This is a genomic window from Pararhodobacter sp. CCB-MM2 (genome assembly GCF_001691415.1).
Classification (GTDB): Bacteria; Pseudomonadota; Alphaproteobacteria; order Rhodobacterales; family Rhodobacteraceae; genus Pararhodobacter.
The window spans coordinates 1-51650 of record NZ_LRRR01000030.1 but is presented as its reverse complement, the minus strand read 5'-3'; the positions used below and the strand labels follow the sequence as shown (position 1 = coordinate 51650).

61 protein-coding genes are annotated in these 51650 nt (G+C 66.7%); 34 read left to right on the top strand and 27 right to left on the bottom strand.

Features of this window, described 5'->3' with window-relative positions; translation table 11 throughout:
- Positions 1–202: 202 nt before the first annotated feature.
- Positions 203–811 carry a flavin reductase family protein gene (locus BCY78_RS20240; protein ID WP_068305464.1) on the bottom strand — a complete coding sequence of 203 codons (609 nt, stop codon included), beginning with the start codon at positions 809–811 and terminating at the stop codon, positions 203–205.
- A 67-nt stretch (positions 812–878) separates the two neighbouring features.
- Between BCY78_RS20240 and BCY78_RS20235 the strand changes: the two genes are divergently transcribed.
- Positions 879–1421: a GNAT family N-acetyltransferase gene (locus tag BCY78_RS20235; protein ID WP_068305463.1), complete on the top strand. Its 543-nt coding sequence runs from the start codon at positions 879–881 to the stop codon at positions 1419–1421.
- Here BCY78_RS20235 and ptsP read toward each other — a convergent pair.
- From ptsP to BCY78_RS20215, 4 genes are all read right to left on the bottom strand, one after another.
- Positions 1414–3663 (bottom strand): phosphoenolpyruvate--protein phosphotransferase, encoded by a 2250-nt coding sequence (ptsP, locus tag BCY78_RS20230; RefSeq protein ID WP_068305461.1) that lies wholly within the window; start codon positions 3661–3663, stop codon positions 1414–1416. The two genes, BCY78_RS20235 and ptsP, sit on opposite strands and share 8 nt — an antisense overlap.
- 162 nt (positions 3664–3825) lie before the next feature.
- Positions 3826–5088, bottom strand: coding sequence for an aspartate kinase (locus tag BCY78_RS20225; protein ID WP_068305459.1), 1263 nt, complete (start codon positions 5086–5088; stop codon positions 3826–3828).
- A 144-nt stretch (positions 5089–5232) separates the two neighbouring features.
- Complete coding sequence (locus tag BCY78_RS20220; RefSeq protein ID WP_068305458.1) at positions 5233–5646, bottom strand: hypothetical protein; 414 nt, start codon at positions 5644–5646, stop codon at positions 5233–5235.
- 138 nt (positions 5647–5784) lie between these two features.
- Positions 5785–6219 carry a DUF1178 family protein gene (locus BCY78_RS20215; protein WP_068305457.1) on the bottom strand — a complete coding sequence of 145 codons (435 nt, stop codon included), beginning with the start codon at positions 6217–6219 and terminating at the stop codon, positions 5785–5787.
- Between the two features lie 141 nt (positions 6220–6360).
- Between BCY78_RS20215 and BCY78_RS20210 the strand changes: the two genes are divergently transcribed.
- From BCY78_RS20210 to BCY78_RS20190, 5 genes are all read left to right on the top strand, one after another.
- A complete protein-coding gene (locus tag BCY78_RS20210) occupies positions 6361–7320 on the top strand; it encodes an acetyl-CoA carboxylase carboxyltransferase subunit alpha (protein WP_068305454.1) in 960 nt (319 codons plus the stop codon).
- Positions 7317–7643: a multidrug efflux SMR transporter gene (locus tag BCY78_RS20205; protein WP_369808716.1), complete on the top strand. Its 327-nt coding sequence runs from the start codon at positions 7317–7319 to the stop codon at positions 7641–7643. The genes BCY78_RS20210 and BCY78_RS20205 overlap by 4 nt, the downstream gene beginning before the upstream one ends.
- Positions 7644–7650: 7 nt before the next feature.
- Positions 7651–8136 carry a GNAT family N-acetyltransferase gene (locus tag BCY78_RS20200; RefSeq protein ID WP_083195196.1) on the top strand — a complete coding sequence of 162 codons (486 nt, stop codon included), beginning with the start codon at positions 7651–7653 and terminating at the stop codon, positions 8134–8136.
- A gap of 156 nt (positions 8137–8292) precedes the next feature.
- Positions 8293–9054 carry an SDR family NAD(P)-dependent oxidoreductase gene (locus BCY78_RS20195; RefSeq protein WP_068305452.1) on the top strand — a complete coding sequence of 254 codons (762 nt, stop codon included), beginning with the start codon at positions 8293–8295 and terminating at the stop codon, positions 9052–9054.
- An 86-nt stretch (positions 9055–9140) separates the two neighbouring features.
- Positions 9141–9704: a DUF1772 domain-containing protein gene (locus tag BCY78_RS20190; protein WP_068305450.1), complete on the top strand. Its 564-nt coding sequence runs from the start codon at positions 9141–9143 to the stop codon at positions 9702–9704.
- Here the strand turns inward: BCY78_RS20190 and BCY78_RS20185 are convergent.
- The 5 genes from BCY78_RS20185 to BCY78_RS20165 are packed head-to-tail and all read right to left on the bottom strand — an operon-like array spanning position 9659 to position 12917.
- Positions 9659–10261, bottom strand: coding sequence for a pyridoxamine 5'-phosphate oxidase family protein (locus BCY78_RS20185; RefSeq protein ID WP_068305448.1), 603 nt, complete (start codon positions 10259–10261; stop codon positions 9659–9661). The genes BCY78_RS20190 and BCY78_RS20185 overlap by 46 nt on opposite strands.
- A complete protein-coding gene (locus tag BCY78_RS20180; protein WP_068305446.1) occupies positions 10258–10596 on the bottom strand; it encodes a TfoX/Sxy family protein in 339 nt (112 codons plus the stop codon). The genes BCY78_RS20185 and BCY78_RS20180 overlap by 4 nt, the downstream gene beginning before the upstream one ends.
- A gap of 1 nt (position 10597) precedes the next feature.
- The gene (locus BCY78_RS20175; protein WP_068305443.1) at positions 10598–11335 is read right to left on the bottom strand and encodes a 1-acyl-sn-glycerol-3-phosphate acyltransferase; all 738 of its coding nucleotides are present in this window, start codon (positions 11333–11335) and stop codon (positions 10598–10600) included.
- On the bottom strand, positions 11335–12231 hold the full coding sequence (locus tag BCY78_RS20170; RefSeq protein WP_068305472.1) for an ABC transporter permease: 897 nt from the start codon (positions 12229–12231) through the stop codon (positions 11335–11337). The genes BCY78_RS20175 and BCY78_RS20170 overlap by 1 nt, the downstream gene beginning before the upstream one ends.
- Before the next feature lie 14 nt (positions 12232–12245).
- Positions 12246–12917, bottom strand: a complete 672-nt coding sequence (locus BCY78_RS20165; RefSeq protein ID WP_068305441.1) for a cell division ATP-binding protein FtsE — start codon at positions 12915–12917, stop codon at positions 12246–12248.
- A 147-nt stretch (positions 12918–13064) separates the two neighbouring features.
- Here BCY78_RS20165 and BCY78_RS20160 point away from each other — a divergent pair, with 147 nt between their 5' ends.
- A complete protein-coding gene (locus BCY78_RS20160) occupies positions 13065–13838 on the top strand; it encodes a zinc-ribbon domain-containing protein (protein WP_068305438.1) in 774 nt (257 codons plus the stop codon).
- A 9-nt stretch (positions 13839–13847) separates the two neighbouring features.
- Here the strand turns inward: BCY78_RS20160 and BCY78_RS20155 are convergent, their stop codons facing one another.
- Together BCY78_RS20155 and BCY78_RS20150 are read right to left on the bottom strand one after the other, a co-directional pair.
- Positions 13848–14222 carry a diacylglycerol kinase gene (locus tag BCY78_RS20155; RefSeq protein ID WP_068305437.1) on the bottom strand — a complete coding sequence of 125 codons (375 nt, stop codon included), beginning with the start codon at positions 14220–14222 and terminating at the stop codon, positions 13848–13850.
- A 78-nt stretch (positions 14223–14300) separates the two neighbouring features.
- Positions 14301–14549: an accessory factor UbiK family protein gene (locus BCY78_RS20150; protein WP_068305436.1), complete on the bottom strand. Its 249-nt coding sequence runs from the start codon at positions 14547–14549 to the stop codon at positions 14301–14303.
- Between the two features lie 112 nt (positions 14550–14661).
- Between BCY78_RS20150 and lgt the strand changes: the two genes are divergently transcribed.
- From lgt to BCY78_RS25670, 4 genes are all read left to right on the top strand, one after another.
- Positions 14662–15558, top strand: coding sequence for a prolipoprotein diacylglyceryl transferase (gene lgt, locus BCY78_RS20145; protein WP_068305434.1), 897 nt, complete (start codon positions 14662–14664; stop codon positions 15556–15558).
- On the top strand, positions 15555–16640 hold the full coding sequence (locus tag BCY78_RS20140) for a class I SAM-dependent methyltransferase (protein WP_068305433.1): 1086 nt from the start codon (positions 15555–15557) through the stop codon (positions 16638–16640). Before lgt ends, BCY78_RS20140 begins: the two co-directional genes overlap by 4 nt.
- The gene (gene pgeF, locus BCY78_RS20135; RefSeq protein ID WP_068305431.1) at positions 16637–17389 is read left to right on the top strand and encodes a peptidoglycan editing factor PgeF; all 753 of its coding nucleotides are present in this window, start codon (positions 16637–16639) and stop codon (positions 17387–17389) included. Before BCY78_RS20140 ends, pgeF begins: the two co-directional genes overlap by 4 nt.
- Before the next feature lie 113 nt (positions 17390–17502).
- Positions 17503–17640, top strand: a complete 138-nt coding sequence (locus BCY78_RS25670) for a hypothetical protein (protein ID WP_158515972.1) — start codon at positions 17503–17505, stop codon at positions 17638–17640.
- A gap of 3 nt (positions 17641–17643) precedes the next feature.
- Here BCY78_RS25670 and recR read toward each other — a convergent pair whose 3' ends face one another.
- From recR to BCY78_RS20095, 8 genes are all read right to left on the bottom strand, one after another.
- Positions 17644–18243: a recombination mediator RecR gene (gene recR / locus BCY78_RS20130; protein WP_068305430.1), complete on the bottom strand. Its 600-nt coding sequence runs from the start codon at positions 18241–18243 to the stop codon at positions 17644–17646.
- A 1-nt stretch (position 18244) separates the two neighbouring features.
- Positions 18245–18601 carry a YbaB/EbfC family nucleoid-associated protein gene (locus BCY78_RS20125; RefSeq protein WP_068305427.1) on the bottom strand — a complete coding sequence of 119 codons (357 nt, stop codon included), beginning with the start codon at positions 18599–18601 and terminating at the stop codon, positions 18245–18247.
- A 98-nt stretch (positions 18602–18699) separates the two neighbouring features.
- Positions 18700–20424, bottom strand: coding sequence for a DNA polymerase III subunit gamma/tau (locus BCY78_RS20120; protein WP_068305425.1), 1725 nt, complete (start codon positions 20422–20424; stop codon positions 18700–18702).
- Positions 20425–20540: 116 nt separating this feature from the next.
- Positions 20541–21113, bottom strand: a complete 573-nt coding sequence (locus BCY78_RS20115) for a hypothetical protein (RefSeq protein WP_139103245.1) — start codon at positions 21111–21113, stop codon at positions 20541–20543.
- Between the two features lie 30 nt (positions 21114–21143).
- Positions 21144–21644 carry a hypothetical protein gene (locus BCY78_RS20110; protein ID WP_139103244.1) on the bottom strand — a complete coding sequence of 167 codons (501 nt, stop codon included), beginning with the start codon at positions 21642–21644 and terminating at the stop codon, positions 21144–21146.
- 112 nt (positions 21645–21756) lie between these two features.
- A complete protein-coding gene (locus BCY78_RS20105) occupies positions 21757–22749 on the bottom strand; it encodes an NAD(P)H-quinone oxidoreductase (protein ID WP_068305420.1) in 993 nt (330 codons plus the stop codon).
- A 145-nt stretch (positions 22750–22894) separates the two neighbouring features.
- A complete protein-coding gene (locus BCY78_RS20100) occupies positions 22895–23752 on the bottom strand; it encodes a branched-chain amino acid aminotransferase (RefSeq protein WP_068305418.1) in 858 nt (285 codons plus the stop codon).
- A 106-nt stretch (positions 23753–23858) separates the two neighbouring features.
- Positions 23859–24581 carry a COQ9 family protein gene (locus BCY78_RS20095; protein WP_068305416.1) on the bottom strand — a complete coding sequence of 241 codons (723 nt, stop codon included), beginning with the start codon at positions 24579–24581 and terminating at the stop codon, positions 23859–23861.
- Between the two features lie 234 nt (positions 24582–24815).
- Between BCY78_RS20095 and rpsU the strand changes: the two genes are divergently transcribed.
- Entirely contained in the window at positions 24816–25022 is a 207-nt protein-coding gene (gene rpsU, locus BCY78_RS20090) for a 30S ribosomal protein S21 (protein WP_068305413.1), read from the top strand.
- 373 nt (positions 25023–25395) lie between these two features.
- Entirely contained in the window at positions 25396–25956 is a 561-nt protein-coding gene (locus tag BCY78_RS20085) for a manganese efflux pump MntP family protein (RefSeq protein WP_068305409.1), read from the top strand.
- Positions 25957–25997: 41 nt separating this feature from the next.
- On the opposite strand, the gene BCY78_RS20080 is transcribed toward BCY78_RS20085, so the two are convergent.
- Complete coding sequence (locus BCY78_RS20080) at positions 25998–26456, bottom strand: Lrp/AsnC family transcriptional regulator (RefSeq protein WP_068305407.1); 459 nt, start codon at positions 26454–26456, stop codon at positions 25998–26000.
- A 142-nt stretch (positions 26457–26598) separates the two neighbouring features.
- Between BCY78_RS20080 and ald the strand changes: the two genes are divergently transcribed.
- Positions 26599–27717 (top strand): alanine dehydrogenase, encoded by a 1119-nt coding sequence (gene ald / locus BCY78_RS20075; RefSeq protein WP_068305404.1) that lies wholly within the window; start codon positions 26599–26601, stop codon positions 27715–27717.
- 186 nt (positions 27718–27903) lie between these two features.
- On the opposite strand, the gene BCY78_RS20070 is transcribed toward ald, so the two are convergent.
- Positions 27904–28404 carry an Lrp/AsnC family transcriptional regulator gene (locus BCY78_RS20070; RefSeq protein ID WP_068305402.1) on the bottom strand — a complete coding sequence of 167 codons (501 nt, stop codon included), beginning with the start codon at positions 28402–28404 and terminating at the stop codon, positions 27904–27906.
- 251 nt (positions 28405–28655) lie between these two features.
- On the opposite strand from BCY78_RS20070, the gene trxB reads away from it, so the two are divergent.
- The gene (gene trxB, locus BCY78_RS20065; protein ID WP_068305398.1) at positions 28656–29597 is read left to right on the top strand and encodes a thioredoxin-disulfide reductase; all 942 of its coding nucleotides are present in this window, start codon (positions 28656–28658) and stop codon (positions 29595–29597) included.
- A 252-nt stretch (positions 29598–29849) separates the two neighbouring features.
- Here trxB and BCY78_RS20060 read toward each other — a convergent pair whose 3' ends face one another.
- A complete protein-coding gene (locus tag BCY78_RS20060) occupies positions 29850–30299 on the bottom strand; it encodes an NUDIX domain-containing protein (protein WP_083195195.1) in 450 nt (149 codons plus the stop codon).
- 73 nt (positions 30300–30372) lie between these two features.
- Here BCY78_RS20060 and BCY78_RS20055 point away from each other — a divergent pair, with 73 nt between their 5' ends.
- The 11 genes from BCY78_RS20055 (at position 30373) to paaZ (ending at position 40808) form a co-directional block, all read left to right on the top strand.
- Entirely contained in the window at positions 30373–31107 is a 735-nt protein-coding gene (locus BCY78_RS20055; RefSeq protein ID WP_068305393.1) for an acetyltransferase, read from the top strand.
- An 18-nt stretch (positions 31108–31125) separates the two neighbouring features.
- A complete protein-coding gene (locus BCY78_RS20050) occupies positions 31126–31842 on the top strand; it encodes an HAD family hydrolase (protein ID WP_233499454.1) in 717 nt (238 codons plus the stop codon).
- A 72-nt stretch (positions 31843–31914) separates the two neighbouring features.
- Positions 31915–32814 (top strand): PaaX family transcriptional regulator C-terminal domain-containing protein, encoded by a 900-nt coding sequence (locus tag BCY78_RS20045; RefSeq protein ID WP_068305391.1) that lies wholly within the window; start codon positions 31915–31917, stop codon positions 32812–32814.
- Positions 32815–32905: 91 nt separating this feature from the next.
- Positions 32906–34111 carry a 3-oxoadipyl-CoA thiolase gene (gene pcaF / locus BCY78_RS20040; RefSeq protein WP_068305389.1) on the top strand — a complete coding sequence of 402 codons (1206 nt, stop codon included), beginning with the start codon at positions 32906–32908 and terminating at the stop codon, positions 34109–34111.
- Positions 34112–34148: 37 nt separating this feature from the next.
- Positions 34149–35138, top strand: coding sequence for a 1,2-phenylacetyl-CoA epoxidase subunit PaaA (paaA, locus tag BCY78_RS20035; RefSeq protein WP_068305387.1), 990 nt, complete (start codon positions 34149–34151; stop codon positions 35136–35138).
- 87 nt (positions 35139–35225) lie between these two features.
- Complete coding sequence (paaB, locus tag BCY78_RS20030; protein ID WP_068305384.1) at positions 35226–35510, top strand: 1,2-phenylacetyl-CoA epoxidase subunit PaaB; 285 nt, start codon at positions 35226–35228, stop codon at positions 35508–35510.
- On the top strand, positions 35510–36358 hold the full coding sequence (gene paaC / locus BCY78_RS20025; protein ID WP_083195194.1) for a 1,2-phenylacetyl-CoA epoxidase subunit PaaC: 849 nt from the start codon (positions 35510–35512) through the stop codon (positions 36356–36358). The genes paaB and paaC overlap by 1 nt, the downstream gene beginning before the upstream one ends.
- A 1-nt stretch (position 36359) precedes the next feature.
- On the top strand, positions 36360–36872 hold the full coding sequence (gene paaD / locus BCY78_RS20020; RefSeq protein ID WP_068305382.1) for a 1,2-phenylacetyl-CoA epoxidase subunit PaaD: 513 nt from the start codon (positions 36360–36362) through the stop codon (positions 36870–36872).
- A gap of 9 nt (positions 36873–36881) precedes the next feature.
- Positions 36882–37955 (top strand): 2Fe-2S iron-sulfur cluster-binding protein, encoded by a 1074-nt coding sequence (locus tag BCY78_RS20015; protein WP_068305380.1) that lies wholly within the window; start codon positions 36882–36884, stop codon positions 37953–37955.
- Between the two features lie 40 nt (positions 37956–37995).
- Positions 37996–38748 carry a Phenylacetic acid catabolic protein gene (locus tag BCY78_RS20010; RefSeq protein ID WP_068305378.1) on the top strand — a complete coding sequence of 251 codons (753 nt, stop codon included), beginning with the start codon at positions 37996–37998 and terminating at the stop codon, positions 38746–38748.
- Between the two features lie 11 nt (positions 38749–38759).
- A complete protein-coding gene (gene paaZ / locus BCY78_RS20005; RefSeq protein ID WP_068305377.1) occupies positions 38760–40808 on the top strand; it encodes a phenylacetic acid degradation bifunctional protein PaaZ in 2049 nt (682 codons plus the stop codon).
- A gap of 84 nt (positions 40809–40892) precedes the next feature.
- Here paaZ and BCY78_RS20000 read toward each other — a convergent pair whose 3' ends face one another.
- Positions 40893–41324: an Lrp/AsnC family transcriptional regulator gene (locus BCY78_RS20000; protein WP_068305376.1), complete on the bottom strand. Its 432-nt coding sequence runs from the start codon at positions 41322–41324 to the stop codon at positions 40893–40895.
- A 121-nt stretch (positions 41325–41445) separates the two neighbouring features.
- Here BCY78_RS20000 and rocF point away from each other — a divergent pair, with 121 nt between their 5' ends.
- From rocF to BCY78_RS19985, 3 genes are all read left to right on the top strand, one after another.
- Positions 41446–42378, top strand: coding sequence for an arginase (rocF, locus tag BCY78_RS19995; protein WP_068305374.1), 933 nt, complete (start codon positions 41446–41448; stop codon positions 42376–42378).
- Complete coding sequence (locus BCY78_RS19990) at positions 42378–43424, top strand: ornithine cyclodeaminase (RefSeq protein WP_068305467.1); 1047 nt, start codon at positions 42378–42380, stop codon at positions 43422–43424. Before rocF ends, BCY78_RS19990 begins: the two co-directional genes overlap by 1 nt.
- An 85-nt stretch (positions 43425–43509) precedes the next feature.
- Complete coding sequence (locus BCY78_RS19985) at positions 43510–44508, top strand: tetratricopeptide repeat protein (RefSeq protein WP_158515971.1); 999 nt, start codon at positions 43510–43512, stop codon at positions 44506–44508.
- Between the two features lie 30 nt (positions 44509–44538).
- Here the strand turns inward: BCY78_RS19985 and BCY78_RS24820 are convergent, their stop codons facing one another.
- Positions 44539–45690, bottom strand: coding sequence for a hypothetical protein (locus BCY78_RS24820; protein ID WP_083195193.1), 1152 nt, complete (start codon positions 45688–45690; stop codon positions 44539–44541).
- A complete protein-coding gene (locus tag BCY78_RS24815) occupies positions 45645–46073 on the bottom strand; it encodes an RCC1 domain-containing protein (RefSeq protein ID WP_083195192.1) in 429 nt (142 codons plus the stop codon). Before BCY78_RS24815 ends, BCY78_RS24820 begins: the two co-directional genes overlap by 46 nt.
- Positions 46074–46230: 157 nt before the next feature.
- On the opposite strand from BCY78_RS24815, the gene BCY78_RS19980 reads away from it, so the two are divergent.
- The 5 genes from BCY78_RS19980 (at position 46231) to BCY78_RS19960 (ending at position 50645) form a co-directional block, all read left to right on the top strand.
- Positions 46231–47331, top strand: coding sequence for a tetratricopeptide repeat protein (locus BCY78_RS19980; RefSeq protein WP_158515969.1), 1101 nt, complete (start codon positions 46231–46233; stop codon positions 47329–47331).
- A 103-nt stretch (positions 47332–47434) separates the two neighbouring features.
- The gene (gene truB, locus BCY78_RS19975) at positions 47435–48340 is read left to right on the top strand and encodes a tRNA pseudouridine(55) synthase TruB (RefSeq protein WP_068305369.1); all 906 of its coding nucleotides are present in this window, start codon (positions 47435–47437) and stop codon (positions 48338–48340) included.
- 137 nt (positions 48341–48477) lie between these two features.
- On the top strand, positions 48478–49335 hold the full coding sequence (locus BCY78_RS19970; protein ID WP_068305367.1) for a branched-chain amino acid aminotransferase: 858 nt from the start codon (positions 48478–48480) through the stop codon (positions 49333–49335).
- Positions 49332–50114, top strand: coding sequence for a potassium channel family protein (locus BCY78_RS19965; RefSeq protein ID WP_233499452.1), 783 nt, complete (start codon positions 49332–49334; stop codon positions 50112–50114). Before BCY78_RS19970 ends, BCY78_RS19965 begins: the two co-directional genes overlap by 4 nt.
- 75 nt (positions 50115–50189) lie before the next feature.
- Positions 50190–50645 (top strand): universal stress protein, encoded by a 456-nt coding sequence (locus tag BCY78_RS19960; protein WP_068305365.1) that lies wholly within the window; start codon positions 50190–50192, stop codon positions 50643–50645.
- 30 nt (positions 50646–50675) lie between these two features.
- Here BCY78_RS19960 and BCY78_RS19955 read toward each other — a convergent pair.
- On the bottom strand, positions 50676–51650 hold a 975-nt coding region (locus BCY78_RS19955), incomplete at its 5' end, for an alpha/beta fold hydrolase (protein ID WP_068305364.1).

Below are 51650 nucleotides of genomic sequence, written 5' to 3'. Positions count from 1 at the left end.
TTTTTTTTAAAAACAAAAGCGGTCATGAGATTTCTTCCTTAGCCTCGTGGGCTGGTGGTTTTTTATAGGAGCAAGGGGGAATGGAGTTTTGTGGCTGGGGAAAAGGTGTGTATTTAAGACAAGGGGGGGGGCCCCTCTCTCCCTTTTTTGCAATTCCTCGCGGGGGAGCCCGAGGGGGCGGCAAGCCCTCTCGGTCGCGGTGTCAGCTTTCGCCTGGCCGGGCGAGCTCGAAGGTCTCAGTGACATAGGCGTAATCGCGGTAGCCGAGGCGGCCGACGGGGGTGAAGGTCTCATAGGCGAAGCGGCCGTCGATGAGGCAGGCGTCATGCAGGTGGATGCCGGTGACCTCGCCTATGACCATGGTGTTGGCCTTGCCGGCGAGCGGCACGATCTGCGTCACGTGGCATTCCAAGGAGGCCGGGGCCTCGACCACACGCGAGCAGGCGATGGTGTCGCATTCGGCCCGCTCCAGCGCGGCGAGGCGGAATTCGTCCACCTCCTTCTCCCAGGGCCCCGAGGTGGTGTTCATCGCCATCAGGAGCGCCTTCGAGACCACGTTCACGCAGAAGACCCCGGTCTCGCGGATATTGGCGAGGCTGTCCTTGCCGCCCTCGCGGTCGGGCTTGGTGCCGGTCGTCGCGAACATCACCTGCGGGGGCACATAGGCGACGGCGTTGAAGAAGGAATAGGGCGCGAGATTCTCGGATCCGTCCGTGCCGCGGGTCGAGATCCAGCCGATGGGGCGGGGCGTGACGATGGCGTTGAACGGGTTGTGGGGCAGGCCGTGGCCATCTTCGGGGCGGTAGAACATGCGATTCCTTCAGGGCTTGGCCGGGTGCCGTTGGGATAACCGGGGTATTTGATCTTGGATTTAACGCATGCTAGGGCCGAGTCCAGACACGGGCCGACGCGCCCGGATTTTGGAGGCGCGCGTGGATCTGGAGCAGGAAGAACCCGCCGATTGGTGGGAGGTCGAGGCCCTCTATGACCTGTGCTTCGCGCCGGGTCGGACGGCGCTGTCCTCGTACCGTTTGCGCGATGACGTGAAGCCCGTGGGGCCGCTGTGCCTGTGCCTGTGGGACGAGACCGAGGCCTTGGCCGGCGTCATCCGCTATTGGCCGATCCGGGTGGGTGGCGCGCGGGCGCTGCTGCTGGGGCCGGTTGCCGTGCACCCGACGCGGCAGGGCGAGGGGCTGGCGGGGCTTCTGATCCGCGAAAGCCTGCGCCGGGGGCGGAAGCTGGGTTGGGAGCGGGTGATGCTGGTTGGCGACTATCCGTATTACCGCCGCTTCGGTTTCGAGAAACTGCCGGGCGTCGTCATGCCGCCGCCAACCAACCCCGAGCGTGTGCTGGGGCTGGAGCTGCAGCCTGGCGGATGGGACGGCGTTCAGGGCGATGTGACGCGCTGGGACGTCAGTTGATCGGAAGGCGGCGGACGTAATCCACCAGACGCTGGCGCAGGGTTTCCTCGCCCGAGGCTTTGGCGTCTTCGATGATCTGCGCGACCTCGGCGAAATCCGCGCGCAGGATCAAGTCCTTGACCGGGCCGATGGCGGCAGGGCGCATCGACAGGCGGCGCAGGCCGGCACCGGCGAAGGCCAGCGCCTCAATCGGGCGACCGGCATCCTCGCCGCAGAAGCTGAGCATCGTGCCGTTATCCTCGCAGCGCTTCACGATCTTCTGGATGAAGGTGATGAAGCTCAGCGACAGCGTGTCGTAGCGGCGGCGCACGAGCTCGTTCTCGCGGTCGGCGGCGTAGAAGAACTGCTTCAGGTCGTTGCCACCGATGGAAACGAAATCGGCCATCTTGAAGAAGGCATCCGGCGCGAAGGCGAGGCTGGGCGTTTCCAGCATCGCACCCACCTCGACCTTCTCAGGCAGGGGGTGGCCCAGATGCGCCTCACGCTCGATCTCACGCAGCAAGAGCTCGCGCGCTGCGGTGAATTCCGACATCTCGGCCACCAGCGGGAACATCACCGTCAGCGGCTTGCCGTTCGAGGCCCGGATCAGCGCCTGCAGCTGCATGCGCATGACGCCCTTCTTGTCGAGACCCACGCGGACCGCGCGCCAGCCCATCGCCGGGTTCGGCTCCTCGGGGCGGTTCATGTAGGGCATGACCTTGTCCGAGCCGATATCCAGCGTGCGGAACACCACGCGCTTGCCATCCGCCGCCTTCAGCACGCGGGCGTAGAGCGCAGCAAGGTCCGAACGGCGGGGCATGGAGTTGCGCAGCAGGAACTGCAGCTCGGTGCGGAACAGGCCGACGCCCTCGGCGCCGGAACCCTTCAGCGAGGGCAGATCGGCCATGATGCCCGCGTTCATCATCATCGCCACGCGGGTGCCGTTGCGGTCCGCAGCGGGGCGGTCGCGCAGGGCGGCAAAACGTTCGGCCGCCTGTGTCTGCATGACGATCTTGTCGCGGAAAGCGGCGGCGACACCGGCGTCCGGGCGTAGGTGAACCACGCCTTCATCGCCGTCGACGATGATCGAGTCGCCGTTCAGGGCCTCGGTCGTCACCCCTTCGACATGGACCACCAGCGGGATCGCCAAGGCGCGGGCCACAACAGCGGCATGCGAGCCGACCGAGCCCTCTTCCAGCACCACGCCCTTCAACAGCTTGCCGTATTCCAGCAGCTCGCCGGGGCCGATGTTGCGGGCAATGAGGATCGGGCGGTCCGGCATCTGGGCGCCGGTGTCGCGGCCCTGTCCGGTCAGGATGCGCAGCAGGCGGTTCGACAGGTCGTCGAGGTCATGCAGGCGGTCGCGCAGATAGGGGTCGGGGACAAGCTGAAGGCGCGCACGGGCTTCGGATTGTTCCTTCTCGACAGCGGCTTCGGCCGAGAGGCCGCTTTCGATCGATTGTTCCATGCGGCGCAGCCAGCCGCGGGAATTGGCGAACATGCGGTAAGCTTCCAGCACGTCGCGGTGGTCCTTGTCCGACAGCGAAGCGGCCTGAAGCAGGTCGTCCACCGAGACGCGCAACCGCTCGACCCCGGCGCGCAGACGCTCGCACTCGGCCTCGGGGTCGTCGTTGACGAGGTTCGTCACCACGACGCGGGGCTCGTGCAGCCAGACCTGGCCCTCGGCCGTGCCTTCCTGTCCCGACCCTCCGCGGATCATCACCGGGTGCTTGTGCGGCGTGGCCATCGGCGTGTCGTCGCTGGTGAAGGCGCCGAGTTCCGTCATCTCGGCCAGCACCATCGCCGTCACGTCCAGCGCATAGACCTCGTCGTCGGAATAGGCCCGGGCCTCGCGCGCCTGCACGACCAGAACGCCCAGCTTCTCGCCCAGACGCTGGATCGGCACGCCGAGGAAGCTGGAATAGATCTCCTCGCCGGTCTCCGGCATGTAGCGGAAACCCTTCTCGGACGGCGCATCGGCGGTGTTGACGATGCTGGCGGTGCGGGCGACGCGGCCGACCAGACCTTCGCCCAGACGCATGCGGGTGCGGTGCACCGATTCCGGGTTCAGACCGCGGGTGGCGCAAAGTTCGAGAGTCTCGCGGTCGCGGAACAGGTAGATCGAGCACACATCGGTGCGCATCGATTCCGCGATCATGCCGACGATGCGGTCCAGCCGCTCTTGCCCGCGGGCCGGTTCGGCCAGCGTGTCGCGCAGGCGGCGCAGCAGGCGGCGGCTCTCGCTTTCGCTACGGTCCTGCATAAGGTCGGCTGTCCTGTCCATGGGGGTCTGCGACACTGGACCTTAGATCAACTCTGGGCAGAATGGAAACGGCTTTGCGCGGGGGCGGGCGGTGGAAAACCACGACGCCCCGCGCCTTTGCCGCATTTGCGGGCGACGGCCGAGGCCGTTGCCCCAGACATGTCAGCCGGCCTGATGCAGGCTGAAGGCGTCGTGCAGGGTCTGCACGGCCAGTTCCATGTACTTGCGGTCGATCAGCACCGAGATCTTGATCTCGGAGGTGGCGATCACCTTGATGTTGACGTTCTCGCCCGAGAGGGCCTCGAACATCTTGGCGGCGACGCCGGCGTGGCTGCGCATGCCGATGCCCACGACCGAGACCTTGGCCACATCGGTGTCGATGATCAGCTCGTCGTACTTGATCTTGCCGGCGTCGCGGGCCTCTTCCATCGCCTTCTTGGCGCGGGCGACCTGATCGACGGGGCACGAGAAGGTCATGTCGGTGACGGCGCCGGGGTGGCTGTCGTCGTAATCCTTCTCGGAGATGTTCTGAACGATCATGTCCACGTTCACACCGGCCTCGGCCAGCGGGCCGAAGATCGCGGCGGCGATGCCGGGGCGGTCCTCGATGGTGAAGAGGGTGATCTTGGCTTCATCGCGCGAATGGGCGACGCCGGAGACGACTTTCGATTCCATGATTTCCTCCTCGGCACAGACCAGGGTGCCGGACGTTTCATCGGTTTCGTCGAACGAGGACAGCACGCGCAGGCGCACCTTGTAGCGCATGGCCAGTTCGACCGAGCGGGTCTGCAGGACCTTGGCGCCCAGCGACGCGAGTTCCAGCATTTCCTCGTAGCTGATTTTCTCAAGCTTGCGGGCTTTCGAGGTGATCCGCGGGTCGGTCGTGTAGACCCCGTCCACATCGGTGTAGATGTCGCAACGCTCGGCGTCGAAGGCGGCGGCGAAGGCCACGGCCGTGGTGTCCGAACCGCCGCGGCCCAGCGTGGTGATCCGGCCTTCGGGCGACACGCCCTGGAAGCCGGCGACGACGGCGACCTTGAAGCCCTCGGCGAATTTGGCGTCGATATTCTCACGCGGGATCGATTCGAACCGCGCGGCGCCATGGGCCGAGGTGGTATTGATCGGAACCTGCCAGCCTTGCCAGCTGCGGGCCGAGACGCCCATTTCCTGCAGGCGCAGCGCCATCAGGCCGGCGGTCACGTTCTCACCCGACGAGACGACGGCGTCGTATTCGCGCGCATCGTACCAGCCCGAGGTGTCATTGACCCATTTGACCAATTCGTTGGTCTTGCCCGACATGGCCGACACGATGACGATGACATCGAAGCCGCGTTCGACTTCGCGTTTCACCTTCTCGGCCGCGTTGGCGATCCGATCCAGATCGGCCACCGACGTTCCGCCGAATTTCATCACCAGGATCGGCATGATCACCCCCGCAAGACGGTGCCGCACCCCCTGTGCAGCGCGCGCTTCTCTTACGCGCGGGTTGCGGCTGGTGCAAGGGTCGCAGGGCGGCCCACAGGGCGGGATTCCGCCCCGATCCCATGGTTTTCGCGGGTGTTGTGCGGATTACAGCCCGCGCGGGGTGCCGACCATCGCGCCGTCGTGGTCATACCACAAGGTATAGGCGATGCGGCCTTGGTCATCGAAGGCGGTGCGGGCGGTCCATTCGGTGCCGTCCGTCATACGGTAGAGACGATCCTCGACGGGCAGGGTGCGGCATTGGCCGGTGACGGCATCGCACCGCTCCACCGCGCCATGGGCCGCGCCCAATTCCACAGCCACACGGGGCGAGCCCGGGGCAGCCATACCCGCGACCGGCAGGATCGAGGCCTGCGAGATCACCGGCGCTTCCTCAGACAAAGGGGCGCCGGAATGCAGGGCGGCCAGCCCGGCCAGCGCAACACCCAAGGCGGCAGCGGCGGGGATCACCCAATCGATGGCGGCCGTGCGACGAAGCTGGCGGGTATCGAAATGCGTCATGGCGACTCCTGACCTCTGCGGGGTTGCGTTGGTCTCAGAAAGCCGCTGGATTGTGGCAACATTGAGCCAAGTTCTAGCCAGTTTGTCGATGTTTGGTAAACAATCGCCTAACTGGCGCCCGGCATTTCGATCAGGGGATCAGTTGCTCTGGCGTTTGCCCATGAAGGGCAGGGGAGCCACCGGCACGCCTTCTTCGGCCAGCGCGCGGGCCTCGTCGATCTTGGCCTCGCCCCAGATCGCGCGCTCAGGGCTTTCGCCCAGATGCATCGCGCGGGCCTCGCGGACGAAATCCTGCCCGACGTAGTCTGAATTCGCCTCCACATGCTTGCGCAGAGCGGCGATCTTCTCCTCGATCCCGCCCTTTTGCGGCGCGAGGGGGGAGGGCGCGTCAGCCTCGGGCCCCGGTTGGCCATTGGCGACCGAGGGGGCCATGAGCGCCTTTTCGACCTTGGTGCCGCCGCAATGCGGGCAGCTCAGATGACCCGATTTCAGCAAGCCATCAAAGGCCGAGGCCGAGGCAAACCAGCTCTCGAACCCATGTCCCTGATCGCATTTCAAGCTGTAGCGGATCATCGTCTCACCCTTCTGCGTGACAAATGTTAAAATAGTCCTTGCGCAGGCCTCCGCAAGCATCCTCCGCCGCCCGAACGGCGACCCGGTTGCAACAGGGCAGGGGGCGATGCATATAGAGCACGTCCCAATAGGTGTTGCCGAATGAACTACCTGGAATTCGAAAAGCCGCTCGCCGAGATCGAAGGCAAGGCTGCCGAGTTGCGCGCCATGGCCCGCAATACCCCTGAGATGGATGTCGAAAAGGAAGCCGAGGCCCTTGATAAGAAGGCCGAGCAGCTTCTGACCGACCTCTACAAGAACCTCACGCCCTGGCGGAAATGTCAGGTCGCGCGGCATCAGGACCGGCCGCATTGCAAGGATTACATCGACGCGCTGTTCACCGAGTTCACGCCGCTGGCCGGCGACCGGAACTTCGCGGATGACCATGCGATCATGGGCGGTCTGGCGCGTCTCAATGACCGCGCTGTCGTGGTGATCGGTCAGGAGAAGGGCTCGGACACCAAGTCGCGCATCGAGCGCAACTTCGGCATGGCCCGCCCCGAGGGCTACCGCAAGGCGATCCGCCTGATGGATCTGGCCGCGCGCTTCAAGCTGCCGGTGATCACTCTCGTCGACACGCCGGGCGCCTATCCCGGCAAGGGCGCCGAGGAACGCGGTCAGGCCGAGGCCATCGCCCGCTCGACCGAGAAATGCCTGCAGGTCGGCGTGCCGGTCATCTCGGTGGTGATCGGCGAGGGCGGCTCGGGTGGCGCGGTGGCCTTGGCTACGGCCGACAAGATCCTGATGCTGGAGCATTCGGTCTATTCGGTGATCACGCCGGAAGGCTGCGCCTCGATCCTGTGGAAGGATGCCGAGAAGATGCGCGAGGCCGCCGAGGCCATGCGTCTGACCGCGCAGGACCTGCTGAAGCTGGGCGTCGTCGATCAGATCATCGCCGAACCCCGCGGGGGCGCTCAGCGCGACCGCAAGGCGGCGATCGAGGCCGTCGGCAAGGCGCTGGACGCGACGCTGGCCAAGTTCGACGGCAAATCGGCCGAGAAGCTGATCGCCGCGCGCCGCAAGAAGTTCCTCGACATGGGCCGGAAGGGTTTGGCTGCGTGACGAGCATCTTGGGTCCTTGGGGTCTTCTGGCCCTCGCGGGGATCCTTGAGGTGATCTGGGCACTGGCCCTCAAGGCGTCCGACGGTTTCTCACGCCCGCTGCCGACGGTGGTGACCATCGTCGGCGCAGCCGCGTCGTTCTTCCTGTTGGCGCAAGCCCTGAAGGATCTGCCCGCCGGGACCGCCTATGCCGTCTGGACGGGGATCGGGGCAATGGGGGTGGCCATCTTGGGCGTCATCTGGTTCGGTGAGGCCATCAATGCGTTCAAGATTGCCGGGATCTTGTTGATCGTGGCCGGGATCACGGCGCTGAAATTAGCCTGAGGCCGCTATGACCGTGACTGTCCGACCGACCCGCGCCGAGGATGCCCCCGCCCTGACAGCCATCCTCAATGACATCATCGCCGCAGGCGGTACCACGGCCTATGAAACTCCGTTCACGCCTGACGCGCTGTTCGACAAGCATCTGGGCGGCAAGACCGTTCTGTGTTGCCACACGGTCCTCGAGGGCGACGAACCGGTCGGCTTTCAGGTGCTGAACGCGAACCCTGCGCTGCCCGAGGGTTGGGGCGATATCGCCAGCTTCACCCGCCGCGAACCTCCGGTGCGGGGCGCGGGCACGGCACTGTTCGCGGCGACCCGTGCGAAGGCCCGCGAGCTGGGCCTCCCGGTGCTGAACGCGACGATCCGGGCCGACAATGTGCCGGGGCTGGCCTATTACGCGAAGATGGGTTTCGAGGATTACGAGATCCTGCGCGATGTGCCGATGTCCGATGGCACCAAGGTCGACCGCATCCGCCGCAAGCTGATCCCCTGACGATTTCGGCTTAGCGCCCGCAGGCCCGCCGTCCAGTGCGCGGCGTGCAGGGCGGCTGTGCATTTCTGTCCCTTGGACCGGCTGAGGCCGCGCATAGATCCTTGAGTGAAGCTGGCGCCCCGCGCGTTGGCTTCCGGAAATTCAAGGAGTATCAAGATGTTGTTCAAGGATAAGGTCGTTCTGATCACCGGCGCCGCCGGGGGGATCGGCATCGCCGCCGCCAAGGCCTTCGCGGCCGAAGGCGCCAAGCTGGCGCTGGTCGACCTGAAACGCGAACCGCTGGAGAGCGCAGCCGAGGGCCTCGATGCGCTGCTGCTCACTGCCAATGTGGCCGACGAGGTCGAGGTCAAATCCTACGTTGACGCGACCGTGGCCAAGTTCGGCCGCATCGACGTTTTCGTCAACAACGCCGGCATCAACGGCGACTTTGCCCCGATCACCGAAATGGCGGTCGAGAACTATCAGAAGGTGCTGAACGTCAACGTCATCGGCGTCTTCCTCGGGTTGAAATACGTGCTGGCGCAGATGAAGAAACAGGGCGGCGGCGCCGTGGTGAACACCGCCTCGAACGGCGGTCTGCTGGGCGCGCCGGGCATGAGCGCCTATGTCGCTTCGAAACACGCGGTGATCGGCCTGAACAAATCGGCGGCGCTGGAAGTGGCCAAGGACAACATCCGCGTCAACGCCGTCTGCCCCTCGGGCGTGGACACGCAGATGATGCGCTCCATCGAGACCAATGCCGCGAAGGGCCACGAGGCCGAGGCCCGCAAGCAGTTCGAATCCTCGGTGCCGCTGGGCCGCTATGCCGAGGCCGAGGAGATCGCCGATCTGATGGTCTTCCTTGCCTCCGACAAGGCCAGCTTCATCACCGGGGCCTATTACCGGATCGATGGTGGCGGCGGCGCCGTCTCGGTCTGATCCCGGCACCCCATGGCAGGGCCCGCTTCCGGCGACGGAAAGCGGGCCCTGTCGCGTTCAAGGGGCTTCTGACGCAGTGAGGCCCCATGTCTTTTCCCGATTCCATCCCCGCGCGCATGGCGACGCCGCTTGGCTTCGTGGCGCTTCTGTTTTCCGGCGCAATCTTCGGCTTCTTCTACGCCTGGACCGTATCGACGATGTGGGGGCTCGACGCAGCCGATCCCCGGGTCGCCATCGAGGCGATGCAGGCGATGAATGCCTCGGTCCGCAACGCCGCCTTCGCGCCGGTGTTCTTCGGCACACCCTTCGTGCTGCTGTTCACGGCCTCGGCGGCGATGGCGGCCGACCGGCGGGCGGCGTGGCTGTTCGGGGTTGCGGCGGTGGTCTATTTCGTCGGCGCCCTGATGCTGACGGTCACCGTGAACGTGCCCCTGAACGAAGCCCTCGCCGCGACTGCAGTCCCGATTGAGCGCGCGCAGGCGGCTCTGGTCTGGTCCGAGTATTCAGGCCGCTGGCAGCTGTTCAACGAGATCCGCATGGCGCTGAGTGGCGTCAGCCTGTTGCTGACCGGCCTTGGCCTGTGGCGGCTGGGCCGGACGCGCCGTCACCACATGCTGTCGGCCGCCCGCGCCGGCCACGCGATGTCGTAAGCCGCGCCGTCGAAGGCGCCTTCGGTGATCTCGGACAGGATGTCGCCGGGGCTGGGCAGCCCGGCGCTGTCGTCTCGCGACCACAGGCCCGCGCGCAGCAGGGCGCGGGCGCATTGCGAATAGACCTCGGCGATCGTGATTACCATGACCAGCCGGGGGTTGCGGCCCTTCTGCTCAAAGCGTTGGCACAGGGCCGGATCGGTCGAGAGCCGGGCCGTGCCGTTCACACGGATCACCGTGTTCGAGCCGGGCACCATGAACGCCAGCGAGATGCGCGGGTCGCGGACGATGTTGCGCAGCGTGTCGATCCGGTTGTTGCCGCGCCAGTCGGGCATCAGCAGCGTGCCGGGGTCGGCCACCTGCACCACGGGGCCATCGTCGCCGCGCGGCGTGCAGTCGGTGCCCTCAGGCCCGACAGAGGTCAGGAAGCAAAAGCGCGAGGCCTCGATCCAGCGCTGGTAGGCCGGGGTGAGGCGGCGGGTGACCTTGACCGTCGCGGCCTCGGGCGGGGTGCCGAATAGTGCTTCCAGCTCGGCGGTCGAGGTGATCCAGCTCATGGGGTCTTCTTCTTTTTCGGTGTCTTGGGTTTGGGGACGGGCAAGTCGTCCCAGACCGCCCGCGCCACGGCACAGAGCCGGTCCGGGTCATCCAGCAGCGGCGCTGCCAGCAGGTAGGGGTTGGCCTTCTCATAGGGCGGGAGCAACTCGCCCTCGGGAAAGGCTGCGCGCCCGCCGGGCGTGTTCTTGAGGAACAGCATGTCGTCGCAGATCACGCCCACGAACTTGCCGTCCAGATAGACGCCGAACTCGCCGAACATGCGCCGGGCCGAGACCTCGCCCGCGCCGGCCATCATCTCGAGGGCTAAGTCGGCGGAGGCGCGGTCGGAGCCCATCTCAGCGTTCCAGCTGCGGGAAGCCGGCCTCGGCCATCAGCCGGTCGGAATGGGCTTCGACCTCGGCCTCGACCTCGGCCAGAAACTCGCGCATGGGCTTGCCGGCTTCGATCGGCGGTAGGAACTCGACCACAGCGAGGCCGTGCTTGCGGTAGATCGCGTGACGCGGCCAGAAGACGCCGACGTTGCAGGCGACGGGCACGACGGGGTTCTGCAGCTCTTGGTACAGGACGGCGACGCCGACCTTGTAATCCTGCTTCACGCCGGGGGCGACACGGGTGCCCTGCGGGAAGATGATCAGCTGGCCGGGCTCCTGCTTGCCGGAATTCACCCGCTCGACCATCGCTTTGATGGCCGCGCCACGACGACCGCGATCCACCGGCACGCAGCCGATGCGCTTGGCGTACCAGCCGACGATGGGGGTCCAGACCAGCTGCTTTTTCATGATGAACTTGGGCCGGGGCAACACCGAACAGATCAGGATGATGTCGAAGAAGCTTTGATGTTTCGCGGCGATCATCACCTCGCCCTCGGGGATCGGGCCGCGGACCTCGGATTTCAGGCCGATCATCCACGATGCCGTCCAGCGCACCCAGCCCGTCCAGGCGTGAATCGCCGACCAGGCCCCGCGACGGTCAAAGGCTGCCCAAGGCGCGAAGGCGACCGCCATGATCGCCATCATCGCATAGGCCTGCACGGTGAACAGCAGCGAGCGGATCCACTGGATGGCGTAGCGCATCAGCTTTCCTTCTTGAGAACACGCATCGCCGCGGCGCGGGTCGCAGCCCAGGCGATGACGGCGGCCAGGGGCGGCAGGGCCAGCGGGGTCAGCCAGCCGGTGCCCGAGAAGCCGAGGCCGGTCAGGAAGCCCGAATCCCCCGCGACCGGCAGGATGGCGAAGGCCAGAAGCCCCAGCGCGGTGCCGCCGGCGGCGCCGAGGAAGGCATGCACGGCAAAGCGACGGGTGAAAGCCTGCGCGATGAAGCCGTCCCGCGCCCCGACGAGGCGCAGCACACGGATCACCTGCGCATTGGCGGCCAGCGAGAAGCCGGCGGCCAGCGTGATCATCGCCGCCATCATCACCCCGATCAGCGCGACCGAGAACCACGCCAGCGCCCGCAGCGAGGCCGCCGCCTGCACCAGCGGACGGCGCCAGCGCGTGTGGTCATCGAGCACCGCGCCGGGGGCCTCGGAGGCAAGGCGCAGGCGCAGACCGACCGGGTCGAAACCCTCGGGCTGTTCGGTGATCTCGATCAGGCGGGGCAGGGCGAGGCTTTCGATCGGCAGGTCCGGGCCGAACCATGGCTCCAGCAGGGCGCGCTGCTCGTCCTGATCCAGCACCCGGGTCGAGGCCACGCCCGGCGTCGTACGAAGGATCTCCAACACGGCGGCGGTCTGGGCGGCGATCTCGCTCGGCGGGGCCGAGATGCGCAGCGTGGCGCTTTGCGACAGGGTGGCCGACCAGCGTTGCGCCAACTGGCCCGAGCTGAGCGACAGGGCCAGCGCGAAGACCGCAAGGAAAGCCATGGCGGCGGCGGTGAGGCCGGTCAGCAGCGTCGTGACGCCCGACGAGGGCACCACGCGGGCCGCATCGCCGAAGCCGGGGGTGGGGCGGGCGCGACCCAGCGCGCGCAGGGGGCTGCGGTCGCTCACAGGTCCACCCCCGCCGATTGCAGCTGACGGTCGGCGATCCGCAGCACGCGGGCCGAGACGAGGCTCTTGGCGTTGCGGATCAGCATCAGGTCGTGGGTGGCGATCATGATCGCGGTGCCCATCCGGTTCAGCTCGACCAGCAGGGACAGCAGGCGCTGCGACATCTCGGCGTCGACGTTGCCGGTGGGTTCGTCGGCCAGCACCACCTCGGGCGACATCATCACCGCGCGGGCCAGCGCCGCACGCTGACGCTCACCGCCGGACAGGGTGGGCGGCAGGCTGTCGGCCTGACCGGCAAGGCCGACCCAGGCCAGCAATTCGCGCAGGTCGTTCTCGGGCACGGGGCGGCCGGTGGCGACGAAGGGCAGGGCGACATTCTCGGCCAGCGTCAGATGGTCGAGGAACTGGCAATCCTGATGGATCACGCCGATTCGCCGCCGCGTATCGGCCAACGCGTCCCGGCTGAGGCTGTGCAGCGGTTGGCCGAACAGCTCGATCTCGCCCGCGGTCGGGCTCAATTCGCCATAGCACAGCTTCAACAGGGTCGATTTCCCCGCGCCCGACGGGCCGGTGAGGAAATGGAAAGCCCCCGGTGCGATATGCAGGTCGATGCCGTTCAACAACGCGCGTCCGCCGTAATCATGCGATACGTTTGCCAGTCGGATCACCCGTAACCCCTTTGCTTTCCGTCCGAACCCGGGCTCTGCCCTTGGAAGTTGACTTTCGGATTGCTACAACGTCCGGTGAAAAGAGCCAATGGCCGAGGCAGGCGAGCGGCGAAAATCGTCCGGCGGAAACGTCTTCAAGGAGTGCCGATGCGCCTGACCTGTCCCAATTGCAGCGCTCAGTACGAGGTCGATGAGGCCGTTATTCCCAAGGGTGGGCGCGATGTTCAGTGCTCGGCCTGCGGTCATACGTGGTACCAATATCACAAGGACGTGGCGCTGGCGATGCGCGCGGCCGAACTGGACGATGACGACGAGGATGAGGACGATCTGCCCGCCGTCGGCGATGGCGAGGGGGGCGAGCGTCCCGTCGGCATGGCCGAGCGTGCCGCGCCGCGGATCGACAAGACCGTCCTCGATGTCCTGCGCGAGGAAGCCGAGCGCGAGATGGGCGAGCGCAAGCGTGCGCAGACCGGGATAGAGACGCAGGGCGAGCTGGGCCTGAGCCGGCCGAGCCGTCCGTCGCGCTCCAAGGCCGCACCGTCGCGTGTGTTCGGCGAGGACGACCCGACCCCGCCGCCGCCCGAGGATCTGCCGGACGACGAGGCCGACGCGCCTGAGGAGCCGGTGAGCCGCCGCAAGCTGCTGCCGGATATCGAGGAGCTGACCTCGACCCTTGAGCCGGGCAGCGAGCGTCGCGACGATGATGACGATCTGGACGGCGACGAGGATCAGCGCGGGTTCCGCCGCGGCCTCTCGGTGGCGATGCTGATCGCGCTGGCGCTGGTGGTTCTGTACCTGCTGGCGCCGATTCTGGCGAATGCCGTGCCGGCGCTGGCCGATCCGCTGGCGGGCTACATGTCGCTGGTCGACGGGCTGCGCGCCTCGATCGCCAACACGCTGCGGGGCCTCTTGGGCGGCTGAGCGACGCCCTCAGCCCTGCCAGAGCCGCCACAGGACCACCGCCCATGCCACGCCCGCGGCGATGGCCGTCAGCGCGACGGCCGCGCTGCCGCAATCCTTGGCCTTCGCGGCCAGCGGGTGCTGTTCGGGCGAGACGAGGTTCACCACGCTCTCGACCGCGGTGTTCATCAGCTCGGCCGCCAAGAGCAGCAGGCCAAGCGCCAGAATCAGCGCGCGTTCAGCGGGGGAGAGGGGAAGGTACAGGGCGCAGCCGGCCGAGATCGCGTTGGCCAGCGTCCATTGCCGCAAGGTCTTCTCCGTGGCCCAGGCGCCGGCCCAGCCGCGCCATGACCACAGACAGGTCCAGCCAAAACGCCGACCCTCGGCCTTGAGCCACTCAATCATCGGATCCTCCCCCGTGACCGGGAGAGGCTACTCAGGTGCCGCGCGGCTGTGAAGCGCTCGCGGCGTCGGGGGAGGGCCTCAGTTCGAGGTCTTGGCTTCCAGCGCCTCGATGCGGGCCTTCAGCGCCTCGTTCTCCTCGCGGGCCTTCTGGGCCATGGCGCGGACGGCGTCGAATTCCTCGCGGGTCACGAAGTCGCGATCGGCCAGCCAGCGGTCCATCAGGCTCTTCATCGCGGTCTCGGCTTCGGTCTTGGCCCCTTGAGCCACGCCCATGGCGTTGGTCATCAGCTTCGACAGATCGTCAAAAATCTTGTTACCGGGCTGCATTTGGCGCTCCCTTGCTGCGTTGAGGCCTATATGGGACGGGCGGGACCAAGGCGCAAGGTTGACTTCCCTCCAAGGCCACGGGAAACCCGAGAAGACCAGAACACGAGCATCCATGCCCTTCGTTATCGATTTTCCGTCCTATCTGCGTCCCGAGATCTTCTCGCTGGAGCTTGGCAGCTTCACCTTCGCCCTGCGCTGGTACGCGCTGGCGTATATCGCCGGCTTCCTGATCGGTTGGCGGCTGATCGTCGCGGCAATGAAGCGCCCGACCCTGTGGCGCCATGACACCGCGCCGATGCAGCCCGCGCAGGTCGAATCGCTGCTGACCTGGATCATCCTCGGCGTGATCCTTGGCGGGCGGCTGGGCTTCGTGCTGTTCTACCAGCCGGATTACTACCTCAGCCACCCGATGCAGATCCTGCAGGTCTGGGAGGGCGGCATGTCCTTCCACGGCGGCCTTGCGGGGGCAACCGTCGCGGGCTTCCTCTTCGCGTGGAAGAACGGCATCCCGGCCTCGGCGGTGGGCGACAGCATGGCGATGGTGATCCCGGTGGGCCTCGGCCTCGGGCGGATCTCGAACTTCATCAACGCCGAGCTGTGGGGCCATCCGACCACCTTGCCCTGGGGGGTGATCTTCCCGGGTTCGGGCGGTGTCTGCCCGCCGAACTGGGCCTATGAATGCGCCCGCCATCCCACGCAGCTGTACGAGGCCGGGATGGAAGGCCTGCTGCTGGGGCTGGTGATCTGGTTCCTCGTGACCCGCCGCGGTGCGCTGAAGGCCCCGTGGCTGATCACCGGTGTGTTCCTCGCGCTCTACGGCCTTGCGCGCATCACTGTCGAGTTCTGGCGCATGCCGGACGATCAGTTCCTTGCGCGCGACCCCTCGGGCTATGTGATCCGGCTGGGGGACATGGGCCTGACCATGGGCCAGACGCTGAGCGTGCCGATGGTGCTGATCGGGCTGGGCCTGATCCTGTGGTCGCGCCGAGCCCGTCAGGCGGCTGCATGACCGAGCTTGCGGCGATCCTGAAGCGGCGCATTGCCGCCACCGGGCCGATCACGCTGGCCGATTACATGGCCGAATGCCTGCTCAATCCCGCGCATGGCTATTACGCCACAAGGGACCCCTTGGGCGCCAAGGGCGATTTCACCACCGCGCCCGAGATCAGCCAGATGTTCGGTGAGCTCATCGGGCTGTCGCTGGCGCAGTCCTGGCTGGATCAGGGCGCACCCGAGGGCCTGCTGGTCGAGGCCGGCCCCGGTCGCGGCACGCTGATGGCCGATATCTGGCGCGCCACCAAGGGCGTGCCGGGCTTCCATCAGCGGATGCGGATCGTGCTGGTCGAGGCCTCGCCGGTCCTGCGCGGGGTGCAGGCCGAGCGTCTGACCGGGGCGCCTGTGGAATGGCTGGATCACCTCGATCAGCTGCCCGAGGCGCCGGTCTGGTTCGTCGCCAATGAATTCTTCGACGCCCTGCCAATCCGCCAGTTCCAGCGCGACGGCGCGGGCTGGCGCGAGGTCGTCGTCGGGCTGGAGGGCGAGGCGCTGAAACCCGGCCTCAGCCCCCGCGCGGTGCTGGCCGAGCTGGAGCACCGGCTGGCCGACACGCACGATGGCGATTTGGTCGAACTCTGCCCCGCCGCCCGCCCGGCGATGGAGGCCGTCGCAGGCCGCATCGCCCGGCATGGCGGGGCGGCGATTATCGTCGATTACGGCGACTGGCGCTCGAAGGGGGATACTTTTCAGGCGATGGAGGATCATGCCTTCGCCGATCCCTTCGCCCATCCCGGCCGCGCCGATCTGACCGCGCATGTGGATTTCGAGGGGCTGGCCCGTTACGCTGCCCCCCTGACGGCCAGCGGGCTGACCCCGCAGGGCCTGCTTCTGCAGGCGCTGGGCATCGAGGGGCGGGCCTCTCGGCTGGCACAATCCATGCACGGCGAGGCCCTTCGCCAGCATCTGGCCGCGTTTCGCCGCTTGACCGATGCGCAGGAAATGGGAACGTTGTTCAAGGCGCTCGCGCTGGCCCAAGCGGGCGCGCCGTTGCCGCCGGGGTTCTTCCCGGCGCAGGCTCACGAGGCTGCCGGATGACCTTGCAAATCCTCACTTCGGACCTGTTGTCCGACGCCCGTCACGGGTTCTTCACCCGGCGCGGCGGGGCGTCCTCGGGCGTGTTCGCGGGGCTGAACTGCGGCGCGGGGTCCTCGGATCTGAGCGACGTGGTGGCGATCAACCGGGGCCGCGTGGCCAGCGCCATGCAGGTCCCGCCCGAGGGGTTGATCGGCGTCCATCAGGTGCATTCCGCCGATGTCGTGACCGTCAGCGCGCCGGGCGCGCAGGGCAAGGCCGACGCCATGGTCACCGACCGTCCGGGCCTTGCGTTGTCGATCCTGACCGCCGATTGCATGCCGGTGCTTCTGCACGACCCTGAGGCCGGGGTAATCGGCGCGGTCCATGCCGGCTGGAAAGGCGCGCTGGGCGGCATCCTCGAGCGGACGCTTGAGGCGATGGAGGATCTGGGCGCGGATCGCAGCGATATCCTTGCGGCCATTGGCCCCTGCATCAGCCAATCGGCCTACGAGGTCGGGCCCGAGTTTCTGGATGCTTTCGTGACGGAAGATCCTGAATTCGAATGGTTCTTCGCCAATGGTGAGGGCGACCGCTACCTGTTTGACCTGCCGGGTTTCGGCCTGAAGCAGCTGCGCGATGCCGGCGTGGCCGAGGCCGAATGGATCCGCCATTGCACCTACCACAGCCCCGAGATGTTCTATTCCTACCGTCGCTCGGTGCACCAGCAAGAGGCCGATTACGGTCGGCTGATCTCGGCCATTCGGCTGTAGGCTGTTTCCGGTTCGGAAAAGATCCTCGGCAGCGCCCCGATTTGGCCCCAATCCGGCGTCAGAATGATCCGCAGGAAGGCGCCTTCGGGCGCGCGCAGGCAAGGATCGTTCCGATGGCAAAATCGTCCCGCTGGATGCAATGGGTAATCGCGGAAAGCGCGTCGGCGCGGGTGCCGTTGCCGTGGGTTTTGCGCCGCCGTCTGCGTCTGCGTCGCGCGGCGATGGAGGCCCGCAAATCGGCCTCGGCCTGACCGTCAAAGCGCGCGGCGGGCCGCCATGGCCGCCGCGATCGTCCCGTCGTCGAGGTAATCCAGCTCCCCGCCCATCGGCAGACCCCGGGCCAGCGCGCTGACGCTGACGCCTGTCGGGGCCAGTGTCTCGGCGATGTAATGGGCGGTGGTCTGACCCTCGACCGTGGCGTTCAGGGCCAAGATCACCTCGCGCAGGTTCTCCGCCTTGATCCGTTCCACAAGTTGCGGAATGCGCAGGTTTTCAGGGCCTATCGATTCCAAAGCCGAAAGAGTGCCGCCCAGCACATGGTAGCGGCCCTTGAAGCCCCCGGCCCGTTCCAGTGCCCAGAGGTCCGAGACATCCTCGACCACGCAGAGCGTGCCGGTGGCGCGCTTTTCGTCGGCGCAGATCGGGCAGATTTCCTCGTCCGAGATGTTGCCGCAGACCCGGCAATCGCGCGCCGTCTGGGCGACGCGGGCCAGGGCCTGCGACAGGGGCTCCATGACCATCCCGCGCTTTTTCAGCATGTGCAGGACGGCCCGGCGTGCCGAGCGCGGCCCGAGACCCGGCAGTCGCGCCATCAGCGCGATGAGCGCCTCGATCTCGCCGGCCGCGCGGGCCATGTCACATCCCCGGCAGGTTCATGTCGCGGGGCAGGCCCAGCGATTCGGCCAGATTGCCCATCTCCCATTTGGTGCGCTCCTGCGCGCGGGACTGGACATCCTTGATCGCGGCGAGGATCAGGTCCTCGACGACTTCCTTGTCCTCGGCCTTGAAGATCGACGGGTCGATGGACAGGCCCTTCAGGACGCCCTTGGCATTCGCGGTCGCCTTGACCATGCCCGCGCCGGATTCCCCTTCGACAAGGATCTCGTCGAGCTGGGTCTGCAGAAGTGCCATCTTCTCCTGCATCTCCTGCGCGGCTTTCATCATCTTGCCCATGTCGCCCAGACCGGCGAGGCCGCCCAATCCCTTCAGCATGTCAATGCTCCCGTGTTCGTCAGTTGTTCGAAAGATAGGGGCCCGCGCGCGCCATCGCAAGGCGGGCGGCCCCGGACATCCCGGTCAATCCTTGCCGATCAATCCTCGAAGGGATCCCATTCGTCCTCGACCTCTTGCAGGGCGGCTTCGGCCACGTCCTGCACGGTCTCCACCGGTGCGTTGAAGGCGGTGATCTTGGCCTTGGGGAAGGCGTCGAAGATCGCCTTGATCAACGGGTCTTCCATGGCCTTGGCGTTACGCTCGGCCTCGATGGCGGCGTTGACCTCGGCGATGGTCTGCCCGCCGCCCTGTGCGATGGAGACGCCCCAGCGGGTGCCGGTCCATTGCTGCAGCTTGCCCGCCAGACGCGCGGCGAAGTCTGCCGAGGCTTTGGGCGTGGGTTCGAACTCGATCCGCCCCGGCGAGTAGCGCACGAGGCGCAGGCAGGTCTCGACCTCGGTCAAAAGCCGGATGTCGCGCCGGTCGCGGATCAGGGTCACGACGCTCTCGAAGGTCGCATATTGCGCCAGCGCGTGGAGGTCGCCGGCCAGCGCGGCCTGCGCCCCGCCGCCGCCGCCCGAGGGCATCACGCTGCGCCCCATCGCCATCGCGCCATTGCCGCGCTGCATGGGCGCGCCGCCACCACCGCCGCCCGGCGAGGGGGGCGGGGGGCTGTCCTGCAGCCGCTTGATCAGTTCGTCCGGCGTCGGCAGCTCGGCGACATGGGTCATGCGGATGACGGCCATCTCGGCGGCCATCATGGCGTTGGGGGCTTGGCTGACCTCTTCCAGAGCCTTCAGCAGCATCTGCCACATCCGCGCGAGGATGCGCAGGTCCAGCCTTTGCGCCAGATCGGTGCCGCGCTGACGCTCGTCAGGGCTGACGGTCGGGTCCTCGGCCGCGCCGGGCGTCACCTTGATGACGCTGACCCAATGGGTGATCTCGGCCAGATCGCGCAGGACGGCGACCGGATCCGCGCCATCGGCATATTGCCCGGCGAGTTCCTCCAACGCGCCGGCGGCATCGCCCCGCAGCACGGCCTCGAACAGGTCCATCACCCGGCCCCGGTCGGCCAGGCCCAGCATCGCCCGAACCTGATCGGCGGAGGTCTCGCCGGCGCCGTGGCTGATCGCCTGATCCAAGAGCGACATCGCGTCCCGCACCGAGCCCTCGGCCGCGCGCGCGATCAGCGCCAGCGCATCGGGGGCGACTTGGGCGTCTTCCTTGCCGGCGACCTTGGCGAGGTGCTCGATCATCACCTCGGGCTCGATCCGCCGCAGGTCAAAGCGCTGACAGCGCGAGAGCACGGTGACCGGCACCTTGCGGATCTCGGTCGTGGCGAAGATGAATTTCACATGCGCGGGCGGCTCTTCCAGCGTCTTGAGCAGAGCGTTGAAGGCGCTGTTCGAGAGCATGTGCACTTCGTCGATGATGTAGATCTTGTAGCGCGCCGAGGCCGCCCGATAGGCCACGGAATCGATGATCTCGCGGATGTCGCCGACGCCGGTGCGGCTGGCGGCGTCCATCTCCATGACGTCGACATGGCGGCCTTCGGTGATCGCGCGGCAGGCCTCGCAGACGCCGCAGGGCTCTGTTGTCGGACCACCCGTGCCATCGGGGCCGGTGCAGTTGAGGCCCTTGGCAATGATCCGCGCCGTGGTCGTCTTGCCGGTCCCACGGATGCCGGTCATCACGAAAGCATGGTGGATGCGGTCGGCGGCGAAAGCGTTCTTCAGCGTGCGCACCATCGCCTCCTGCCCGATCAGGTCGGCGAAGGTCTCGGGGCGGTATTTGCGGGCAAGAACCTGATAGGTCTGGGTCATGGCGTCACTCCAGCCGCGACCCTACCGAGTGCGGGGCCGGGATGCCAGTCGGAAACCAGACAAGAACGCCCCCGGCAGACAGCCGAGGGCGGAAGATTGTGCCGGCTTGAGGTTCGTCAGTCTGACATGCCGGGATGACCCGTAATCATAGGGGCGGTCTCGGTGGCCGGCTCAGTGGCCGCATTGGTCAGGGCGGTTGCCGATTGGCCGACCGTCGCCTCGACCCGGACGTTGCAACCTTGGATGCCCCAATAGTTGCGGATGATCAGTTCCAGATACAGAGCCTGCGCATTGGCCAGCGAGGCGCCCCTGGGATATGTCACACTGCGCCGGACGACGCGAATGCGCGGGCTGACCCCGTAATCCGAGATGTTCCCGTCGAAGACAGCTTGCCCGGTGACGTTCACGAACCGGCTCGATGGATTGAAGCGGCCACGACGGCTGAAGCGCGCGACCCCATCGGTGAACACCAGCGAGATGGCGCTGGTGCGTCCATTCAGCTCGCTGGGCAGATAGTCCATCGTAAAGCTGGTATACCGCGAGGTGATGGACGAATTGTCCGGGGCGCAGGCTTGTGTGTATTGCGTGATAACGCCGCCGCCGACAAACGATGTCGCATGAACGCTTGCGGGAAGAAGTATGCCGGCAAACAACGTCGCCGCGACCTTCATGAGAGTTTTTCTGAACATTGGTGATCCTGATACTAAAGAACGCAGAGATTATTCGGTGTAGCCGAAGACAAGGCTGGCAAAGGCCGAGCATCCCGGCAGATAATCGAAATTCTCGATCATGGCGTTCAGCGCGATGCGCGTCCTGTCATTGTTCAGGAAGTTTGGTGTCTCAAGCAGGTAGATCCGCGGGATGGCCGTGTTGCCGGATGGCAGGTAGGTGAAGCCCGCGCCCGAACCAACCCAAGCAACAGCGTCTGCGTCGACCCATTCGCCTTCAGGCAAGCCGCCCACAGCGTCGAAGAAGCTCAGGTGATACGCATAGGTGCCTGCGAAGATATTGATGCGCAGGGTGGAGCCATTCGTGCCGACGCCAGCGGGTCGAACGCGCGCGGTCAGGCGCACGATGTCGTCCGAATTCCAGCCGTAATCGGAACAGCCCTCGAAACCGGTCATGAAACCGCCGCCTCGCATATGAGCTTGCGCGGCGGCGATTGTCGGGATTGTGAAAAGAGAAAGAAAGACGGCGATAAATAGCGGCCGAAATCGCATTGCGAAAACTCCTTGAACCAGTACGCCGGATCAAGGTGGATCATCGCTGATGATTCTGTCAATAAACGACAGCCGGTCCAATCCTGTTCAGGGATGCAGAGCGTTCTTCTTTTCAGCGTTCAACTTTCAAGACGATCTTGCCGATATGCCCTGAACTCTCCATCCGTGCATGGGCTGCCGCTGCTTCGGCCAGAGGGTATTCGCTGTCGATGACCGGTGCGATCCGGCCCGAGGCCAGCAATGGCCAGACGTCTTGCTCCAGCGCTTCGGCGATCTTTGCCTTGGCGGCCACGCTCTGTGGGCGCAGGGTCGAGCCGGTGATCGTCAGCCGACGCATCATCACCTGCGCGAAGTTCAGCTCGATCTTCGGGCCCTGCAGGAAGGCGATCTGCACAAGGCGACCGTCATCGGCCAAGGCCTTCACGTTGCGCGGCAGGTAATCGCCGCCGACCATGTCGAGGATCAGGTTCGCCCCGCCCTCGGCCTGCATCACCGCAACGAAATCATTGGTCCGGTAGTTGATCGCCGCCTCGGCGCCGAGGTCGACGCAGGCCTCGCATTTATCGTCCGAGCCGGCGGTGGCGAAGACGCGTGCGCCAAAGGCGGACGCCAGCTGGATCGCCGTCGTGCCGATCCCCGAGGAGCCACCGTGCACGAGGAAGCGCTCGCCCGCCTTCAAGCCGCCGCGCTGGAAGACGTTGGAATAGACGGTGAAGAAGGTCTCGGGCAGGCAGGCGGCCGCGCGAAGGTCGAGGCCCTCCGGCACCGGCAGGGCATGGGCGGCGGGGGTGGTGACGTATTCGGCATAGCCGCCGCCGGGGAGGAGCGCGCAGACCTTGTCGCCGATTTTCCAGCGGGTGACGCCAGCGCCCACTTCCACCACGGTGCCCGAACATTCGAGGCCAGGCAGATCCGAGGCGCCGGGCGGCGGCGCGTAATTGCCCGCGCGCTGCAGGGCGTCGGGGCGGTTTACGCCGGCATAGGCCACGCGGATGACGATCTCGTCCGCGCCGGGCACGGGCACGCCGCGCTCGGCGGTGACCAGCACCTCGGGCCCGCCGGGCTCGGAGATCTCGATCACGCGCATGGTATGGTGCTTGGGCATCCTGGCCTCCGATCCTTGAGTCGCCGGCAGCTTACCGAAGGCGCAAGGGGACGGAAATGGGGCAGGGAACGGTGGGGTGAAACCCCACCCTACGCCGGCGCGCCCAACCCGTAGGGTGGGATTTCATCCCACCGCTGCGCAGCCCTCAGGCCGAATGCGCCCAGTCCCAGTAGAGGCGCCGGACCCGGTCACCCACGGGCGTCTGGGCGAAGCGCTTCTCTTCGAACGCCGCCACGGGCATCACCTTGGCGATGTTCCCGGTGACGAAAATCTCGTCGGCTTCGTGGAAATCCTCGATCCGCAGCGCGCATTCCACCACCTCGATCCCGTCCGCGCGCATCAGCCCGATTACCCGCTGCCGGGTCAGGCCATTGAGGAACATCCCGTTCGGCACCGGGGTAAACACCACCCCATCGCGCAGCATGAACACGTTGGTCGAGGCCGTCTCGGCCACATTCCCCTCGACGTCCCGCGACAGCGCGTTCGAGAAGCCGCGCTTGCGTGCCTCGGCCATGATCCGCCCGTTGTTGGCATAGAGCGAGGCCGCCTTGGCCTCGGTCAGCGCCATGTCGGGCCGGGGACGCACATAGGGCGAGACGGTGAGGGTGAAGGCCCCCGGCTGCGGCATCGGCATGGCCTCAATGCACAGGGCCCAGCCGGTGGAGTCCGGCACCAGATCGATCACGCCGGGCGTCGATTCCGTCGCCCACATCATCGGCCGCAGATAGAGCTCGGCCTCTGGGGCGAACATCTTGCAGCCCTCCTCGAGCAGCCCCTGGATCGTCTCGCCATCGACGGGTGCGATCATCCCCATGGCCTCGGCCGAGCGGATCAGTCGGGCCGAATGCAGGTCCAGATCCGGTCGCACGCCCTCGAACTGCCGCGCGCCGTCGAACACGCCCGAACCCAGCCAGGCCGCATGGTCCCCGGCGCGGATCACGGGGACATTGCCCTCATGCCAACGGCCTTCGAAATAGGTGGCGATCTGGGTGCTGACGGCCATGACGGTTCCTCCTCAGGGTTGAGGATCCGTAGCGCCGTCCGGAAAATCGGTCAAGTCATCGCGAAATAAAATTGCGCCACCGCGCAATATCGTTTCGCGCTTACTGTCAGCCCTGCCAGCGCCCGGGCATCGGCCCGGCGCCTTGCGGCTTGCGGATCGATTCGAGCAGGCGGAACGGCAGGCCTAGCACCGGGGTCAGCACCGGCGAGGCCTTGATCCGCGCCTTGGTCTGCTCGAACTGCATGACATTCTCGATCCGCCGGTCGAGGAAGGCCCAAGTATCCGCGTAGCCCTCGCTCTCGTCGCCGAGCCAGAACAGCACGGTTGCCGAATGCACCGCCGAGAGGATCGCGCGCTTGGAGTACCAATTGCCGTCCTCACTGGTGTCGCCCAGTGCATTCCAGATCGCGTCGGCGGTCGACCAGACGGCGCGGGCCGCTTCGGGTGCGTTCTGGGGCAGGGCCAGCAAGGTGGTGCCCCGGCGCACGGCCTCGCGGTCGGCGCCCTCCAGCCGCAGCCGGACGGCCAGCGCGACTTTCTCGCGGAATTTCAGGGCGGTGAGGTCGCGCTGCGCCAGTTCCTCCAGCATGCGCGCGTCGCCGCGGCGGTGATAGGCCAGCGCCATGTCCAGCCCGGCCCGGGGGTACAGGACGCGCGCCAGATCCAGCGACAGGCCGGTGTCCTGCGCGGCAGCGGCCAGCGTCGCCTCCGACCAGCCGTCAAAGGCGACATGGGTCAGGGCGGCATCGAGCAGCCGGTCGGCCGCCGAGGGGGCGGACGCGGAGGGCGCGGCGTCGGTCGGGATCGGGGCGTCGGCGTTTGCGGTCATGGCGGGGCCTCGCGGTGCAGCGTTTCCCCAGATGTAGGGCGCGGCGGGGGGGGGGCCAAGGCAAAACGGCCGGTCTGCGGCTGCTCGACCGGGGATGCGGCGAAAAGTGGCAGGGTTTCGGGCCAAGCGACGCAAGGAATCGCCACGCAGTGATGGACAGGCCGCCCAACCTCTGCTAAGCGGGCGCTTCCTGCACTTCCAGTCACTCTAACTTAGAAAGGTGGTGAAAACCACATGCAGGTATCGGTTCGCGACAACAACGTCGAACAGGCTCTCCGCGCCCTGAAGAAAAAACTTCAGCGTGAAGGTGTCTTCCGCGAAATGAAGCTCAAGCAGCATTTCGAGAAGCCCTCGGTCAAGAAAGCCCGTGAGCAGGCTGAAGCTATCCGTCGTGCGCGCAAGCTGGCGCGCAAGAAGGCACAGCGCGAAGGCATGCTCTGAACCGTTTCGCCAGCAATGGCGACGGAAAAGAACCCCCGGTCCGCAAGGATCGGGGGTTTCTTCATGCCCGGATCAAGGGCGCGGCGGGGCCTCCAGTTGCGAGGCGTTCGCGGCTGGATTTTCCATATTTGCGAATGACTTGCAGGAGGGGCTTCGGGGCTTGACCCACCCCTGCCGCCGCCCTATCTGCCCCCGCATCGGGGAGTAGCAGCCGCCAGCCCGGGCGGAGACAGGTCAACATCCTCGCGGGGGCATCCGCGTGGCCTGCCTGATCCCATCAGGATCTTGCGAGACCGATCCACGCAACAGCGGCGTGCGGACCCTGCGGGCGGGGTCTGCGGATGACGTCTGGATCAGCCCCGAGGAAGACCCCATGTCCCCGATCTCGATCGGCGTTCTCGCCGTCTCCATGTCCGTTGACGCCTTCATCGCCTCGCTGGGGAAGGGGGCCTCGTCCCCCCGGCCCTCGTGGGGGACCGCCCTGCGCACCGGCGCCATCTTCGGTGTGATCGAGGCGCTGACGCCGTTGATCGGTTGGGCAGCGGGCATCGCTGCCAGTCAGGCTATCGTCGCCATCGACCACTGGATCGCCTTCGCGCTGCTGGCAGGGGTTGGGCTGCACATGGTGCTGCAGGCGTGGCGCGCGGGCGACGCCCCGGCGAGCGGGCAGGCGACCCTCGCGGCGACGGTGATCACCGCGATCGGTACGTCGCTTGATGCGATGGCCGTCGGTGTGTCGCTGGCCTTTCTGGATGTGAACATCGTCGTCATCGCCCTGGCCATCGGGCTGGCGACGATGGTCATGAGCTCCACCGGGGTTCTGGCCGGGCGCTTCCTCGGGCGGCGCTTCGGGCGCTGGGCAGAGACCTTGGGCGGGATCGCGCTGTTCGGGCTGGGCGCGATGATCCTTGTCGAGCATCTGGGGGCGGCCTGAATGACCCAGACCCTTGGCCAGCCCCTTGGATGTCCGGCGCTTCAGACGTCCAGCGCCGTGGTCTTCACCACCGTGCGCAGCGAGAACGAGCTCTGCATCTGCGCCACGCCCGGCAGCCGGGCGAGGTAACGCCGATGGATGCGGGCGAAATCTTCGGTATCCTCGGCCACCAGTTTCAGCAGGTAATCGGCGCTGCCGGCCATCAAGTGGCACTCCAGCACGTCGGGGATGCGTGCCACGGCCTTCTCGAAGGCGTCGAGCAATTCGTCCGACTGGCCGTTGAGCGTAATCTCGACGAAGACGGTGGTGGGCTTGCCGATGCGCCTTGGGTCGACCAGTGCGACATAGCCGGCGATGTAGCCGTCGCTCTCCAGCCGCTGCACGCGGCGATGGCAGGCGGAAGGGGAGAGGGCGATCCTGTCGGCGAGGTCGGCGTTGGAAATCCGGCCCTCGCGCTGGAGGACCTGCAGGATGCGGCGGTCTGTCGCGTCTAGCTGCATCGCAGCGCAATATTCCCCGGTGTTGGTGACGGTTCCGCGAAGAACCTTGCGCAATATGCCGCAGGCGCGCCGGAGAAATCAAGCACATGCCTTGGGGCGTGCGTCAGACTCCTCGCATCATGCGAACACAGGGAGTTCCGCAATGCTGATCGGCTGTCCCAAGGAAATCAAGCCGCAGGAATTCCGCGTCGGGATCACCCCCGCCGCGGCTCACGAAGCCATCATCGCCGGTCACACGGTGATCATCGAAACGGGCGCCGGTCTTGGCGCCGGGTTCAGTGACGAGGATTACCGCGCGGTCGGCGCCGGGATCGTCGACACCGCTGCCGAGATCTTCGCCACGGCCGAGATGGTGGTGAAAGTGAAAGAACCGCAGGCCGTCGAACGCAAGCAGCTGCGCGAAGGGCAGGTTTTGTTCACCTATCTGCACCTCGCCCCGGACCCCGAGCAGACCCGCGACCTGCTGGACTCGGGCGTGACCGCCATCGCCTATGAGACGGTGACCGACCGCATGGGCGGCCTGCCGCTGTTGGCGCCGATGTCGGAAGTGGCCGGCAAGCTGGCACCTCAGGTCGGAGCCTGGACCCTGCAGAAGGCCAATGGCGGGCGCGGCGTGTTGATGGGCGGCGTGCCGGGTGTGCTACCGGCGAAGGTGGTGGTGATCGGCGGCGGTGTCGTCGGCACTCATGCGGCGAAGGTTGCCGCCGGGATGGGCGCGGATGTGACAGTGCTGGACCGCTCGCTGCCCCGGATGCGCTATCTCGATGACGTCTACGGGCGCGACTTCAAGACGGCGTTCTCTTCGGCCGCGCTGACGGCCGAGCTGGTGGCAGAGGCCGACATGGTGATCGGCGCCGTGCTGATTCCCGGCGCCGCGGCGCCGAAGCTGGTGTCGCGCGCGCAGCTGTCGACGATGAAGCCGGGCGCGGTGTTGGTCGATGTGGCGATCGACCAAGGCGGCTGCTTCGAGACCTCGCGCGCGACGACCCATGCCGACCCGATCTACGAGGTCGATGGCATCCTGCACTATTGCGTGGCGAACATGCCGGGCGCGGTGGCGCGGACCTCGACCCAGGCGCTGGGCAACGCAACGTTGCCGTTCATGATGGCTCTGGCGAACAAGGGCTGGCGGCTGGCCTGTGCCGAGGACGACCACCTGCTGAACGGGCTGAACGTCCACAAGGGCAAGCTGACCTATGCGGCCGTCGGCGCGGCGCTGGGCCTGCCCACGGTCGATCCGCGCGAGGCGATCCGGCTGTGACCAAGGGGCGGGTGAGGGGTTTCGCCCGCGCCCGGCATGCCTCCGGCACGCAGGTCTTGGGCGACTCAAGGGAGGGGGCGCTGCCCCCTCGCCTTCGGCTCACCCCCGGGATATTTGTGGAACGAAGATGCAAAGAGCCGCGGGCCCGGTGGGGCGCGCGGCTCTGTTTGTCTGAACGGGTCAGGGTCAGGCTTCGGCGTTGTAGCGTTGTTCGAGGACGTCGAAGGGGACGCCGGGCTCGTCCTTGGCGCCGCGGATGACCAGCGAGGTCTTCACGCTGGCGACATTCTCGGCGGCGAGCAGATGCTCGGTCAGGAAGTTCTGGAAGCTGGAGAGGTCGGGCGCGACGCATTTCAGGATAAAGTCGATCTCGCCGTTGAGCATGTGGCATTCGCGGACCAGCGACCAGGCCTGGCAGCGTTGCTCGAAGGCGCGCAGATCGGCTTCGTTTTGGCGGTGCAGGCGGACCATGGCGAAGACCTGGACTTCGAAGCCCAACTCGCGCACGTCGACGCGGGCGTGGTAGCCGCGGATGTAGCCGGCTTCTTCCAGCGTGCGGACGCGGCGCAGGCAGGGCGGCGCGGAAATGCCGACGCGCTTGGCCAGTTCCACATTGGTCATGCGCCCGTCGGCCTGCAATTCGGCAAGGATCATGCGGTCGATGGGATCGAGTTTCGCGCCCGGCATGGCGGCAGGTCTCCGTTTGGCTTTGCGCTTATGTAGGCGTGATCGCTCTCATGCGCAATAATCTTTCCTGGTTGGGCAATATCCTTTGCGATTCCGCGTTTCGGGGGCTGAACGGCGCTGGCGGTCCTGTCCGGCTTGCGCAGACTCGTGTCAAAACGGTAGGAGCACTCGACCCGAGGCTGGCCCTCGCCCCCTTGCACGCGGCGCCATCACGATTAGATGCGCAAAGCGGAATACGTATGGAGCCCAGAATGTCCGATCCCAAGAATACCCGTCTTCTGATCATCGGCTCCGGCCCGGCGGGCTATACCGCGGCCGTCTATGCCTCGCGCGCCATGCTGGAGCCGGTTCTGGTGCAGGGCATGCAACCCGGCGGTCAGCTGACGATCACCACCGATGTCGAGAACTGGCCGGGCGATGCCTCGGTCATGGGGCCGGACCTGATGGCGCGGATGGAGGGCCATGCGCGCGAGATGGGTGCCGAGATCATCACCGACATCATCCTGACGCTGGATCTGTCGAAGCGGCCCTTCACCGCGACGGGCGACAGCGGCACCGTCTACACTGCCGATGCGGTGATCCTCGCCACCGGGGCGCAGGCGAAATGGCTGGGGCTGGAGAGCGAGCAGAAGTTTCAGGGCTTCGGCGTCTCGGCTTGCGCGACCTGCGACGGCTTCTTCTATCGTGGCAAGGAGATCGTCGTGGTCGGCGGCGGCAATACCGCTGTGGAAGAGGCGCTGTTCCTGACGAACTTCGCGTCCAAGGTGACGCTGGTCCATCGCCGCGACAGCCTGCGGGCCGAGAAGATCATGCAGGAGCGGCTGTTCAAGCATCCGAAGGTCGAGGTCGTCTGGGACAGCGAGATTGTCGAGGTGCAGGGCACCGACATGCCGCTCGGCGTGACTGGCGCCAAGGTGCGTAACGTAAAGACCGGCGCCGAGACGGTGATCCCCTGTGAGGGCTTCTTCGTCGCCATCGGCCATGCGCCGGCCTCGGAGCTGGTGAAGGACCAGCTGCAGCTGCATTCGGGCAATTACGTCTGGGTCGAGCCGGGTTCGACCCGCACCTCGATCGAGGGTGTCTTCGCGGCGGGTGACCTGACCGACCATACCTATCGGCAAGCGGTGACCTCGGCGGGCATGGGCTGCATGGCGGCGCTGGATGCCGAGCATTGGCTGGCCGCGCAGGAATAAGCGGAAGGGGTTTCTCCCTCATCCGCCGCGCTGACGCGCGGGCTCTTCGGGCGACCGGAGGAAGGGGGGGCGCTGCCCCCCTCTTTGCTGCGCAAATTCACCCCCCGGGATATTTTCGGAGTAAAGATGCGCAGGCTTCAGGTCATTGCGTGCGCCGTTCCGGCCGCATTCATCTTTACTCTCCAAATATCCTCGGGGGTGTCCAGAGGGGGCAGACAGCCCCCTTTGGTGGCCTGACCTTGGCCGTGCGGCTCAGCGGACGAGCAATTCGAGCGGGTCGTAGCTGATCCGCTCACCGCCGAAGGCCACGTCGCTCAGGCTGTCGGGCTTGACGCGCAGCCCGGCCAGTTCCGCGCGCGTGACCCAGCGCTGGCGGTTCACCACGCCCTCGGTATCCAGCCACGCGCCCTTGGGCATCGCCAGCACCGTCGCGCGGAAATAGAGGTCGACCTGATGGAAACCGCTGTCCGGCGCGTGGAACTCGTTGACCAAGCAGGGGGCGCCGACGCGGATGGCGATGCCGGTTTCCTCATGCACCTCGCGGATCAGATTGTCGGGGAGCGAGGCATGACGCTCGACCCCGCCGCCCGGCGCGCACCACAGGTCGCTTTGCTGGCCCGGGTAGGCGTTGACCAGAAGGAGCCGGCCCTCGCGCAGGATCACCGCCCGTACCGCCAACCGCACTGCTCCGCCTCGCGCCATCGTGTCCGCCCTTCTTCCGTCCGCCCGCATTCTCGCGCTTCTGCAAGCCGGTGACGAGGCCTATAGTCGCCCCATGCGTGTTCTTCTTCTTGCCCTGTTCCTGACCCTGCCGCTCAAGGCCCGCGCCGATTGCGTCGTGCTCCTGCATGGGCTCGCGCGGTCCGAGGCCTCGATGCTGGTGCTGCAGGAGGTGCTCAATTACCACGGCTACCGCACCGTCAATGAGACCTATCCCTCGGATACCGCGCCCATCGCCGATCTCGTGGGCTATGTCGGGCGGTCGGCCGCGCAATGCGGCGAGGAGCGGATGCATTTCGTCACCCATTCTTTGGGTGGCATTCTGGTCCGGGCCTGGCTGGCGCAGGGGCATCCGGCCAATCTGGGCCGCGTGGTGATGCTGGCGCCGCCGAACCATGGCTCGGAGATCGTCGATGCGATCCGCCAGAACGACTTCCTCAACGAGGTCGCAACCTTTCTGAACGGCCCCGCCACCACCCAGCTGGGCACCGGGTCCGACAGTTTCGTCGATACCCTGCCGCCGGTGGATTTCGAACTGGGCGTCGTCGCGGGGGATGTGCCGATCAACCCGATCGGCGCGGCGATGATCGCCGGACGCTCGGACGGGACGGTCTCGGTCGACAGCACGCGGGTCGGGGGGATGACCGACCATATCATCATCAATGCCTCGCACACCTTGATCATGATGAACCCGGTCGCCATGGCGGAAGTGCTTGAATTCCTGCGCAATGGCGTGTTCGATCACGCCATTACCCTGCCGTCGGCCCTGCGCAAGCTGGCCGATCGCTGAGATCCCGGAGAAAGCCCGATGACGATCCGAGTGGCCATGTGGTCCGGTCCGCGCAACCTGTCCACGGCGATGATGTATGCCTTCGCCGCGAGGGGCGATTGCACGGTCACGGACGAGCCCTTCTATGCCGCCTATCTCGCCGAGACGGGGCTCGAGCATCCGATGCGGGCCGAGGTCATGGCGAGCCAGCCGCAAGATCCGGCGCAGGTGGGGCAGGATCTTCAGGCCGATACCGACCAGCCGATCTGGTACCAAAAGCACATGACCCAGCACATGCTGCCACAGATGCCGCTGGGCTGGATGGACAGCTGCCGCCATGCCTTCCTGATCCGCCATCCGGCCCGCGTCGTCGCCTCCTATGTCAAGAAACGCGAGGCGCCGGTCTTGGCCGATATCGGCTTCACCCAGCAGGTCGAGCTGTTCGACCGGGTGGCGCAGGCCACGGGCAAGGCGCCGCCGGTGGTCGATTCCAACACCATTCGCGCCCGACCGGAGGAGCAGTTGCGCGCCCTCTGTGCCGCGCTGGAGATTCCCTTCACCGAGCGCATGTTGCATTGGCAGGCGGGCCCCAAGGCCTATGACGGGGTCTGGGCGCCTGTCTGGTATCACGCGGTGCATGGCTCGACCGGCTTCGACGCCGCCGAGGGGCCGCTGCCTGCGTTGGAGGGCGATTACGCCCGTCTGGCCGAGGCCGCGATGCCGGCCTACGAGGCGATGGTCAAGCACGCGCTCTGACCCCGTGGCCCGTGCCCTGCCACTCGCCATGCCGCGCCCGTCGTGGCAGGATGGTCCCCGACCGGAGGTACCATGACCAACTCTCCCTCCTTTGGCGCGGCCGTCACGGCCATTGCCGAGGCCCTGCCGCTGCGCGCGGCGGGGTTCATCGTCACGCTCTACGGCGATGCCGTGGTGCCGCGGGGGGGCGAGGTCTGGATCGGTACCATCATCGAGACCTGCGGCATGGTCGGCATCTCGGAAACGCTGGTGCGCACTGCCGTCTCGCGTCTGGTGGCGGCGGGGCAGCTTGAGGGGTGGCGGCGCGGGCGGCGCAGTTTCTACCGCCTGACCGAGGCCGCGGGGGCCGAGTTCGATGGGGCCTCGCGGCTGATCTACGGCCCGCCCGAGCCGTTCCGCTGGCGCTTCCTGCATCTGCCGGACGACGGGGCCGAGGCGCGGATGACTCAGTTGGAGCGACAGGGCTATGCCCGGTTGCGCGCCAATCTGGCGGTCGGCCCGGCGCGCGGCGCGGTGCCGAAGGGCCTGCTCGCCTTCGAGGCCGAGCCGGCGGGCGCCTTGCCGCTCTTGCCGGACTTCGCCGCGCAAAGCTGGGATCTGGCCCGGCACGCGAGCGCCTATGAGACCCTGATCGCGCATTTCGCCCCGCTGGAAGGGCAGGGGCCGGACAGCGGGGCCGAAGCACTCGCGGCGCGCTTGCTTCTGGTGCACGCGTGGCGCCAAGCCTTGCTCCACGACCCCCGATTGCCGCCCGAGGCGCTGCCTGCAGACTGGCCCGGCCATGCCGCGCGCGCGCTGTTCCACCGCCTTTACGACGCGCTGGCGCCGCTGGCCGATTCGCATATCGCCGCCCGTTTCGAAGGGGCGGAGGGGCTGCTCGCAGCGGCTCCGACGCCGCGCCCGACGACAGGCCAACACGAGAAAACCGAACCCGCGCAAGGACTTCCGGATGAAGTCCGGCGCATGGGCTGATATGTCACAAAGATGGGCGAGATATTCGTTGATTTGTGACACGTCAGCCCCTATACCATGACCGAGCGGTCAGCGAATTAGGGAGGAGCTGATGTCCGAAGCTTTCATCTGCGATGCGGTGCGCACGCCTATTGGGCGGTACGGCGGGGCTCTGTCCTCGGTCCGCGCGGACGATCTGGCCGCAGCGCCCCTGAAGGCGCTGATGGAGCGCCATCCGGATATGGATTGGTCTGCCATCGACGACGTCATCTACGGCTGCGCCAACCAGGCGGGCGAAGACAACCGCAACGTGGCGCGCATGGCCGTGCTGCTGGCGGGCCTGCCGGTCAACGTGCCGGGCACCACCATCAACCGCCTCTGCGGCTCGGGCATGGATGCCGTGGGGCAGGCCGCCCGTGCGATCCGCGCTGGCGACGCCGACATCATGCTGGCGGGTGGCGTGGAAAGCATGTCGCGTGCGCCCTTCGTGATGCCGAAGGCCGAAAGCGCCTTCTCGCGCGCCAATGCGGTCTATGACACCACCATCGGCTGGCGCTTCGTCAATAAGGCGCTGGACAAGGCCTATGGCACCCATTCGATGCCGCAGACCGCCGACAATGTCGCTGCCGACTGGGGCATCAGCCGCGCCGATCAGGACGCTTTCGCGATCCGCTCACAGCAGGCCTGGGCCCGCGCGCATGAGGCGGGTCTGTTTGCCGACGAGATCGCTTCGGTGGTGATCCCGCAGCGCAAGGGCGATCCCAAGGTCGTCGACACCGACGAACATCCCCGTCCGGACGTGACGCCGGAACAGCTGGCGAAGCTGCGCGGCGTGAATGGGGCGGATCTGACGGTGACGGCGGGCAATGCCTCGGGCGTGAATGACGGCGCTGCCGCAACGATCATCGCCTCGGAAGCCGCCGCCAAGGCGCATGGCCTGACGCCGCGCGCCCGCATCATCGGCATGGCCGCCGCGGGCGTCGAACCCCGCGTGATGGGCGTGGGTCCGGTGCCGGCGGTGAAGAAGTTGATGGCCCGCACTGGCCTCAGCCTCGACCAGATGGATGTGATCGAATTGAATGAGGCCTTCGCAGCCCAGGGCGTCGCGGTTCTGCGCGATCTGGGGATCGAAGACGCCGATCCGCGCGTCAACCCCCAAGGCGGCGCGATTGCCATCGGCCACCCGCTGGGCATGTCCGGCGCACGCCTTGTCGGCACTGCGATGTGGCAGCTGCAACGCTCGGGCGGGCGCTATGCGCTGTGCACGATGTGTGTCGGCGTGGGTCAGGGCATCGCCCTGGTCATGGAACGTATCTGAGAACCTTCAACACGGTCTGAGACGGGAGACGATTGTCATGTACGCACAGATGGTGAAGTCCGAAGCGACGAACGAAGACCCCGAGATGCTGGCCGCCTTTCAGGCCCGCATCGACGCGGGCGAGCGGATCGAGCCCAAGGATTGGATGCCCGAGGGCTATCGCAAGACGCTGATCCGCCAGATCGGCCAGCACGCGCATTCCGAGATCGTTGGCCAGCTGCCCGAGGGCAACTGGATTACCCGCGCCCCCACCTTGGAGCGCAAGGCGATCCTGCTGGCCAAGGTGCAGGATGAGGCCGGGCACGGTCTGTACCTCTATTGCGCCGCCGAAACGCTGGGCGTGACCCGCGACGACCTGACCGAGCAGCTGCTGTCGGGCCGGATGAAATACTCGTCGATCTTCAACTATCCGACGCTGACCTGGGCCGATATCGGCGCCGTGGGCTGGCTGGTCGATGGCGCGGCGATCATGAACCAGGTGCCGCTGCAGCGGACCTCGTTCGGGCCCTATTCCCGCGCGATGATCCGCATCTGCAAGGAAGAGAGCTTCCACCAACGTCAGGGCTACGACCTGATCCGCAAGATGGCCGAGGGCACGGCGGAGCAGAAGGCGATGGCGCAGGATGCACTGAACCGCTTCTGGTATCCCTCGCTGATGATGTTCGGCCCGTCCGACAAGGACTCGGTCCACTCGACCCAGTCGATGGCCTGGCGGATCAAGATCAACACCAATGACGAGCTGCGGCAGAAATTCGTCGACCAGACGGTGCCGCAGGCGAAGTTCCTCGGGCTCACGATCCCCGACGAGAACCTCAAATGGAACGAAGACAAGCAGGGCTGGGATTTCTCGGAACCCGACTGGTCGGAATTCTACGAAGTGCTTAAGGGAAACGGCCCCTGCAACACCGACCGCATCGAGGCGCGCCAGAAGGCCTGGCGCGACGGCGCGTGGTTCCGCGACGGGCTGATGGGCCATGCGAAGAAGGCCGAGGCGCGTCGCAACGCCGGCCGGATCGCCGCGGAATAAGTCGAACGACAGGACCATCCGGCGGAACGCGGGGGCGCTGCCCCCGCACCCCCGGCGTATTTCAAGCAAAGTGAAAGGGCTCTAGCCATGTCCAGCGAATGGCCGCTTTGGGAAGTCTTTATCCGGGGTCAGCATGGCCTCAACCACCGTCATGTCGGCAGCCTGCACGCGCCGGATGCCGAACTGGCGATTCGCCATGCCCGCGACGTCTACACGCGCCGGAATGAGGGCGTGTCGATCTGGGTGGTGCCGTCTGCGCAGATCACCGCCTCGGCGCCGTCCGAGAAGGGTCCGCTGTTCGAGCCGGCGAATGCCAAGGTCTACCGTCACCCGACCTTTTACGACATTCCCGATGAAGTGGGGCATATGTGATGGCCCCGTCATTGTCTGACGTCATGACCCCGGATGCGGCCGCGCTGGCGGCCTCGTCCAAGGGCGAGGGGCGCGCGCCGCTGGAGGCGGGCTCGCCCGAGCACGACCTTTTCACCGGCCTCACAAGGCTTGGCGATACCACGTTGATTCTGGGCCACCGCGTCTCGGAATGGTGCGGGCACGCGCCGGTGTTGGAAGAGGATATCGCGCTGGCCAACATGGCGCTCGATCTGATCGGGCAGACGCAGCTCTGGCTGGGTCTGGCGGGCGAGGTCGAGGGGCGGGGTCGGGATGCCGACGCGCTGGCCTTCCGCCGCGACGGCTGGGACTTTCACAACCTGCTGCTGGTTGAGCGCCCGAACGGCGATTTCGGCACCACGCTGATGCGCCAGTTCCTGTTCGACGCCTGGCATGCGCCGATGCTCAAGGCGCTGGAGGGTTCCTCGGACGCCCGCGTGGCCGAGATCGCCCAGAAGGCCGGCAAGGAAGTCGCCTACCATATCGAACGCTCGGCGGATCTGGTGATCCGTCTCGGCGACGGGACTGAGGAGAGCCACAACCGGATGCAATCCGCGCTGGACGCGCTCTGGGGCTATACCGGCGAGGCCTTCATCGCCGATGCCGTCGACACCCGTCTGGCCGAGGCCGGCATCATGCCCGCGCCCGAAAGCCTGCGTCCGGCCTATGACGAGACGATCAACGCGGTGCTGGCCGAGGCCACGCTGAAGCGCCCTGAGAGCAACTTCGCCCATAAAGGCGGGAAGCAGGGGCGCCACAGCGAGCATATGGGGCACCTGCTGACCCAGATGCAATGGCTGCAGCGCGCCTATCCGGACGCCCGTTGGTAAAATGAAACCGGCGCTGGAACAGGTCTGGTCCTGGCTCGGCGAGGTGCCGGACCCCGAGATCCCGGTGATTTCCCTCACCGACCTCGGGATCATCCGGGATGTCGCCTATGCTGGCGAGACGCTGGTCGTGACGGTCACGCCCACCTATTCGGGCTGCCCCGCCACCAGCGTGATCAATTTCGAAATCGACAAGAAGCTGCGCGAAGAAGGCGTCAGCGACCTGCGGCTTGAGCGGCAACTGACGCCGCCCTGGACCACCGACTGGATCAAGCCTGAGGCCCGCGAGGCGCTGAAGGCCTACGGCATCGCGCCACCGATCGACGGTACCGCCGCCGATGGCGTTCTGGCCGGGCGGATCAGCCGCCTGACCGGGGCGTCCAATCTGGCGGTGGCATGCCCGCGCTGCGGCTCGACCCATACGGAAAAGGTCAGCCAGTTCGGCTCGACCCCCTGCAAGGCGGCGTATCGTTGCCGCGACTGCCTGGAACCTTTCGACTATTTCAAATGCATCTGAGGTGAGGCCATGGCCCGTTTCCTGCCCCTCGACGTCGTCGACGTGAAGAAAGACACCCGTGACGCCGTCGTCGTCACCCTGCGCCCGCGCCCCGAGGATGCCGAGCGCTTCGCCTTCATCCAAGGTCAGTACCTGACCTTCCGCCGCGAATTCGACGGCGAGGAACTGCGCCGGTCCTATTCGATCTGCGCCGGGCTCGATGAGGGGCTGCTGAAGGTCGGCATCAAGCGCGTCGATGGCGGCGCTTTCTCGACTTGGGCGAACGAGAACCTCGCGCCCGGCGAGACGCTGGAAGCCATGCCGCCGATGGGCAATTTTCACACCGCGCTCGATGCCGGGACGGGCAAGCATTACCTCGGGTTCGCCGGCGGATCGGGCATCACCCCGGTGCTGTCGATCCTGAAGACCGTCCTGAAGCGCGAGCCGAAAAGCCGCTTCACGCTGGTCTATGCCAACCGTCAGATCAACTCGATCATGTTCCGCGAGGAACTCGAGGACTTGAAGAATTCCTACCTTGGCCGCCTGTCCGTGGTGCATGTTCTGGAAGCGGAAGGTCAGGAAATCGACCTGTTCACCGGCCGCGTCGATGCCGAGAAAATGTCTGCCCTTTTCACGCATTGGGTCGATCCGGCCTCGGTTTCGACCGCCTTCATCTGCGGGCCTGAGCCGATGATGCTGACCATCGCCGAGAGCCTGCGCCAGCACGGCTTGAAGGACGATCAGATCAAGTTCGAGCTCTTCGCTTCGGGCCAGCCGGGCCGCGCCAAGAAGAAGGCCGCGAGCACCGTGGCTGATGGCGGCGAGGCCTGCGAGGCGACCGTGACGCTGGATGGCGCGACCCGGACCTTCCGCATGCCGAAATCCGGCGAGAGCCTGCTCGACGCGGCGCTCGGCGCCAATCTCGATGCGCCTTACGCTTGCAAGGCCGGGGTCTGCTCGACCTGCCGGGCCAAGGTGCTGGAGGGCGAGGTCGAGATGATGACCAACCACGCGCTCGAGGATTACGAGGTGCGGCAGGGCTATGTGCTGACCTGCCAATGCTACCCGCTCAGCGACAAGGTCGTCGTGAGCTACGACCAATAAGGCCATTCGGGGCCAAGTTCTTCGGGGGGAGGAGAGACCCATGACCGACGAGATGTCCATCGACGACTACCTCGCCCATGGCGGCAAGCTGACCTCGCCGGGCAATGTGCCGGCGCGCTACCGGGGCGAGCTGATGCGCCTCATGGCCAGCTTCGTCGACAGCGAATTGGCGGCCTCGGCGGGCTTTGCCGACACGATCAACGACGCGCCCGGCATCCGCAGCCGCATCGCCGCCGCCCGCATCACGCTGGAGAAGGCCGACCATGCCCAGCGCGTGCTGGCGATCATGGGCGATTTCGGCGTCGATACCGAACGCTACGAGGACGTCCACCCCTGGGCCGCCCGCCTGCCCCGCGACGCCGATATCGGCGCGACGCGGCAGGAGGGGGACATGCGCCTCTCGGTCTTCCACTACCCGTTGCAGGGTTGGGTCGATGCCGTGGTGATGAACGTGCTGCAGGGCCTCGCCGCCAAGGTGCAGCTGGCCGAGTTGGGGCAGGTCTCGTACCAGCCGCTGGCCGAGGTGTTCCGCGCCATCGCGCCCGTCGAGGCCCGCCATTCCGAGCTGGGGATCGAGGGCCTCGCCCAGATCGCCGGCACCGAGGAGGGCCGCGCCCGTGCCGAGGCCTCGCTCGCCTATTGGCGGCCGCGGGTTGCCACGGGCTTCGGCTCCGAAGCCTCGTCCCGTTTCGAGCGGCTGAAGCGGTTGGGCCTGCGCCACCGCCCCAATGCCGACCTCAAGGCCGAATGGGAGGCTGCCGTCGCCGCCACCCTGGCCGACCTCTCTCTCTGAAAGGATTCGCGATGACGGATCAGACCCCCAATCGGCTGAAAAGCTACATCTGCGGTGAATGGAAGGCCGGGTCGCGGGACGGCCAGCTTCTGAAGGACGCCGGCACCGGTGCACCGGTGGCGATGATCGACGCCTCCGGGATCGATATGGCCGAGGCGCTGGACTATGGCCGCCGCTCGGGCAAGGCCTTGCGCGCGATGACCTTCCACCAGCGCGCCGAGATGCTGAAGGCGCTGGGCAAGGCCCTGACCGCGCAGAAGGACGAATTCCACGCTCTGTCCTTGGCCACCGGCGCCACCCCGCGCGATGGCATGGTCGATATCGAGGGCGGCTTCCACACGCTGTTCAGCTACTCGGGTCAGGGCCGGCGCGAGCTGCCCAACTCCCGCACGCTGGTCGAGGGTAATGTCGAGGCGCTGTCCAAGGACGGCTCGTTCAGCGCGCAGCATATCCTGTCGCCGCTGCAGGGGGTCGCGGTGCATATCAACGCCTTCAACTTCCCGGTCTGGGGGATGCTGGAGAAGCTCTCGCCCACGCTGCTGGCCGGCATGCCCGCGATCATCAAGCCCGCCTCGCAGACCGCCTATCTGACCGAACTGGTGGTGCGCCGGATCATCGAAAGCGGCATCCTGCCCGAGGGCACGCTGCAGCTGATCTCGGGCTCAACGGGCGACCTTCTGGACCATGTGACCGGGCAGGACGTGGTGACCTTCACGGGCTCGGCCAACACTGGGCGGATGCTGCGCCAGTCGCCTGCCATCGTCGAGAATTCGGTGCGCTTCACGATGGAGGCGGACAGCCTCAATTCCTCGATCCTCGGGCCAGATGCGGTCGCCGGGACGCCGGAATTCGACCTCTTCGTCAAGGAGGTGGTGCGCGAGATGACGGTGAAGGCCGGGCAGAAATGCACCGCCATCCGCCGCGTCATGGTGCCCCGCGCGCAAGTGCAGGCGGTGACCGAGGCGCTGTCGGCGGCGCTGGCGAAGATGGGCGTCGGCCTGCCCGGTGACGAGGCGACCCGCATGGGGGCGCTTGCCTCGATGGCGCAGCGCGACGAGGTCCGCGCGCGGATCCGCGACCTGCAGGCGGATGGCGAGCTCGTCATCGGCAACCCGGACGAGGTCCGCGTGACCTCGGGCGATGCCGAGGCGGGCGCCTTCCTGAATCCGGTGGTTCTGTATTGCGACAAGCCGGGCAGCGCCTCAGCGGTGCATGACGTCGAGGCCTTCGGCCCGGTCTCGACGCTCATGCCCTACGACGATCTCGAGGAAGCCGTGGCGCTGACCCAGCGTGGCAAGGGCTCGCTGGCGGCGTCGGTCTTCACTGATTCCCCCGAGGTCGCCGAAGCCGCCGTCATCGGCATGGCCCCCTTCCACGGGCGCATCCTGCTGGGCAACCGCGCCTCGGCCAAATCCTCGACCGGCCATGGCGCTCCGCTGCCGAACCTCGTGCACGGCGGTCCCGGCCGTGCGGGCGGTGGCGAGGAGATGGGCGGCATCCGCGGCGTGAAGCACTTCATGCAGCGCACCGCCGTCCAAGGAACGCCGAAGCTGCTGTCCGCCGTCACCGGCCGCTGGATCGACGGCGCGCCGACCCGTGACGACATCCACCCGTTCCGCAAATCGTTGGCCGAGCTGAAGGTCGGCGATCAGGTGGTGACCGCCACGCGCGAAGTGACGCTGGCGGATATCGAGCATTTCGCCAATTTCACCGGCGACACCTTCTACGCCCATATGGACGAGGAAGCCGCGAAGGCGAACCCGTTCTTCGACGGCCGGGTGGCGCATGGCTACCTGATCGTCAGCTTCGCCGCGGGCCTGTTCGTGCAGCCCGATCCCGGTCCGGTTCTGGCGAACTATGGCGTCGACAATCTGCGCTTCTTGACGCCGGTCAATCCCGGTGACGTGCTGGGCGTGCGGCTGACCTGCAAGGAGATCAACCCGCGCGAAAACGCCGAGCATGGCGAGGTGCGTTGGGATTGCCGGGTGACCAAGCAGGACGGCGAGACGGTCGCACAATATGACGTGCTGACCATGGTCGCGAAGGTCTGGCCGCAGTAACCGCTCCGGCTCCGGAAATGGAGAACGCGCGCCTTCGGGTGCGCGTTTTTTTTGAGTATTTGCAACAAGGTGAGAGGGGCGCGGTCAGCCGCTGGCCCGGCGGGTCGACATTAGCAGATGCGTCTCGGATTGGGTGACGGCATCGAGGCGGCGGATGCGGGCGAGCGTGTCGTCGAGATGCGTCAGGCTGTCCGTTGCCAGCTCCACGATCACGTCCCAGCGGCCGGTCGTCGAATGCACGGCCTGCACCGCGGGGAGGGTCAGCATGCGGCCCACGGCGCGGTCGGTGCCGGTCCCCTCGATCGCCACCATCATCAGCGCGCGCACCGGGCTCTCCGCCAGATCGGCGCGGGTGAGGGCGGTGAAGCCCTGGATCTCGCCCGTCTCCGTCAGCCGGTTCAGCCGCGCGCGCACGGTATTGCGGCTGAGGTCGAGATCCTGCGCCAGCTGCGCCAGCCCGGCGCGGCCGTCGCGCTTGAGGGCGGCGATGAGGCGGAGGTCGGTCTCGTCGAGCATGGCGTTTCGGCAATCCACTCTGTGCGTTTTGCGCAATCAACTGCCCGAAACGGGCAAGGCGTCAAGTGGTAACGTCATGCGGCTGCGCTACACTCAGGCGCGAACAGGAAAGGAGCCCCCGATGCCGCAGACCCATTGCCTTCTGATCGGTGCGCCGGTCGATTCCGGCCAGCGCCGCCCCGGTTGCCTCATGGGCCCGGCCGCCTATCGCACCGCCGGGCTGGCCAATGCCTTGGAATCGCTGGGGCATCGGGTGAGCGATCTGGGCGATGCGACCTGCGATCCGGTCGAGGCCACGGTCGCCAACCCCGCCGTCCATCACCTGCCCGAGACGCTGGGCTGGACCGCGGCGCTGGCCGAGGCGGGCGAGGCGGCGATGGATCAGGGCATGCCGATCTTCCTCGGCGGCGACCATTCGCTGGCTCTGGGCTCGGTCGCCGGGGTTGCGGCGGCGGCGAAGAAGGCGGGGCGTCCGCTCTTCGTGCTGTGGCTCGATGCCCATAGCGATTTCCACACGCCGCTGACCACGGAATCGGGCAATCTGCACGGCACCCCGGTCGCCTATCTGGCCGGTCGCGAGTTTCCCGCCTTCCCGCCCTTCCCGAACCCCGTGCCGCCGCAGAATATCTGCCTCTTCGGCATCCGCTCGGTCGATCCGGCTGAGCATGCGGCGCTTCTGGACCATGAGATCGCCATCAACGACATGCGCGTTCTCGATGAGCGCGGCGTCGTGGCGCCCCTGCGCGAGTTCCTTGAGGCTGTCGAGGAAGCGACCGGCATGCTGCATGTGTCGCTCGACGTGGATTTCCTCGCCCCCGCCGTCGCGCCCGCCGTGGGCACGACCGTGCCGGGCGGCGCCACCTTCCGCGAGGCGCATCTGGTGATGGAGATGCTGCATGAGAGCGAACTCGTCACCTCGCTGGACCTTGTGGAGCTGAACCCGTTCCTCGATGAGCGCGGGCGCACCGCGCATCTAATGGTGGATCTGGTGGCCTCGTTGATGGGCAAGAAGGTCTTCGACCGGCCCACGCGCGCCTTTCGGGGGCAAGCATGATGCGTGACCTTCCCCAACCCTCGGCCCAGGCTCTGGTGCCCTTCGTCTCGGTCGCCGAGATGATGGCGATCATCCACCGCATCGGTCTGGAAGAGGCCCTCAAGGACCTGACTGACCGGATCGAGGCCGATTTCCGCCGCTGGCCGGTCTTCGACAAGACCCCGCGCGTCGCCTCGCATTCCGAGATCGGGGTGATCGAGCTGATGCCGACCTCGGACGGCCAGCGCTATGCCTTCAAATATGTGAACGGCCATCCCGGCAACACCCGCGCGGGCTTGCAGACGGTCACCGCCTTCGGCGTACTCTCCGAGGTGGCGACGGGTTATCCCTTGATGTTCGCCGAGATGACCATGCTGACCGCCCTGCGCACGGCGGCGACCTCGGCTTTGGCGACGAAGACGCTGGCCCCCAAGGGCGCGCATGTGCTGGCGCTGATCGGCAACGGCGCGCAGGCCGAGTTCCAGGCGCTGGCGCTGAAGGCGGTCTGCGGCATCGACACGGTGCGGCTGTTCGACACCGACCGCGCGGCGACGGCGAAATGTGCGAAGAACCTTGCGGGCAGGGGCCTGACCATCGTCGAATGCGACAGCGCCGAGGCGGCCTGCGAGGGGGCGCATGTCATCACCACCTGCACCGCCGACAAGAAGCTGGCGACCGTGCTGCATGACAACATGATCGGCGCGGGCGTGCATATCAACGCGATCGGCGGCGATTGCCCGGGCAAGACGGAGCTGGCGCCGGCAATCCTGAACCGGGCCGCAACCTTCGTGGAATACGAGCCTCAGACCCGCATCGAGGGCGAGATCCAGCAGGTCGGCGAGGACTACAAGGTGCAGGAGATCTGGCAGGTGCTGACCGGGCAGGCCGAGGGTCGCAAGGACGCCGCACAGGTTACGCTGTTCGACGGTGTGGGTTTCGCCATCGAGGATTTCACCGCGCTGAACTGGCTCCATGATCAGGTCCAGCCCGGCGCCGCCATGCTGGATGTGATCGCCGATCCCGACGATCCGCGCGACCTGTTCGGAATGCTGATGCGCGCGCGCTGAGGCGTGTTTGTCGTTTTGCCGTCGTGGCCTGCGTGTTAGCGTTCCGCCAAAGGTCCCGCAGGGGACATTGGCGGGACGAATGGATATGCGAAAAGCCCTGGTCGCGATGGCCTTGATGATGCCGGCAAGCTCGGCCTTGGCACAGGAAACCGCGTGCGACCAGTTGGCGGGCTATCGGCTGATCCCTCGGGTCGAGGGCGCGGCGGGGGTCTACGCCATCTCGCAGCCCGAGGCCGCCGTCACCGCCTGTCTGGCCGAGCGCACGGCCCATCCCGACGATCCGTGGTTTGCGGTCTTGCTGGCCCGTGCGCGGCTGGCGGCCGATCCGGCCGATGGTCGGGCGGTGGGCTTGCTGCGCGGGGCGATGGAGGAGATGCCGGCCCTCGCCTCGGCCGAGTTGGGGCGGCTCTATGAGACGGGGCAGGGCGCCTTGCCCACCGGGGACCGGCAGGCGCGGGACTTTTACACGGCCGCCTGTGATGCCTGGCCCGATCGGGTCGCGGCGCCCGGTTGCACCCGGCTGGCGGTGATGAAGATCGAGGGGCGCGGCGGTCCGGCGGATGAGGCCGGGGGCTTTGCTCTGCTGGACAACCTCTGCCGTTCGGGCTGGGGGACGGCCTGTCTGCAACAGGCGTTCCAGACCGACCTGCATGCCGAAGGGGATTTCGACGAGATCTCCCGTCAGATCGTCACGCTGTTCGAGGCGGGCTGCGAGGGGGGCGATCTGCTCGCCTGCAGCCAGTTCGGCTATCGCTTGGAGTTGGGCGACGGTGTCACCCACGATCCCGCCCGCGCGCAGGCGCTGTACCGGCAGGCCTGCGACGGGGGCGAGCCGCAGGGATGCTCGTATCTCGGTGAGATCTATCGCTCGGGTCTTGGGGTGCAGCCCGACATGGTCGAGGCGGTGCGGCTGTTCCGGCTGGGCTGCGCGGGCAGCGATCCCTATGCCTGCGTGACGCTGGGCGACATCCTGTCCGAAGGGCGGGGCGTCGAGGTCAATCTGCCTGAAGCCATCGCCGCGCTGGATCACGCCTGCTGGCTCGGCGACCCCGAGGCCTGTGACATGGCCGACGGGCTGCGTTAAGGGCGCAGCCCGCCGAGGTGAGTTGCGCGGTTACTCGACCTGAAGTTCGGTGATGGGCGAGCGGGAGCGTGCGTATCCCGGGCTGCCTTCATAAACGGCACGGAGCCGGATCAGGCCTTCATCGAACCCCTCAGGCACCGGCAGCGCGGCGAGCGCACGGATCCCTGTCCAGCTGACGCGTCCGCCCGACACGCGGGTCGGCCTGAGAACGCGCCTACCGTCGGTCCCGTTTCCGATCTGGCCGTAGAAATTCCAACCCCAGCAACGGACCTGCCCATTGTTGACGACCGCGCAGGTGCCCGAAGCACCGGCGCTGATAGCGAGCGGCTGGTCACGGACAGCAATGCGAACTCTGACTGGCTGGTTGCGCTCTCGGGTCGATCCGTTCCCTAGCTGACCTTCGTCGTTGAGCCCCCAACAGCGAAGTTCTCCGTCGATCAGCAAGGCGCACGAGTGAGACTGTCCCAGATCAATCTGTGAGATCCCTGAGAGGTCAGGAAGTTGTACCGGGACGTTGTGACTGCGGAAAGAACCAATGCCCAGTTCGCCGAAAACACCACTGCCCCAGCAATGGGCGAGAGTGTTTTCGTCGATTAAACAGGTGTGATCTGAGCCAACTGAAATGGCAATCGCGTGATGATCACCCGCCACCAATCGTGGACGAGTTTGATCTCGATTGTGGCCGAGGCCTAGTTCGCCCGAGATATTGCTTCCCCAACACATGACTTGCGTGGTGTTCAGTAGGGCGCAGCTATGCCAGCCGTTTGTAGAGATATCGGCAACATTGGAGTCCAAGCCAGCGACTGGCGTAGGGAGACGGCGGGTTCGTCGCGTCCCATCGCCTACTTGACCGGAACCGTTGTATCCCCAGCAGAGAGCAGCGCCTTCGGTCGTCACGGCGCATGTTGTCCCGTCCCCGGCAGACACTCGACTGACCGGAGCTGGCAGATTTCTCACTTGCCGTGGAATAATGGAATGACGGGGGCGTGGTCCGATACCAAGTTCCCCGAATGAACCGTCCCCCCAGCACCACACACCACCACTTATGACGAGGGCGCAAGTATGGAACTGTCCCGCGGAGACTTGTATCGCGGGTTCAGGGAGCCCAATAACGGCGGTCGGTATCGATGTCTCAGTTATCCCGCATTGCCAAGTTGGCCCCAGTTGTTTCGGCCCCAGCAAAAGACCTGACCTCCGGCGTCGATGGAGCAGACATGCCCGCCGCCGACACTCAACTGCCCGAATGGATATTCGGACGCGGTCAGCTCTGCGCGGCCGATCTCTCGAGCGCCGCGTCGGAACACCACGGAGCCGGTAGGGGCATCGTCCGGCGAACTGACGATGGCATGAAGCTCAAGTGCCGTATTCGGCGAGACTACTTCTGGTACGACGCGCAGGGCTGTCGAGGTCGGGGATTGGGCGAAAGTCGGAGAAGAGAAAAGTGCTGCTGAAAGCAAGGCAAGAAGAGATAGGCGCAAGACTGCCTCCAAAATGGCAAGGAACACACGGCCGTGATCAAAGCTGGATTGACCAGATCGGGCAATCCCTTTCGTCCCTCTCTGCATGTCCTGACCCCGCAATTGCCCATAATCGGGGCAGCAAGGCTGAGGTTAACCCTGTCACTTCCGACAGTTGACGCCTGACCGCGGGACTTTGCGAATGAACCGATGGCGCATGTCGCCCGACTTCATTGCATTCACCCCTTTTGCGGAGCATCCGGACATGAAGCCTCAACGCCTGACCCTCGCCCTCGTGCTTGCCCTTGCCCCTCTTCCCGCCCTCGCAGACAGTGCGCCCTCGGATTGCGACCGCTTGGCCGGCTACCCCTCGGCGCCGCGGGTGCCGGGGGCGGGCGGTGTGGCCTATGTCCTCGACCCGGCCGCCGCGATCGAGGCCTGCAACTCCGAACTCGCGGCTACTCCTGCGGATCCCTACCTGCGCCTGCAATTGGCGAACGCGCTGCTGGCCGCAGATATCGACGACCCGCGCGCAGCGACCCTGTTCGAAGGTCTGCGGGACAGCCTGCCCGCCATGGCGCGTCTGCGCCTCGGGGCCCTGACCGAGGGTGGGGCCGGCGGGATCTATGCCGACGCCGATGCCGCGCGCGTCCTCTATGAAGAGGGCTGCGCCATGAACGACCAGCCGGGGGCCATGGCGGCCTGCAGCAACCTCGCCCTGCTGATGATCACGCAGGGTGCCGCAGACGAGATCCCCCGCGCGCTGAGCCTGTACGAGGCCGCCTGCGCTGCCGAGGACATGGGTGCCTGCATCAACCTCGGGGTCGAGTACGAATACGGCGACAACGTCGCGCAGGACACGGCGCGCGCGCAGGCCCTCTATCGGCAGGCCTGCGACGGGGGCGATCCCTTGGGCTGTGCCAACCTCGGGAACGGGATCGTCTCCGGCTGGGCTGACGGCACGGCCGAGGAGGCCACCGGGCTGTTCCGTCAAGCCTGTGCGATGGGTGAAGTGCAGGCGTGCAGCGACCTCGGGGTTTCCTATGCGCAGGGTGAGGGCGTGGCGGTCGACGCATCCGTCGCGGCGATGTTCTACGGCATGGCCTGCGAGGGGGGCTCGGCGCTGGGCTGCGCGAACCTCGCCGAGGCCTATCGTGACGGCAAGGGCGTGCCGCAGGACCCGGCGCGGGCCATGACGCTGATGGCCGAGGCCTGCGACGGCGAGGAAGGCTGGGGCTGCCTGATGCAGGCCGAGGCCCTCCAGACGCAGGGCGGCTTCCCGGCAGACGCGCCGCTGGTGCTGGCGCTTCTGGACCGCGGTTGCGCCTTGGGCGAGGCCGCGGCCTGCCGTCCGGGCGCGGAATAAACCCTTCATCCGGGGCGGCGGCGGGGCAGGGGCTTGCGGGACGCAGCGCAAGCCGCTATTCCGCCGCGCCTGTACGCCAAAGGGCCGGACGAAGGGGAAGACGATGGCACGCAAGACCAAGGGACGCCCGATTTCCGGCTGGCTGGTGGTGGACAAGCCCGCCGGCGTGACCTCGACCTCGGTGGTCGGCAAGGTGCGCTGGGCGTTCGATGCGAAGAAGGCAGGCCATGCCGGCACGCTCGATCCCGCGGCGACCGGCGTTCTGGCCATCGCGCTGGGCGAGGCCACCAAGACCGTGCCCTTCGTCACCGACGCGCGCAAATGCTATCGTTTCATGGTCCGGCTCGGCGCAGCGACGGATACCGACGACGCCGAGGGCAAGGTGATCGACACCCGCGACACCCGCCCCACGGATGCCGAGATCGAGGCCGCTCTGGAAGGCTTCCGCGGCGATATCCAGCAGGTGCCGCCGCAGTTCTCGGCGGTGAAGGTCGAGGGCGAGCGCGCCTATGACATCGCCCGCAGCGGCGAGGCCATGGACCTCGTGGCGCGTCCCCTGCATGTCGAGAAGCTGGAACTGCTGCGCCGTCCCGATGCCGACACCGTCGAGCTGGAGATGATCTGCGGCAAGGGTGGCTACGTCCGTTCCATCGCGCGGGATCTGGGGCAAGCGCTGGGTTGTCTGGGTCATGTCGAGTGGCTGCGGCGCGAATGGTCGGGGCCGTTCCGGGCCGAGGGAGGCTTGGGCCTTGCGCAGATCGACGAGCTGGCCCGCACGCCCGAGCTGGACGCCTTCTTGCAACCGCTGGAAATCGCGCTGGCCGACCTGCCCGAACTGCCCGCCGCGCCCGATGGGGCCGTGCGGCTGAAGAACGGCAACCCGGGCCGGGTGCTGTCGTCGAAGGCCGCGCCGGGGGAAACCGCCTGGGCCAGCTTTGAGGGCAAACCCCTCGCCGTCGGCACCTATCTGGGCGGCGAATTGCACCCGAGCCGGGTGTTCAACCTCTGACCGCGGGCCTGACGGGGCGGGCGCTCCAGAAGGTGAGTATTTGGAACAAGGTGAGGGGGCGGCCGTTCATAGGGCCGGGCTCTGGACCTCGCGCGGCGCAGGGTGTTTAACTCGCGCAGCTTGAGAAGGAGAGGCACATGGCCGTAGGTTCGCGCATCCGCACCTGGTTCGAAGGACGCTGGCACGAGGGCGATATCCCCGTGATGAAGGCGGCCGATCACGGCTCGTGGCTGGGCACCACCGTGTTCGACGGCGCCCGCTTCTTTGACGGGCTGACACCGGATCTGGATCGTCACCTCGCGCGGGTCAACCGCTCGGCCGAGGCGCTGATGATCAAGCCGTCGATGACGTTGGAGCAGATGCTGGAGATCACCCGCGAGGGCCTCGAAGGCTTTGCCGAGGCCGTCTATATCCGCCCGATGTACTGGTCGATCCACGGCGGCCCCTCGGGCGTGATGCCGGCTTACGGTGAGACCGGCTTCGCACTGTGCCTCGAAGACATCCCGATGGCGCCCGAGGATGCCGCGACCACGCTGACCACCACGCGCTTCCGCCGTCCGACGCTGGACGTGGCGGTGACCAATGCGAAGGCCGGCTGCCTTTATCCGAACAACGCCCGCATGCTGGCCGAGGCCAATGCCAAGGGCTTCGGCAACGCGCTGGTCTGCGACAGTCAGGGCAATGTGGCGGAATCGGCCACGGCCAACGCCTTCATGGTCAAGGATGGCGAGGTCTTCACCCCCATCGCCAACGGCACCTTCCTGTCGGGCATCACCCGTGCCCGCCATATCGAGAACCTGCGCGCCGATGGTGTGAAGGTCCACGAGGCGGTGCTGACGGTCGATGATTTCCGCGACGCGGACGAGGTCTTCTTGTCGGGCAACATGTCCAAGGTCACGCCGGTCACCGCCTTCGACGACGTGAACTACCAGATCGGCCCGGTGACGCGCCGCACGCGCGCGCTGTACTGGGATTGGGCGGCTAGCGCCTCGTGAGCGAGGGGCTGCTCAAACGCGGGATCCGCCAGATCTATGAGGGGCATGGCGCGCGGGCCAAGCGCTTCCGCTATGCCCTGATCGTGTTTGACGCCGCCTCGATCGTCTACTTCATCCTGTCGGCGGCGCTGCCGTCGACAGGCCTGATCACTTTGGTGAACGCCCTCCTGACGGTGGTGATCGCGGCCGATTTCGCCGCCCGCCTGTGGATCGCGCGCAACCGGATGCAGATGCTGCGCCGGATCTACACGATCGCCGACATCGTGGTGCTGGCGTCGCTGTTCATCGCGCCCTTCGTGACCGAGGACATCGCCTTTCTGCGCATCTTGCGCGGGCTCAGGCTGCTGCATTCCTACCATCTGCTCACGGATTTGCGGCGCGACATCAAGCTGTTCCGGCAGTTCGAGGATCAGATCATCGCGGGCATGAACCTGCTGGTGTTCCTGTTCGTCACGACCTCGCTGGCCTTCGCCCTGTTCTTCGAGGCCCATACCGGCGTCGCCGCCTATGTCGATGCGCTGTATTTCACCGTCGCCTCGCTGACGACGACGGGTTATGGCGACATCACCCTGCCCTCGACCGGCGGCAAGCTGTTCTCGGTCGCGGTGATGGTGATCGGCGTGGCGCTGTTCGTGAACTTTGCCCGGGCGCTGTTCCAGCCCACCAAGGTGCGCTACGATTGCCCGGAATGCGGGCTCAACCGCCACGACCCGGATGCGGTGCATTGCAAGCATTGCGGCGGGCCGGTGAAAATCCCGACGCCCGGCTTCGCGGACTGATCGCGAGGCCTCGGGCGCCCGCTGGACAGCCTGCCGGGCATCGGCCAATATGGCGCGACCTTACCGGAGTTTTGAATGCGCAAGTTTCTCGTCGTGCTGGACGACAGCCGCGAATGCCTCAACGCGATCCGCTTCGCGGCGCTGAGGGCCGCCCATACCGGCGGCGGCGTGACCATCCTCTCGGTGATCCCGCCCGAGGAGTTCCAGCACTGGATCGGCGTGGCCGACCTGATGCGCGAAGAGGCGCGGGAACGGATCGAGGCCCATTTCGAGGTCTTCGCCAAGTGGATGCGCGACAAGCACGGGATCCAGCCGGATCTGGTGATCCGCGAGGGGCAACCCGCGGACGAGATCCTCGGCCTGATCGAGGAAGACCCGAAGATCGGCGTTCTGGTTCTGGGCGCCGGCTCGGACCGTTCGGGCCCCGGCCCGCTGGTGACGCAGATGTCGCGCAACTCGGGCACCTTGCCGGTGCCGGTGACCATCGTGCCGGGCGCGATGGACAAGGAGCGGATGGAACAGATCGCCTGAACTGACCGTTTCCGTCGCGTGGCGCCGCCCTCACGGCTGGCGCCAGCACTCCAGCTTCAACCCCGAGGCCAGTCCCGGCCCGAAGCCCCGAGCCTCGTCAAGCGCGGTGGCCGGGTCGAGGAACGCCTCGCGCTCGGTCTGGCCCTTGAGATGCCGGTCGAGGAAAGCCGCCGCGAAATGCTGGGCGATGGCGTTCATGCGCACGTTGTCCCAGACCGGGTCGGCGTAGTGGCGGAACGGGGCCCAGCCGAGCACCTCGGAATGGGCGTGGCTTTCCACCGGGGCCGGGATCGGCCCGGCGGCATTGTGCCCGGCTTCGAGGAAGGTCAGCAGCGTGCCGCCCGCCATCTCGGCAATCGCCCGCATGCCGGCATAGCCCGACACCTCGTCGCGATTGCCCGCCATGATCATCACCGGCACGGCGATCGATCCAAGCGCCCGCGTGGACCACAGGCCATGCGCGTTTCCCCAGGGACCGATGCCGATCACTGCCCGCAGATTGGCGGGCGGGGGCGGCAGGGCCGAGGCCAGATGCTCGGCGAGGATCCCGCCGGGTGGGGCGTAGTCATGGTTGACCATGCCCGCGACGAGGCCGGCGCCGGCCGTGACCAGCGCCCCAAAGCCGCCCATCGAATAGCCGATGATCGCCGCGCGGTCGGGGTTGGCCAAGGGATGGCGCGACAGCTCGGCCAGCAGGAAGCGTTGGTCCAGCGGGCGATGGTACAGGGTCGCGCCGAAGGGGCCCTGATCGTCATAGGTGCTGGCCGGGTGATCGGCCGCGGCAACGAGATACCCACGCGAGGCCAGCGCCTCGGCCAGATGCGACAGCAGGTGGCGGTTACCGGGATAGCCGTGCGAGATCACCACGAGGGGCCAGCGCCCCGATGCCGCCGGGGCGTCGCGCCGGGCGCGGCCGCTGAGCGTGGCCCGCGTGCGGCCGTCTCGAAGGATGGTCTGGTACTGATCGCGCGGGGGCTCGGCGCCCTCGGGCGCGGGGGTGGCGGG

What these genes read in the sequence shown, in the direction of transcription:
- BCY78_RS20240 (WP_068305464.1), bottom strand. Translation starts at nt 811, where the DNA reads ATGTTCTACCGCCCCGAAGATGGCCACGGCCTGCCCCACAACCCGTTC.
- BCY78_RS20235 (WP_068305463.1), top strand. Translation starts at nt 879, where the DNA reads ATGCTAGGGCCGAGTCCAGACACGGGCCGACGCGCCCGGATTTTGGAG.
- ptsP (WP_068305461.1), bottom strand. Translation starts at nt 3,663, where the DNA reads ATGCAGGACCGTAGCGAAAGCGAGAGCCGCCGCCTGCTGCGCCGCCTG.
- BCY78_RS20225 (WP_068305459.1), bottom strand. Translation starts at nt 5,088, where the DNA reads ATGCCGATCCTGGTGATGAAATTCGGCGGAACGTCGGTGGCCGATCTG.
- BCY78_RS20220 (WP_068305458.1), bottom strand. Translation starts at nt 5,646, where the DNA reads ATGACGCATTTCGATACCCGCCAGCTTCGTCGCACGGCCGCCATCGAT.
- BCY78_RS20215 (WP_068305457.1), bottom strand. Translation starts at nt 6,219, where the DNA reads ATGATCCGCTACAGCTTGAAATGCGATCAGGGACATGGGTTCGAGAGC.
- BCY78_RS20210 (WP_068305454.1), top strand. Translation starts at nt 6,361, where the DNA reads ATGAACTACCTGGAATTCGAAAAGCCGCTCGCCGAGATCGAAGGCAAG.
- BCY78_RS20200 (WP_083195196.1), top strand. Translation starts at nt 7,651, where the DNA reads ATGACCGTGACTGTCCGACCGACCCGCGCCGAGGATGCCCCCGCCCTG.
- BCY78_RS20195 (WP_068305452.1), top strand. Translation starts at nt 8,293, where the DNA reads ATGTTGTTCAAGGATAAGGTCGTTCTGATCACCGGCGCCGCCGGGGGG.
- BCY78_RS20190 (WP_068305450.1), top strand. Translation starts at nt 9,141, where the DNA reads ATGTCTTTTCCCGATTCCATCCCCGCGCGCATGGCGACGCCGCTTGGC.
- BCY78_RS20185 (WP_068305448.1), bottom strand. Translation starts at nt 10,261, where the DNA reads ATGAGCTGGATCACCTCGACCGCCGAGCTGGAAGCACTATTCGGCACC.
- BCY78_RS20180 (WP_068305446.1), bottom strand. Translation starts at nt 10,596, where the DNA reads ATGGGCTCCGACCGCGCCTCCGCCGACTTAGCCCTCGAGATGATGGCC.
- BCY78_RS20175 (WP_068305443.1), bottom strand. Translation starts at nt 11,335, where the DNA reads ATGCGCTACGCCATCCAGTGGATCCGCTCGCTGCTGTTCACCGTGCAG.
- BCY78_RS20160 (WP_068305438.1), top strand. Translation starts at nt 13,065, where the DNA reads ATGCGCCTGACCTGTCCCAATTGCAGCGCTCAGTACGAGGTCGATGAG.
- BCY78_RS20155 (WP_068305437.1), bottom strand. Translation starts at nt 14,222, where the DNA reads ATGATTGAGTGGCTCAAGGCCGAGGGTCGGCGTTTTGGCTGGACCTGT.
- BCY78_RS20150 (WP_068305436.1), bottom strand. Translation starts at nt 14,549, where the DNA reads ATGCAGCCCGGTAACAAGATTTTTGACGATCTGTCGAAGCTGATGACC.
- lgt (WP_068305434.1), top strand. Translation starts at nt 14,662, where the DNA reads ATGCCCTTCGTTATCGATTTTCCGTCCTATCTGCGTCCCGAGATCTTC.
- BCY78_RS20140 (WP_068305433.1), top strand. Translation starts at nt 15,555, where the DNA reads ATGACCGAGCTTGCGGCGATCCTGAAGCGGCGCATTGCCGCCACCGGG.
- pgeF (WP_068305431.1), top strand. Translation starts at nt 16,637, where the DNA reads ATGACCTTGCAAATCCTCACTTCGGACCTGTTGTCCGACGCCCGTCAC.
- BCY78_RS25670 (WP_158515972.1), top strand. Translation starts at nt 17,503, where the DNA reads ATGGCAAAATCGTCCCGCTGGATGCAATGGGTAATCGCGGAAAGCGCG.
- recR (WP_068305430.1), bottom strand. Translation starts at nt 18,243, where the DNA reads ATGGCCCGCGCGGCCGGCGAGATCGAGGCGCTCATCGCGCTGATGGCG.
- BCY78_RS20125 (WP_068305427.1), bottom strand. Translation starts at nt 18,601, where the DNA reads ATGCTGAAGGGATTGGGCGGCCTCGCCGGTCTGGGCGACATGGGCAAG.
- BCY78_RS20120 (WP_068305425.1), bottom strand. Translation starts at nt 20,424, where the DNA reads ATGACCCAGACCTATCAGGTTCTTGCCCGCAAATACCGCCCCGAGACC.
- BCY78_RS20115 (WP_139103245.1), bottom strand. Translation starts at nt 21,113, where the DNA reads ATGTTCAGAAAAACTCTCATGAAGGTCGCGGCGACGTTGTTTGCCGGC.
- BCY78_RS20110 (WP_139103244.1), bottom strand. Translation starts at nt 21,644, where the DNA reads ATGCGATTTCGGCCGCTATTTATCGCCGTCTTTCTTTCTCTTTTCACA.
- BCY78_RS20105 (WP_068305420.1), bottom strand. Translation starts at nt 22,749, where the DNA reads ATGCCCAAGCACCATACCATGCGCGTGATCGAGATCTCCGAGCCCGGC.
- BCY78_RS20100 (WP_068305418.1), bottom strand. Translation starts at nt 23,752, where the DNA reads ATGGCCGTCAGCACCCAGATCGCCACCTATTTCGAAGGCCGTTGGCAT.
- BCY78_RS20095 (WP_068305416.1), bottom strand. Translation starts at nt 24,581, where the DNA reads ATGACCGCAAACGCCGACGCCCCGATCCCGACCGACGCCGCGCCCTCC.
- rpsU (WP_068305413.1), top strand. Translation starts at nt 24,816, where the DNA reads ATGCAGGTATCGGTTCGCGACAACAACGTCGAACAGGCTCTCCGCGCC.
- BCY78_RS20085 (WP_068305409.1), top strand. Translation starts at nt 25,396, where the DNA reads ATGTCCCCGATCTCGATCGGCGTTCTCGCCGTCTCCATGTCCGTTGAC.
- BCY78_RS20080 (WP_068305407.1), bottom strand. Translation starts at nt 26,456, where the DNA reads ATGCAGCTAGACGCGACAGACCGCCGCATCCTGCAGGTCCTCCAGCGC.
- ald (WP_068305404.1), top strand. Translation starts at nt 26,599, where the DNA reads ATGCTGATCGGCTGTCCCAAGGAAATCAAGCCGCAGGAATTCCGCGTC.
- BCY78_RS20070 (WP_068305402.1), bottom strand. Translation starts at nt 28,404, where the DNA reads ATGCCGGGCGCGAAACTCGATCCCATCGACCGCATGATCCTTGCCGAA.
- trxB (WP_068305398.1), top strand. Translation starts at nt 28,656, where the DNA reads ATGTCCGATCCCAAGAATACCCGTCTTCTGATCATCGGCTCCGGCCCG.
- BCY78_RS20060 (WP_083195195.1), bottom strand. Translation starts at nt 30,299, where the DNA reads ATGGCGCGAGGCGGAGCAGTGCGGTTGGCGGTACGGGCGGTGATCCTG.
- BCY78_RS20055 (WP_068305393.1), top strand. Translation starts at nt 30,373, where the DNA reads ATGCGTGTTCTTCTTCTTGCCCTGTTCCTGACCCTGCCGCTCAAGGCC.
- BCY78_RS20050 (WP_233499454.1), top strand. Translation starts at nt 31,126, where the DNA reads ATGACGATCCGAGTGGCCATGTGGTCCGGTCCGCGCAACCTGTCCACG.
- BCY78_RS20045 (WP_068305391.1), top strand. Translation starts at nt 31,915, where the DNA reads ATGACCAACTCTCCCTCCTTTGGCGCGGCCGTCACGGCCATTGCCGAG.
- pcaF (WP_068305389.1), top strand. Translation starts at nt 32,906, where the DNA reads ATGTCCGAAGCTTTCATCTGCGATGCGGTGCGCACGCCTATTGGGCGG.
- paaA (WP_068305387.1), top strand. Translation starts at nt 34,149, where the DNA reads ATGTACGCACAGATGGTGAAGTCCGAAGCGACGAACGAAGACCCCGAG.
- paaB (WP_068305384.1), top strand. Translation starts at nt 35,226, where the DNA reads ATGTCCAGCGAATGGCCGCTTTGGGAAGTCTTTATCCGGGGTCAGCAT.
- paaC (WP_083195194.1), top strand. Translation starts at nt 35,510, where the DNA reads ATGGCCCCGTCATTGTCTGACGTCATGACCCCGGATGCGGCCGCGCTG.
- paaD (WP_068305382.1), top strand. Translation starts at nt 36,360, where the DNA reads ATGAAACCGGCGCTGGAACAGGTCTGGTCCTGGCTCGGCGAGGTGCCG.
- BCY78_RS20015 (WP_068305380.1), top strand. Translation starts at nt 36,882, where the DNA reads ATGGCCCGTTTCCTGCCCCTCGACGTCGTCGACGTGAAGAAAGACACC.
- BCY78_RS20010 (WP_068305378.1), top strand. Translation starts at nt 37,996, where the DNA reads ATGACCGACGAGATGTCCATCGACGACTACCTCGCCCATGGCGGCAAG.
- paaZ (WP_068305377.1), top strand. Translation starts at nt 38,760, where the DNA reads ATGACGGATCAGACCCCCAATCGGCTGAAAAGCTACATCTGCGGTGAA.
- BCY78_RS20000 (WP_068305376.1), bottom strand. Translation starts at nt 41,324, where the DNA reads ATGCTCGACGAGACCGACCTCCGCCTCATCGCCGCCCTCAAGCGCGAC.
- rocF (WP_068305374.1), top strand. Translation starts at nt 41,446, where the DNA reads ATGCCGCAGACCCATTGCCTTCTGATCGGTGCGCCGGTCGATTCCGGC.
- BCY78_RS19990 (WP_068305467.1), top strand. Translation starts at nt 42,378, where the DNA reads ATGCGTGACCTTCCCCAACCCTCGGCCCAGGCTCTGGTGCCCTTCGTC.
- BCY78_RS19985 (WP_158515971.1), top strand. Translation starts at nt 43,510, where the DNA reads ATGCGAAAAGCCCTGGTCGCGATGGCCTTGATGATGCCGGCAAGCTCG.
- BCY78_RS24815 (WP_083195192.1), bottom strand. Translation starts at nt 46,073, where the DNA reads ATGCAGAGAGGGACGAAAGGGATTGCCCGATCTGGTCAATCCAGCTTT.
- BCY78_RS19980 (WP_158515969.1), top strand. Translation starts at nt 46,231, where the DNA reads ATGAAGCCTCAACGCCTGACCCTCGCCCTCGTGCTTGCCCTTGCCCCT.
- truB (WP_068305369.1), top strand. Translation starts at nt 47,435, where the DNA reads ATGGCACGCAAGACCAAGGGACGCCCGATTTCCGGCTGGCTGGTGGTG.
- BCY78_RS19970 (WP_068305367.1), top strand. Translation starts at nt 48,478, where the DNA reads ATGGCCGTAGGTTCGCGCATCCGCACCTGGTTCGAAGGACGCTGGCAC.
- BCY78_RS19960 (WP_068305365.1), top strand. Translation starts at nt 50,190, where the DNA reads ATGCGCAAGTTTCTCGTCGTGCTGGACGACAGCCGCGAATGCCTCAAC.